Source organism: Microbacterium sp. bgisy189, from assembly GCF_057707225.1.
In genome coordinates this window covers 1-55309 of the sequence record NZ_JBYIPT010000011.1, presented here as the reverse complement: position 1 = coordinate 55309, position 55309 = coordinate 1, and the positions used below count along the sequence as shown (strand labels likewise).

Sequence of the window (55309 nt, the reverse complement as noted above, 5' to 3'; positions counted from 1 at the left end):
CGGTGCATGCCGCGCACAGCCCGAAGATGTCGACGACGTGCTCGGCGCGGGTGAAGCCGTGGTCGGCGGCGGTCTCGCGCGCCCACTGCTCGACATCGGTCGCCTGGATCTCGACCGTCGTGCCGCACGACCGGCAGATGAGGTGGTGGTGGTGGCCGCTGCTCTCGCAGGCGCGGTAGATCGCCTCGCCCTCGGGACTCTGCAACTGATCGGCCTCGCCACTGGATGCCAGATTCGCCAGCGCGCGGTAGACCGTCGCCAGGCCGATGCCGGTGTTCGCCTCCCGCAGGGCGGCGTGCAGGTCCTGCGCAGAGACGAATCCCTGGGCGTCGGTCAGCGCTTCGCGGACGCGTTCACGCTGCCAGGTGTTGCGCTGGGCCATGCCGCGAGTCTAACCGCGGCGCCTGTGCGCGGGCTCGTCACGCATGGGCGCGGGTGACGCGGCCGCGGCGGGCACCGACGATGCGGCACACGAGGTAGATCGCGAACGAAATGGTGGTGATGTAGGGACTCACCGGCAGCGTGCCCATGACCGCGAGCAAGATGCCGCCGACCGCCGACACGAGCCCGAACACCGCCGCGAGCGCGGGCACGGCGACCGGTCCCGATGCGACCCGCATCGCCGCGGCCGCGGGTGTGACGAGCAGCGCCATCACCAGCAGCGCGCCGATGATGTGCACCGCGACGGCGACGGTGAGTCCGAGCAGCAGCATGAAGGCGAGCGAGACGCCGACGGTCGGCACACCGCGCGCGGCGGCGGACTGCGGGTCGAGCGAGTCGAAGCGCAGCGGACGCCAGATGAGCACGAGCGCGATGAGCACGAACGCCGAGATGCCGATGAGCCAGCCGAGCTCGCCCGTCTGCACCGACACGATCTGCCCGGTCAGCAGGCTGAACCGGTTGGCGCTGCGCCCGTCGTAGAGCGAGAGGAACAGGATGCCGAGGCCGAGGCCGAACGGCATGAGCACGCCGATGATCGAGTTGCGGTCGCGGGCCCTCGCGCCGAGCCAGCCGATGAGTGCAGCCGCGACGAGCGAGCCGAAGATCGACCCCGTCACGACGTCGACGCCGATCAGCAGCGCCGCGGCGGCGCCGGCGAAGGAGAGTTCGCTGATGCCGTGCACCGCGAACGCCATATCGCGCTGCATCACGAACACGCCGATGAGGCCGCCGACGAGGCCGAGGATCGCGCCGGCCCACAGCGAGTTCGACACGAGCGCGAGGATCTCGCTGTAGAAGGGGATGCCGCCGAACATCGCATCCTGCACGTCGGCCCAGTTCACGCGTGACCCCCGTGGTCGTGGTCGTGATGGTGGTGCGATTCCTCGGCATCCGGCGCGCCCACGACGACGAGCCGGTCGCCGGCGCGCAGCACGAAGACGGGAGCCCCGTACAGGTCGGTGAGCACGGGCGAGGTGAGCACGTCTTTGGGCTTGCCGAGGGTGAACCGTCCGCCGGCGAGGTAGAGGATGCGGTCGACCTTGCCGAGCACCGGGTTGATGTCGTGCGTGACCAGCAGCACGGCGGCCCCGCTCTTGCGGTGCTGGTCGATCAGGCGCACGACCGCCTGCTGGTTGGCGAGGTCGAGGCTCGTGAGCGGTTCGTCGCACAGCAGCAGCCGCGGATCGTCGGCGAGCGCCTGCCCGACGCGCAGCCGCTGCTGTTCACCGCCGGAGAGCACGCCGACAGGTCGGTCTGCGAAGTCGGTCGCGCCGACGGCCTCGATGAGGTCGTCGACCCGCTGCCGTTCGCCGCGGCGCGGCACCGGCAGCCCGAAGCGGTGCCCGTTCACGCCGAGCGAGACGAGGTCGCGGCCGCGCATCGAGGTCTCCCGCGGGAGCGGACGGGCCTGCGGCAGGTAGCCGATGCGCCGGTTGCCGCGGCCGCGCACGGGTTCGCCGAGCGCCGTGATGGCGCCTTCGCTGAGCGATTCGAGCCCGAGGATCGCCCGCAGCAGCGTGGTCTTACCGGCACCGCTCGGGCCGAGCACCGCGATCAGCTCGCCTGGCTCGACGTCGAGGTCCAGCCCGCTCCACAGCTCGCGGCCGTCGCGGCGCAGCGCCGCACCCCTGATCTGCAGGGGCGGGGCGGCGGGCTGCGGGGCGCGCTCGGTCATCGGGTCAGCGTACCGGCGAGCTCGTCGACGTTGCGCTGCATCCAACTCGTGTACGTCTCGCCGTCGGGCAGCAGTTCGGTGAAGGCGAGCACGGGAATGCCGGCATCCGCTGCCGCATCGGTGACCGCCTCGGTCTCGGCGCCGCCCGTCTGCGCGTTCGTGATGACGACGTCGACGTCGCCCGACGCCAGCAGGTCGAGGGCTTCGAGCATCGTCGCGGGCGGCACGTCCTGCCCTTCCTCGACCGCCTCACTGAAGGCGGACGGGGTCACATCGACGAACTCGGCGGCAGCGGCGAGGTAGGCGGGCACCGGCTCGGTCGCGAACACCTGCGCGCCGCCGGAGGTCTCGGCAAGATCGGCGATCGTGGTCTCGAGCTGCTCGATGCCGCCGGTGAACTCGGCGAGCGCCGCAGCGTACGCATCCGCGCCGTCGGGGTCGAGCTCGGTCAGGTGCGCCGTGATGTCTTCGGCGAGATGGGCGATCGTGTGCGGGTCGTACCAGACGTGCTCGTTGAAGCCCTCGATGTGGTTGTGCCGATCGTGGCCGTCTTCATCTGCGTGGTCGTGGTCCGCGTCCGCCTCGGCGTCGTGGCCCTCATTCTCGGGGTAGTCGTGCGAGAACTCGACGGCGGTGAGCACGTCGGCATCCGTTCCGGACGCCTCGACGAGCGCGTCGATGAACGCGTCGTACCCGCCGCCGTTCTCGACGATCAGATCGGCCCGCGAGATCGTGAGCTGGTCGCGGGCGGATGCCTCGTACGAGTGGGGATCCTGCGAGGTCGACGTGATGATCGACGTGACCTCGACGCGGTCCCCACCGAGCTGCGCGACGATGTCGCCGTAGACGTTCGTGGAGGCGACGACCTGCACGCGCTCGCCCTCGCCCGCCGCCGTCTCCGTCGCCATGGCGCAACCGCCGAGCAGGAGGGTCGCCCCGAGGGCGGCGGTCGAGACGGCGAGGATGCGAGGGCGAAGCGGCATGCTCACACTCTAGTCGCTATTGATAATCGTTCTCAATCTTGCGCGTGCCGGGCTGTGTCTCGGTGCGTTCCGGCGACAGGAGATCTCACCGGAACAGGACGATCAGGGGCGCATCGTCCTGTTCTCGCGCGTTCTCCTGTCCTCGTGATGCAGAAGGCGGCAGGCTGACGGCATGCTCATCGTGATGGCGGGACTCCCCGGGTCGGGCAAGAGCACCATCGCCGAGGCGGCAGCGCGGATGCTGTCGTGCGCCGTCGTCGCCGTCGACCCGATCGAAGCGGCGATGCGCACAGCGGGCATTGCGCACGATCAGCCCACTGGACTCGCGGCGTATGTCGCCGCCGAGGCCGTCGCGCGCGCCCAGCTCAGGTTGGGGCACGTCGTGATCGTCGATGCCGTCAACGATGCCGAACCCGCGCGAGCACAATGGCGGGATCTCGCGGCATCCGAGGGCGCGCGACTCGAGTTCGTCGAGGTCGTGCTCGCGGATGCCGACGCGCACCGGTGCAGGCTCGAGACCCGCAACCGCGACCTCGGTTTCCCCGAGCCGACGTGGGCGTCGGTCGACGCCCGTCGTTCGGGGTTCGACGGCTGGATCGACGACCGGCTGCGTTTGGATGCGACCCGGCGCATCGCCGAGAACGCCGCTCTCATCGCCGCCCTCGTCTCCGACCGAGGCTGACGGACGACCCCTCAGCTGCGCAGCATTCAGTCTCCGCCGCGACGGATCCAGCGTTGTCGACGCGGAATCCCGCGGCATCGACCGGCCAGCGGCTTCGCGGGGACTGAATACTGAACACCCCACCGACCGCCTCGGGTTCAGGCGCCGAGTTGGGCCTTCACCCACGCGACGATCGCGTTGGCGTGGCCGTGGCCGAGTCCGTGGTCGGACTTCAGCCATCCGACGATCGCCATATGCGTCTCGCCCGCATCGAACCGCTCGACGGTGAGGTCGATCCAGTGCTGCATCGGCTCGCCGTACTTCGCCTCGATGTTCGGAAAGTACGACACCGGGCCCTTCGGCTTGTCGGCGGGATCGATGACGGGGGCGGTCACGCGCGAGGTGCTCACGGCGTGAGGTTAACACCTGGACGCCCTCGCCTGAAGCGATCATGGCAGGATCGCGGCATGACGCTGCCACCTCTCTCGCCGCCGCAGGAAGTCGGGGGTCCCGATGGATACTCGTACGGCGCCGTCTACGTGTCTTCGGATGACCGCCCGTCCGTCAGCGACGCACTGCGCACGATCGGATTCTCCGGATGGATCGCGCCACCCCAGGACGGCTGGATCGTCGCGGTCGGCGACCCGGGCGCGGGCATCACGGCATCAGCAGGACGGGGCATCGTCGAAGTCGGCGCGCACCTGGCGTCGTCGTTTACTCCGATCCTGGCCGTGCGGGTGCGCATCGACCGCCAACTCGGCGTGGTCGCCTGGCAGGCCGGCGACGAGATGATCCGCTACAGCAGCGACCCGTCGCAGGAGCCCGACGCCGACAAGGAGGTCATGACCGAGCCTGTCGGCGAGGAGGGTGCGGAGGCGCTGGCATCCGCACTCGAGCGACCCGATGCCGCCGAAGCCCTGGCGGAGCTGCTGGGCGAAGAGCTCGACACCGACAGCGTCTACGAGTCGGAGCGGCTGCGGTCGGTGCTGCGGCTGCTCGGGCTGCCGGAGTGGGTGATCGCAGCGGAATCACTCCCCCGCAGGGTCCCCGGCGGCCCGTCGCGAGCCGAGTTCATCCGCCTGCGCGCCGGCCGCGAGGGATTCGCCGGCTGGCTGATGAGCCGCTTCACTCGCCGCAGCCGCCCGGCGCCGCCGATCATCACCGACCCGCCGCGTCAGCACCTGTCCGGCTGGGAGCTCGGCCTCTACTGAGTCACCCCGCTGTCGCGTGCACGACGTCGCGGACGGGCGAGGGGGATGCCGGATCAGTCCAGCAGCAGGGCGGGCTCTTCCAGCACGCTGGCGACGTCGGCGATGAAGCGGCTCATGCCGTCGCCGTCGATGACGCGGTGGTCGAACGAGCCGGAGACGGTCGTGACGAACCGAGGGCGTACCTCGCCGTCGACGACCCACGGCTTCTGCCGGATCGTGCCCATCGCGACGATGCCCGATTCGCCCGGGTTGATGATCGGGGTGCCGGCATCCATCCCGAACACGCCGATGTTCGTGATCGTGATCGTGCCGCCCTGCTGATCCGCGGGCGACGTCTTACCCTCGCGGGCAGTCAGCGTCAGCTTCTCGAGCGCCTTCGCGAGGCCACGCATGTTGAGATCCTGCGCGTCCTTGATGTTCGGCACCAGGAGGCCGCGCGGGGTGGCGGCAGCGATGCCGAGGTTCACGTAGTTGCGCACCCGGATCTCGGCCGAGCCGTCCTCGTTGTCGATCCACGCGGCGCCGACCATCGGGGTGCGGCGCACCGCCCACACCACGGCGCGGGCCATGATCAGCAGCGGCGAGACGCGGATGTCGGCGAAGTCGGGCGAGGCCTTCAGGCGCTTGACGAGCTCCATCGTGCGGGTCGCGTCGACGTCGGTCCACACCGACACGTGCGGGGCGGTGTACGCCGAGCGCACCATCGCCGACGACGTCGCCTTGCGCACGCCCTTGACCGGGATGGCCTCCTCGCGGCCCTCGTCCAGCGCGGGAGCGGGCCCGGTGGGGCGGGGCGCTGTGGTGACCGCAGCATCCGGCTGCACCGGAATCGTCTGCTCGCGCTCGACCGGCACCTCCGGCGTCGCGATGTTGCGGAAGACGGAGGCCTGCGACGCGTGGCCGACCACGTCGTCGCGGGTGACCTCGCCGTCGGGACCGGACGGCGTCACCTGCGACAGGTCGACCCCGAGATCACGGGCGAGCTTGCGGATCGGGGGCTTGGCGACGACACCGACGGATGCCTTCACCGGGCGTTCTGCGGGCTTGCGGCGGCGTGACTTGACCGCACCGCCGGTGCCGTAGCCGACGAGCACGGCACCCTCCCCCTCGGCCTCGGCGTGCTGCTCGCCGTGCGCGGAGTGACCCGACGACGCGTCGGGAGCCGCGGCATCCCCGGCGATCGTGATGATCGGAGCGCCGACCTCTACGGTGGTGCCCTCTGCGACGAGCAGCTCACCGACGGTGCCGTCGAACGGCGACGGCAACTCGACGAGCGACTTCGCGGTCTCGATCTCGACGATGACGTCGTTGACCTTGACGGCATCGCCCGGCGCGACGCGCCACTGCACGATCTCGGCCTCGGTCAGTCCCTCGCCGACGTCCGGCAGGTGGAAGGTCTGGGTGCTCATCCTGACTCCTGTCAGTAGGCGAGGGCGCGGTCGACGGCCTCGAGGATGCGGTCTGCGTCAGGCAGGTAGGTGCCCTCCAGCTTCGCGGGAGGGAAGGGGGTGTCGAAGCCCGACACCCGCAGCACGGGCGACTCGAGCGCGAAGAACGCCTTCTCCATGACGGTCGCGGCGATCTCGGAGCCGAGGGAGTTGAACTGCGGCGCCTCCTGCGCATAGACCATGCGGCCGGTGCGGCGCACCGAGTCGAGGATCGGGCCGTAGTCCACCGGCGACAGCGAACGCACATCGACGACCTCGCACGAGGTGCCCTCGCTCTCGGCGAGCGCCGCGGCCTGCAGCAGGGTCGTCACCATCGCGCCGTGGCCGACGAGGGTGATGTCGGTGCCGCGGCGCACGATGCGCGACGCGTGCAGCGGCAAGGCGCGCTCGTCGACGTCGACCTCGCCCTTCATCCAGTACTTCGCCTTCGGCTCCATGAAGATCACCGGGTCGGCGGAGCGGATCGCATCCTGGATCATCCAGTACGCATCGTTCGGGGTCGACGGGGCGACCACGCGCAGGCCGGGCGTATGGGTGAAGTAGGCCTCGGGGCTCTCCTGGTGGTGCTCGACCGCGCCGATGTGTCCGCCGTAGGGGATACGGATGACGATGGGCATCTGCACGGCGCCCTCGTGGCGGTTGGTGATCTTCGCGAGCTGAGAGGTGATCTGGTCGAAGGCGGGGAAGACGAACCCGTCGAACTGGATCTCGCACACCGGCCGGAACCCGGCCATCGCGAGCCCGATCGCGGTGCCGACGATGCCGGACTCCGCCAGCGGGGTGTCGAGCACGCGGCGGTCGCCGAACTCGGCCTGCAGCCCCTCGGTGACACGGAACACGCCGCCGAGGCGCCCGATGTCCTCACCCATCAGCAGCACGTGGTCGTCGGCCGCCATCGCGGCGCGCAGACCCGCGTTGAGGGCCCGGCTGAACGGCATCGCCTGGCTCATGCCTGCTCCTCCTCGAACGCCGCCTCGTAGCCGGCGAGCCACTGCTTCTGCTCGGCGACGAGCGGATGCGGCTCGGTGTACACGTGGTCGAACGCGAGGTCGACCGACACGTCGCCGAGCGCGTTCGTGCGCACGCGCACGTCGTCGGCATACGCGGCGGCCTCGGCATCCACCCCGTCGAAGAACGACGCGGCAGCGCCCTTGCCTTCGAGGTAGGCGCGCATGCGGGCGATCGGATCACGCGTGGCCCACAGCTGCTCCTCGTCGGAGGTGCGGTACTTGGTGGGGTCGTCGCTCGTCGTGTGCGCACCCATGCGGTAGGTGAGGGCCTCGATCGCACGCGGCCCGGCACCGCCGCGCGCCTCGTCGAGCGACGCCTTCGAGACCGCGTAGCTGGCGAGCACGTCGTTGCCGTCGAGGCGGAACGACGGCATGCCGTAGCCCTCACCGCGGCGGTACAGCGGCGCACGCGACTGCGTCGCGACCGGCACCGAGATGGCCCAGTGGTTGTTCTGTAGGAAGAACACCTGCGGAGTCTGGTAGCTGTTCGCGAAGACCATGGCCTCGTGCACGTCGCCCTGACTGGATGCGCCGTCACCGTAGTAGACCATGACGGCCTGGTCGGTCTCGGCGTCGCCCGTGCCGCACTTGCCGTCGAAGACGAGTCCCATGCCGAAGCCGGCCGCGTGCAGCGTCTGCGCACCGAGGACGAGCGTATAGATGCGGGTGTTGCCGTTCTTGGGGTCGGTCGGATCCCATCCGCCGTGCGTCATGCCGCGCATGAGCCGGATGATGTCGATCGGGTCGACCCCGCGGGTCGTGCACACGACGTGCTCGCGGTACGAGGGGAAGATGTGGTCCTGCGCGCGGGCGGCACGCACCGAGCCGACCTGCGCGGCCTCCTGCCCGAACGACGGCGGCCACAGGGCCAGCTGCCCCTGACGCTGCAGATTGGTCGCCTGCCGGTCGAACGCCCGCACGATGACCATGTCGCGATAGAACGTCTCGAGGTCGGCATCGGTCAACGACTCGACGAGCGGCAGGAACCGCTCGGCTTCGGGCGTGGGGGCGAACGTGCCGTCTGCGGCGAGGACGCGGATGAGGGCAGGATCTTCGGCCGACGTCATTCCTTCACGCTAGCGCGGTCCGTATGCGACCTTCTGCATGCGCGCCACAACGGATCGCCCGATTCGACTGCGGTGGCCGACAAGCGCCGGTCGGCCGCGATGTCGGCGGCCTTGGGCAGGATGCCGGTGTGCCCGAGTCGATGCCGTCGGCGTGCCGCGTGTGCGGCGGCGTCGAGGGTGCGCGGCATCCGGTCGGCGACGGCGATCACGCGTGGCACTGCGACCGGTGCGGCTGGCGGGTGGGTGATGCCCCCGACGCCGACCTGCCGACCCCGCGCGTCTCGGTCGTCTATTACCTGCGGTACGCACAGCGGGTGAAGATCGGCACCTCGGCGACGCCGAGAGCCCGACTCGCTGCGATCCGCCACGAGGAGCTGCTCGCGTTCGAGCAGGGCGGACGCGATCTCGAGCAGCAGCGGCACCGGCAGTTCGCCGCGCTCCGCGAGGGCGGTGAGTGGTTCACCCTCGCGGCGCCGCTCGTCGACCACATCGAGTCTCTGCGCACCGGACGCGACCCGTGGGCGACCTACGACCGGTGGTTGGGCGACGCGCTTCGCGCGCGATCTTCCTGAACGCCGGTCTGCGCGGTCAGGGGGCGACGGATGCCGCGACCTGGACGATCTTCTCGATCGCGCCGAGTTCGCCGACCGAAATGCGCACGCCGTCGCCCGCGAACGGACGCACGATGAGCCCCGCGGCGTCGAACGCCTCGGCGACCTCGACCGCGCGGTCGCCGGCGGGCAGCCACACGAAGTTGCCCTGTGCGTCGGGCACGTTCCAGCCCGCGTCGCGCAGTGCGAGCACGAGGTCGTCACGGCGGTCGGCGAGTTCGGCCACACGCGCCCGCAGTTCGGCCTCGGAGTCGAGGCTCGCGAGCGCCGCCGCTTCGGCGGGCGCCGTCACCGACAGGGGGATGCCGGTGGTGCGCGCGGCGTCGAGGATGCGGGGGTGGCCGACGGCGTAGCCGATGCGCAGTCCCGCCAGGCCGTACGCCTTCGAGAAGGTGCGCAGCACGACGACGTTCTCGCGCCCCGACGCGAGCACACGCTCACCGTCGACGGCTTCGAGGTCGGTGACGAACTCGGCGTACGCCTCGTCGAGCACGACGAGCACGTCGCCCGGCACGGCCTGAACGAACGCGTCGAACGCGGCCTGCGTGACGATCGGGCCGGTCGGGTTGTTCGGGCTGCAGACGATGATCATGCGGGTGCGATCGGTGACCGCCTCGGCCATCGCGTCGAGGTCGTGCTCTCCGGATTCGGTGAGGGGCACCGTGACCGCGGTCGCGCCGGCGACGACGGCGAGGCCTGGGTACGCCTCGAACGAGCGCCACGCGAAGAGGATCTCGTCGCCCGGCCCGGAGGTCGCCTGCGCCAGCTGATACAGCAGCGAGACCGAGCCCGCGCCGACGTGCACGGCATCCGCATCGACACCGAACCGCTCCGCCAGACGCGCGCGCAGTCGACCTGCCGACGCGTCCGGATAGCGGTTGACCGCCGTGGCCGCCTGCATCGCCTCGACGACGCGCGGCAACGGCGCGAACGGGTTCTCGTTGCTCGAGAGCTTGAACGAGTCGGTGCCCGCCTGCTTGCCCTGACGGTAGGGCGGCAGCGCGGCGATCTCGGGACGGATGCGAACAGGGAAGTCGGTCACGACACGAAGTCTACGGAGCGGGCGCACATGGCAGTGGCCAGCGAGCGCATGACAGACTTCCGCCATGGGATTCCTCATTCGCGTCGTCGTCAACGCGTTCTCGATCTGGGTCGTCTCCCTCATCTCCGCACTGCAGGTGAGGGTCATCGCGTTCGCGCCGGGCGAGACCCTGCAGCTCGTCCTGACCCTGCTCGCCGTCGCGGTCGTGTTCGCGCTCGTGAACACGATCATCGGCACGGTCGTCAAGATCGTCGCGTTCCCGCTCTACATCCTCACCCTCGGGCTCATCTCGCTCGTCATCAACGGGTTCCTGCTGTGGCTGACGGCCTGGATCACCGGCTTCTGGGACTGGGGTCTGCGCGTCGACAACTTCTGGCTCGGCGTCGTGGCGGCCCTCGTGATCTCGCTCATCAACTGGATCTTCGGCATCATCCTGCGCCCGCAGACCAAGAAGCAGCGCTGACGCTCACACCCCGCCGCCGCCCGCGCTCCGACCGCCCCCTTCGGCTCGACCCGCTGGGCCGAGTACGTGATGGTCTGCACCGCGGTCGCACCCGCCAGCCCCGAGAACACGTCGCGCACCGCCCCCATCCGCGGGTCGCGCGAGGCATCCAGCTCGACGGCGGTCTCGCGGTACTCGTCGAGCATGTGCGAGCCGATCACATTGTCGTCCAGCCCGGCGTTGCGCTCGACGACGATGCTGCCGGTCGCGCCCGTGGTGTGGCCGAAGCCCCCGTCTGTCAGGGCCGGCACGATGTCGTCGGTGTGCCGCAGGGTCACCGAGAGCACGTGGCCGGGCAGTTCGACGGCGAGCCCGTTGCCCATCGACACCGCCGTCTCGACGCGATAGTCGGTCTGCGCTGCGAATCGCGCGTTGACCATCGCACCCTGCGAGTGCCCGATGAGGTGGATGCCGTCGTCCTTCGTCACGCCGGCATCTTCGAGTGCCTGCTCGAGGGCGAGGTACGACCCAGACTCTTGCCCGCCATAGGTCTCGAGGTTCGACTGCACGTCGAACGGGTCCGACCCCGGCAGTCCCCACTGCTGCGTGCCGGTGGTGTAGACGAGCACCTCTCGTTCGCCGTTCGGCATCGTGTAGATCTCCACACGGATGCGGCTGCCCTCGCCGCCGGGCATGCGATCGACGAGGGATGCGACACCGCCGGGCGCGGTTCCCCCTTTCTCCTCCAGGCGGTCGACCCGCACCTGTTCCGCGGTCGGCTCGAGCCTGTCGCCGGCGTCGACGCGCCCCAACCCCATCAGGTGGACGGCGGCGAGCGCGCCGAACGATAGCGTCCCGAACCACGGTGCCAGCACCCCGAGTTGCGCGGTCGTGTACACGAACTGCCCCGCGACACCGGCATAACGCCCCGCACCCCACTGCGCCTCGAGCATCGAGGCTCCCAGTCCCGCCGCAAACGCTTGGGATTCGAGGTTCGCAAGGCGCGTCTCGTGCTGGGCGATGAGTCCTTCGCCGCCGGCCTGGCGCGCCGAGGCGAGGGCCGCCCGCTCCTCGACGATCTCGTACAGCAGTGCGACGTGCGAGAGGTCGTCGGCGTGGCGGTCGGCGCGATCGCAGCCCTCGGTCACCACGCGGCGCAGGTACTCGACGTTGCCGTACGCCCCGGCCGCGTGCATGCTGCCCGACGCCTGCTCGAGGGCGCGCTGCACGCCGCGGGCTGAGTCGGCGAGCGTTCGCCACCGCGCGGACGCGGCACGCAGGCTCTCGGTGTCGACGGCGACCACGCCACCGCCGCGAATCTCGATCGTCACGGGGAGGTCACCTCCGCCCACATGCGGCACGCCGCCGCGCGGAGGTTGTCGATCTCGACGGCCATGACGCCGCGCATCGTGGCCCACTCCCGGCACCACGTCGCCGCCGAATCGCGATAGGCGGCAGCCGACGTCGATTCCCATTCGGTCGACGTTGTGAGCTGCCAGCCGTCCATCAGCATCGCATCGACGACGTCGAGTTGGGCGCTCACGAGGTCTTTCGCATCGGTCACAGCTCGGGCTTGTTCGATCGTGGTCATGTGCCGATCGTCGCGTGCCGTCGACGGCGGGGATCGCGCCGGCACCCCGAACGGTGGAAAGGTGCACGGCATCCCACCCTGTGCAGGAGGCGACGACTCGTCCACAATGGAACCCGTGCCACCCGCCTACGACCCGTTCCGCGTGGTCTTCGTCTGCACCGGGAACATCTGCCGCTCGCCCATGGCCGACGTCGTGTTCCGGTGGTTCGTGGAGCAGGCGGGACTCGGCGATCGGGTGGTCTCATCCAGCGCCGGCACCGGTGACTGGCACGTCGGCGAACGGGCAGACAGCCGCACCGTCGCGGCCCTCGAGCGTCGCGGGTACGACGGGTCGAAGCACCGCGCACGCCAGTTCACGATGGAGGACTTCGACCGCAACGACCTGATCGTCGCACTCGACCGTTCACACGAGCGCAGTCTGCACACCTGGGCGCGCACGCCCGCCGACGCCGACAAGGTCTCGCTGCTGCTGCCGTTCAGCGGTGGCGACGACGGGCTCGACGTGCCCGACCCGTACTACGCGGGCGAGAAAATGTTCGACGACGTGCTCGGTATGATCGAACGAGCGAGCCGGGCGCTCTTCCGGCAACTCGAACCCGCAATTCGTCCGACGTCCTGAGCGCCCGTTCATCACCGATCGGAGTCTCGTGACCTCTCTGCCGCCCCAACCCCTCAGCCCCCTCGACGGACGGTACCGCGCAGCGGTCACCGGGCTCGCCGATTACCTGTCGGAGGCGGGGCTCAACCGGGCCCGCGTCGAGGTCGAGGTCGAGTGGATCATCGCCCTCACCGACCGCTCGCTGTTCGACGCGGCGCCACTGTCGGATGCCGACAAGGAATCGCTGCGGGCGTTGTACCGCGACTTCGGTCAGGCAGAGATCGACTGGCTCGCCGAGAAGGAAGCCGTCACCCGCCACGACGTGAAGGCCATCGAGTACCTGGTGCGCGACCGCCTGTCGTCGCTGGGACTGGATGCCGTCGCCGAGCTCACCCACTTCGCCTGCACGAGCGAAGACATCAACTCCGCCTCGTACGCCCTCACCGTCAAGCGGGCCGTCGAGCAGGTGTGGCTGCCGAAGCTGCAGGCGGTCATCGACGCGCTGAAGGCCCTCGCGGTCGAACACCGGGATGCCGCGATGCTCTCACGCACGCACGGCCAGCCCGCCACGCCGTCGACGATGGGCAAGGAGCTGGGCGTCTTCGCCTGGCGCCTGCAGCGCGTCGCCGACCAGATCTCCGGCGGCGAATACCTCGCGAAGTTCTCGGGCGCGACCGGCACCTGGTCGGCGCACCTCGCCGCCGCCCCTGATGTGGACTGGCCCACCGTCGCCCGCGAGTTCATCGAGGGCCTCGGCATCGACTTCAACGTCTACACGACCCAGATCGAATCTCACGACTGGCAGGTGGAGCTGTACGACCGTGCCCGTCACGCCGGCGGCATCCTGCACAACCTCGCGACCGACGTGTGGACCTACATCTCGATGGGCTTCTTCGCGCAGATCCCCGTCGCGGGCGCCACCGGCTCGTCGACGATGCCGCACAAGATCAACCCCATCCGCTTCGAGAACGCCGAGGCGAACCTCGAGATCGCCGGCGGACTGTTCGCGACCCTGGCATCCACCCTCGTCACCTCGCGCATGCAGCGCGACCTCACCGACTCGACGACGCAGCGCAACATCGGCGTCGCGTTCGGGCACTCGCTACTCGCGCTCGACAACCTCTCGCGCGGTCTCACCGAGATCTCGCTGTCGCGCGACGTGCTGCTGGCCGACCTCGACGCGAACTGGGAGGTTCTGGCCGAGGCGATACAGACCGTCGTGCGCGCCGAGATCGTCGCCGGCCGGTCGCAGATCACCGACCCGTACGCGCTGCTGAAGGACCTCACCCGCGGCCGCCGCGTCGGCGGACCCGAGCTGGCGGAGTTCGTGCGCGGCCTCGACATCGGGGATGCCGCGAAGGAGCGTCTGCTGGCGTTGACCCCCGCGACCTACGCGGGCCTCGCAGACCGCCTCGTCGACGAGCTGTAAGCCGTCGCAGCGCGGGGCGGGCGCGGGGCGGGCGCGGTGAGTCCGCGATTCGAGCGCGAGTCCAGGCGGCACAACGCCGGACTCAACCTGAAATCACGGACTCGGTGAGATCGCGGCGCAGCAGCCGCGTGCAGTCAGCTGCGCGAGGGGTCCGCGTCGGGGGTGCTGTCGCCGGGCTGGTCTTCGGGCAGCAGCACGGGCTTGTCGACGCCGCGGTTCATCTGCGCGGGATCGACGGCCAGCATGAGCAGCGCCATGATCACGAGCGTCGCGATGAACGCGATGCCCGCCACCACGAGCGAGACGATGACGACGTGCTGACGCTGCGCGCCGTCGAGGTTCTGGAAGAAGCCCATCGCGACGAGCGCGATCAGGCCCGCGAACGCAGCAGCGCCGAAGGCGAAGCCCAACAGCTGCACGGGCTTCATCAGCTCGCGACGCGTGGGGTGCTCGTCAGTCATGCGCGCTCTCCTGCCGGGTCGGTGGCGGCCTCGGTGACGGATGCCGCAGAATCGCCGGCCTCTCGGTGCGGCGAGAACCCGGCGATGCCGAGGAACACCGCGACGATCGCCGCGTAGCCGCCGAACAGTCCGACGGCGATCGTGATGCCGGTGAGCGTGAACCACGCGCCGGCCTCGTCGATGAAATAGTCCAGGCTGTAGGCCGGATTGACGATCAGCAGGCCCACCGCGAGCGCCAGCGTGACCGCGCCGACGAGGATCGCGTCGCGAGCGTCGGCGTCACCGCGACGGCGCTGCACGATGCCGGCCACCAGTTCGGCCACACCCGTCACGATCGCCCACGCGATGACGAGCACGAAGAACATCGTCGTCGTACGCAGGGGCGGCAGTCCGCCGATCATGCCGGCGATCATCATGAGCACGCCCAGCACGACGCTCGGCGCACGCCGACCTGCCGGATAGACGAGCCACGCCGACAGCAGCAGCACGAGACCGGTCGCGATCGCGAACCCGCTGAAGACCGCGAGCCCGACGTTCGCCGAATGATCGGCCGTGAACGTGATCATCACGGCGGCGAGCGCCGCGAACAGCGCACGCGCGATCTGCACGTGGCGCACCTCGAAGGCGCGCGGGGCGGTGTGGGACACGTCGAAACTCGTCTGCAAGCGGAAGCGGAACCCCTCCAGTCTAGGTCGTCGTCCCCTCCGCCGCGGCCAGGGCGGGATGCAGGTGCACCGTTGCCAGCGCGGTCACCGCCTGCGCGGCACCGGCCCGCAGCGCGGCGGTGAGGTCGGCGTTCGCGAGGCCACCGGCATCCAGCACTGCGGCGAGCACACCGGCGAAGAACGCGTCGCCGGCACCGTTCGTGTCGACCACTTCGGCCTGGGCCGCGGGGACCGCTGTGCGGCGCCCGTCGCGGTCCAGCGCGATCGCGCCGTCAGCCCCGAGCGTGCACACCGCGAGACGCGGACCGCGCGCGATGCACGAGGCGAGGAGTCCCCACGGGTCGTCAGTGCGATCGGCGTTCATGAAGACGACCTCCGCCCGCCGCAGGAACGGTTCGTGGAATGCGGCCGCGCCGTCGTAGTCGTGCAGGTCGGTCCACAGCGGCACGGATGCCGGCAGTCGCGGCAGCAGGTCGGCACCCACCGCGCTGAGATCGAGCACCGCTACGTCTGCACCGGCGAGGTCGGCTTCGATCGCGGCGAGCACGTCGGGACCCGCGGCATCCGGCGTCGACACGTACAGCGACACCCGCCCGCCCGCACGGGTCATGAGATTGACGTGGCGTTCGGTGCCCGCCGTGTGCGCGACCAAGTCGACCCCGGCACCGCGCAGGGCCGCCGCGACGCGCCGCCCGTCCGCGTCATCACCGAGCAGCGCGTGCAACCGACTGTCGACCCCGAGCGCGTGCAGATGCAGCGCCTTGCCGGCCGAGGTGCCGCCGACGGTGTGCACGCTCGCCTCGGCGAACTGCATGTGCGGGGTCGGCTCGGGCAGGCGGTCGAGGACGATCAGATGGTTCCAGGCGGCGGGACCTGCGACGACGACGCGCGGCACGTCAGCTCACGGCCTTCTTCACGAGGGCGCGCACCCGCTTCTCGACTTCGGGGTTCATCTCGAGCACGGCGTACGACACCGGCCACATCACGCCGTCGTCGAGGTTCGCCGGGTCGTCGAAGCTGATCGTGCCGTACCGGGTGTCGAACTTCGACGCCGGCTGGTAGAACACGACGACCTTGCCGTCCTTCGCGTACGCCGGAAAGCCGTAGAACGTCTTCGCGGCGAGCTCGGGCGCCTCTTCGGCGACGATGCGGTGCAGGGTCGCGGCGATCGCGCTCTCGACGTCGCTCAGGGCTTCGATCGCGGCGACGCACGCCTCGTATTCCTTCGCCGTCTTCGCGGCGCCCTTCAGGCCCTTCGTGGAGCGGATCTCGTCGGCGCGCTGCTGCATCGCCGCCTTCTCGGTGTCGCTGAACGTGCCGTTCTTCTTCTCAGCCATGTGCCTCAGCCCTTCTGCTGCAGTCGGATGGTGTTGCCCGCCGGATCGCGGAACGCGCAGTCGCGCGTGCCCCAGTCCTGGTCCATGGGCTCTTGGGGGCGATCGCCTCGACATCCAGCGTTTGCGCGTACTCGCGGTCCACGCGGTCGCGGGCGCGCCGCAGCATCGCCAGCGTCTCGCGGTCGACCGTCACGTTCCCGATGATGCCAGCCGCGGGCGAGACGTGTCCCACTTTCGGTTGCTTCTGGGGCTTCAGAGCGTCCGAAAGTGCGACATGCTCTGCCGAAAGTGGGACAACGCCCGGCGTCAGGTGCGCACGGGGCGGCGGCGCAGCATGGGGTCCTGGCGCAGTGCGGGGGTGATGGTGATGTCGGTCGTCGGGTCTGACCACGACTCCCGGCCGCGGTTGCCGCGGACCTTGCGGGCCGTGAGCAGTGCCTCGCGCACCGGCACGCCGATCGCGTACGCGACGCTGCCGGCGAGGGTGCGGTCTTCGTAGCCGAGCACGCTCTTGCGGTCCCACGCCTCGCGCAACGCCCCACCCCGCCGGCGAGGCTGCAGGCGCTCGGGCAGTTCGCCGCGGCGGCGACGGCTGACGAGATCCTCGACCTGCGACCACCACGTCGACTCGGCAGGATCGTGAAAGTAGTTCTCGTCCATCCATGCGAGCGACGGATGCCGGAACCGGCGCGCGATGACATCGTCGGCGTCGCCGAACAGCCCGCTGCCGTGGAAGACCGTGTTGAGGTTCGCTTTGCTGACCCCGAAGGTGTCGAGCGCGATCACCGGCACCCCGCACGCGATCGCTTCGATCGCCGCGGTCGAACTCACCGTCACGAGCCCCTCGGCGCGGCCGAGGGCGGCACTCATCGGCTGGTGCGAGAAGACGAGGTTGCGGGGGCGGTCGCGCAGCAGGTCGGGGAACGAGTCGCGCTCGAAGTGCGTCTCCTGCTCGCCGGGACGCGCCCGCAGCTTCACAACGACCCGCCGCGATGGCGACGCCTCGGCGGCCGCGCGCAGGATGTCGGCGAGCTCGCGCCGCTCACCGGTCGTCGTGGGGATGAGTGCCTGTGCGGCGAACACGAGGTCGGTGCCGGTGCGGTGCGGGGTCACCGGCTGCGCGAACGGCAGCGTCGCCAACCCGACCGGCACATCGACGCCGAGACGCCCAGCGAGGTCGTCGAACGCGCGCGCCTCACGGCGCGAGTGGATGACGAACAGGTCGGATTCGCGGCGGTAGGTCAGTGCGCCGCGCTGAGCGGGGATCGAGATGCCCGGCATCCCGGTGACGACGACCGGCCGCGGATGGATGCGATCGATCTGGCGCAGCACGACCCGCACGAACGGTCCGCGCCCGGCGATCACGACGACATCGGGGCGCGCGTGGCTGAGCCAGCCGGCGAGGGCCGTGTAGTCGACGCGGGCGACGTCATCGCTCGTGAACCGGGTGCCGGCGAGCGCCGACTGCTCCTGATCGGTGCTGACCGTCAACGGCGTGCGCACGAGCACCATCTGACGGCGGATGTCGGGGACGGCATCGAGCAGCGCCCCCGCCCACTTCACATACGAGTCGGCATCGGCGATCGCCACGACCCGCAGCTGACCGCCGGTGATGCTCATGCCGGCACGCGGCGGAGCTTCGCCATGGGGGCGAGCTCGCCGGGGAAGACCTTCTTGACGCCGTCGCCCAGGGCCTCCTCGATGACGCGGATGTCGCGCACGAGGTGTTCCAGGCCCGACGGCTCGAGCGACGCGGAGTGGTCCGAACCCCACATGGTGCGGTCGAGCGTGATGTGACGCTCCACCGCGACCGCGCCGAGGGTGACCGCGGCCAGCGAGATCTGCAGGCCTCGCTCGTGTCCGGAGTACCCGACGGGCACCGAGGGGAATCGGGCCTGCAGCGTGGGGATGACGCGCAGGTTCGCCTCGTTCGGCTCCATCGGGTACGTCGAGGTCGCGTGCAGGATGACGAGGTTGTCGGTGCCGAGCAGATCGACCGCGCGGTCGATCTGCTCGAGCGTCGACATGCCGGTCGACAGGATGATCGGCTTGCCCGTCTCGCGCAGCGCGGTGAGCATCTCGGTGTCGGTCAGCGAAGCCGATGCCACCTTGTGGGCGACGACGTTGAGGTCTTCGAGGAACTGCACGCTCGGCACATCCCACGGCGACGCGAACCAGTCGAGCCCCGCCATGGTCGCGTAGTCGCCGATCTCGACGTACTCGTCGCGCCCGAACTCGACGCGGTGACGGTACTCGAGGTAGGTCATGGTGCCCCACGGCGTCTCGCGGATCGTGTCGCGCATGTGCGGCGGCGTGGCGATCTCGGGGGTGCGCTTCTGGAACTTCACGGCATCCGCACCGGCGCGGGCCGCGACATCGATCAGATGCTTGGCGATCTCGACGTCACCGTTGTGGTTGAGGCCGATCTCGGCGATCACATAGGTGGGGTGTCCTGCACCGATGGTGCGCGATCCGATGTTGACGGTCATGTCGACTCCTCTCGAAGGTCGTGTTTCATTGGTACGCCGCGTGTGTGAACGCGGCCGCACACGAAGGTGAACCCGAGGGGGCGGCCGTGAGGCCACTCGGCGTCGTGCAGGGTCAGCGGCGTGCGGCGAGGACGCGGTCGGCGAGTTCGCGCACGGCGCCGGCGCCGCCGGGGCGGTCGAGCACGACGCGGGCGGCGGCGCGCACCTCGGGGCGTGCGTCGGCGACGGCGACCGGCCAGCCGACCAGTTCCATCGCCGGCAGGTCGTTGACGTCGTTGCCGAGGTAGGCGGTCCGAGCGAGGTCGACGCCGTGTTCGGCGGCCCACGCGCGCAGCGCGGCGGCCTTGTCGTCGATGCCGTGCAGCACGGGCACCCGCAGCTTCTCGGCCCGCGCGCGGACGATGGAGTGCACCTCGGTCGAGAGGATCAGCAGGGGGATGCCGGCGCTTCGCAGCAGCGCGACTCCCATGCCGTCCGACCGACTCACCCGCACCGACTCGCCGCCGTCGGCGTCGATGATGGCTGAGTCGTCGGTGTGCACCCCGTCGAAGTCGGTGACCACGGCATCCACGCCGATCGCCTCTGCCGGTGAGACGAGCGGCGCGATCGCCGAGGCCACCGCGAGCTGATCGGCGTCGTCGATCTCGATCGCGGTGCGCTCGGGCACCACGACGATGCCAGTGCGCCCGAAGAAGCGGTGCCGTGCTCGGCGGAACCCGGCGGCGTCGAACGCGTAGAACGCGCCCGTCTCGAGGTAATGCGGATCGCGGTCCTGGCGCCGCGGCCGATGGGTCGCGTCGTGGTTGATCGCGGCGGCGTGCCCGTCGACGGTGCGCCGCCACAGGAAGCCGTAGGTCTCGAACGCGGCGAACACGCTGTCGTAGCCGTCGACACGCAGCATCCGTACGGCCTCGTCGAGGTCGGTCGGGTCGATGAACGGCGATGTGGCCTGCACGAAGACGATCGTCTCGATGTGCTCGCCGGCGGCCTCGAGTGCGTCGAGCGCGTGCAGCACGGCGCTCTCGGACCCGGCCGTGTCGCCCGACAGGTCGGCGGGCCGGTCGACGATCACGGCCCCGGCGGCGCGTGCGACCGCGGCGATCTCGGCATCGTCCGTGCTGACCGCGACGAGATCGATGAGCGCCGCGGCGCGCGCCGCATGCACCGCTCGCGCGATGAGCGGCACCCCGCCGACGCGCCGCACGTTCTTCCGCGGCACCCCCTTCGAGCCCCCGCGCGCCGGGATGATCGCAACGACGCTCATGCGCCCTTCAACACCTTCCACGCGCGGTCGATCCGGCGGCGGATGCCGGCGGCCGCCAGTTGACTCTGCTCCCAGTGCGAGTAGCTGCCGACGAGGCCCGAGCGCCCAGCGCCGCCGGGCAGGCCGAGCTGCGTAAGCCGCACGACGGTGAAGTAGCGCTCACGCTCGCTCGCGGGCGCCGCCGCCAAGAACCGCTCGGCGGCGGGGCGGAGGTGCCGCATGATCTTCGGCTGCATGCAGTACGCGACGGTGTCGACGAGTTGCTGCAGCGCATCGGGCTGCGTGTACGGCGAATCGGGTCGGGTGAGCGCGTCGACCAGGGTCACCGGTACCCGGTTGCTGTTCTCGAACGGGTTCAGCCGGTGCAGCAGCATCGCGTTGCCGACCGACGCGACGGGCGTGCCGTAGAGGGCATGCACCGTCGGCAGCGCCGACGAGAATCCCGCCACGACCGCTCGGGCGCGAAGGCGTGCCGCCACCGCCTCGGCCGGCGCCGGACCCGAGTGGACGACGAACGTTCGACCCGTCTCCGCCGCGTGACGGCGCACCGCATCCAGCGACGACGGCAGCGCCGCCGGGTGCGGTTTGAACACGATGCGCTCGGCGCCCGAGCGTGCCGCGATGTCGATCATCTCGCGTTGCTGATCGGCCTCCTCCTCGGCGGTGAGGATGCCGAGGTCTGCCAGGTACTGTCCGAGCACGAGCGCCGTGGGGGTGCCGTCGTCGAGCGTCTCGAGCTGTGGATCGTCGACATCGGCCGACACCTCGTCGAGCACACCGCGGAAGGCGTCTGCCGCCACGGGAACGCGCGTCGCCTCGACCTCGGTGAACAGCGCGGGCGTCACACCCGGCACGACGTCGGCGTAGGCGACCTCGGTCACGCGCCCCGCGATGTCGCGCGGGAGGCGTGCACGGATCGGCGAGTAGGTCATCAGCCCGTCACCGATGACCGTGATCGACGACCCGACGAAGATCGCGGCGAGCGTGCGCGCCGGTGGCACCTGCAGGTTCTGCAGGTACAGCTCGACCGGCCCGTCACCCAGGCCCCACGCCCGGCGCAGCAGCCGCTCGAGCATCGGCATGTCTTCGACCCGCGGCTGCCACTGCGTCGGCAGGATCGGCGCGACGAGGTCGTTGAGCCGCTCGACCCGGTCGAACCGGTCGTGCACGGCGCGCAACTGCGGCAGGTCGATGTAGTCGTCTGCGGTCTCGGGCACCCTCGTCGCATTTGCGGCCAGCAGCACCCGCTCCCCGTCCGGGACGATGCCTGAGTCGATCGCGGCGGCGGCGGTCATCGCCCCGTAGGCGGTCGCGACGGCGAACAGCTGCACCATGTCTATGCCGCCCGGCGTACATACGGCGCGAGCAGCCGCCGGCGGCGCTGCGACGTGCCGTCGAGGCACAGTTCGAGCGTCGCCCGCGGCACCGGGCGCAGCAGATCGCGCACGCCGCGGCGCAGGTCGCGGCGCACGTCCCAGGGCATCGACATCGAACGGTTCAGGTGGTGGGCCGACACCGCGAGAATCGTGGTGACGAGCTTGGGCAGGAAGCGATCGGCATCCCGGTCGGCGGTCACGATCTCGAGCGCCTGCGCGAATGCGGGCACGAAGTCGAGCTGCCGCCGGTCGTGCACCTGCGTGAGCGACGTGCTGACTCCGCGGCGGTACAGCAGAGCCGGCGCGTCGACGACAGCGAACGACGACGTCGACAGGTGCAGGTTCCAGATCCACGGCCGGTCCTCGGCCGTGAACAGCCCCTCAGGAAACTCGGCCACGCCATCGTCGATGAGCCTGCGGTGCATCATGCCCGCCCAGGCATACGGGTAGTCGACCATCGTCACCTCGGTCGACGGAAGGATGCCGTCGCGCGGCGGACAGGCGATGTTGCGCCACGGATACGGCGCCCGCACGAGCTGCCGCCGGGTCTCGGTCACGGTGATGTGATCGGTACGCACGAAGTCGCAGCCGAGGTGCTCCATCGCGTCGGCGAGGGTCTGGAGGCGCAGCGGCGCCATCCAGTCGTCACCGTCGAGAAAGCAGTACAGGTCGGTGTCGACGCGAGCCAGACCCTGGTTGCGGGCGCTGGCGAGTCCCACCGGCTGCGGGTTCACGATCACCTCGGCGTGCGGCAAGTGCGCGGCGTGCCGGCGCATCGCCTCGCCCGTGCCGTCACGCGAGCCATCGTCGATCGCGACGAGCTTCACATCGCGCAGGTCGTCGAACTGGCGGGCGAGGGTCGTGAGGGTCGTGTCGAGGAACGGCGCAGCATCCTTCGCGGGAAGGACGACGGTCACTCGAGGGCTCGGCACGCCCCGATGCTCCCCCGAGGGCTTGTCCGCCCGGTGACTCGCGGGTGAACACGAGGTGGCGGTCTCGGGACGGTCCGCGACCCGCCGATGTGCGGGAATGGACCCGGTGGGTCTGCGGTTGGCACCGGGCATGAAGGCACTCACCTATGCAGCGTTCGGCGGTTCGGACCGCTTCACCCTCACCGACGTCGACGACCCGCACGTCGGCCCCGACACGATCGTCGTGCGCGTCGAGGCGGCCGGCCTCAACCCCGTCGACTACAAGATCCGCGAGGGATACCTGCAGGGGCTGATCGACACGCACCTGCCCGCGACTCCCGGGTGGGACGTCGCCGGCGTCGTCGAGAAGGTCGGCCTCGACACCCCGGAATTCGCCGTCGGCGACCGCGTCTTCGCCTACGCACGCGCCGATGTCGTCCGCGGCGGATCGGTCGCCGAGAAGATGGCGGTGCCGGTGCGCACCGCCGCGCACATCCCCGACGGCGTCGACGCGACGACCGCGGCCGCCGTCCCCCTCGCCGGGCTCACCGCGCTGCAGGCCGTCGACCGGTCGGGCCTCGGCGACGGCGACGTCGTGCTGGTGCACGGTGCCGCCGGCGGTGTCGGCTCGTTCGGCGTGCAGCTCGCGAAGCTGCGCGGCGCGCGTGTGATCGGCACGGCATCCGAACGCAACCACGACTACCTGCGCTCGCTGGGTGCCGAACCCGTCACGTACGGTGACGGCCTCGCCGAACGCGTCCGCGAGCTCGCTCCCGAGGGCGTCGACGTCGTGCTCGACTTCGCCGGCGGCGCATCGCTCGACAGCACACCCACCGTGCTGCGCGACGGCGGGTCGGTGATCTCGATCGCCGACGGACGCGCGGCCACCGAGTTCGGTGGGCAGTCCATGTGGGTTCGCCCCGATGCCGCACAGCTCGCCGAGCTCGGTCGCCTCGTCGCCGCCGGCGACCTGCGCGTCGAAGTCGCCGCGACCTACCCGCTCGACGACGCCGTCGCCGCATACCGCTCGCTCGAGCAGGGCCACACGCGCGGCAAGATCGTCGTCACAGCTTGACGCTGCGGGCCGTTCCGGCCTGATGCTGCAGGCCGGTGGGGCGGTCGCAGGGGCGGTGGGGCGGTCGCAGATTCGGAGATCGTCACCAGATTCGGATGCCGCAGGCCCTGGCATCCGAATCTGCGTGCACGATCCGAATCTGTGACATGGCGCGCGGCGACGCGGCGCGCGCAGCGGGGCGGGCTCAGGCGGTGAGGAAGGCGAGGGCGGCTTCGCGGAAGACGCGCGAGCCGGGCGCGTTGAAGTGATGGCGGTCGGGAATCTCGACGAACTCGCCCTGCGGGCAGGCGGCGGCCAGCGCGCGTGAACCCTCGATGATGGCGTCCTGCGAACCTGTGGCGAACAGGATCGGCTGCTGCGGCGCCCGCACCGCGGGATCGGGATCGGCGTTGCCCGAGGCCCGCATCCCCTCGGCAATCGCGAGGAGCGCGCGCAGGTCGTTGCCGCCGACGCGTTCGGTCAGCGCGATGTAGTTCTGGGTCACGCGGTCGGTGACCGGGATGCCGTCTTCGACGTAGGCGCGCGCCTGCGCGAGGTCGAGGCGGCCGAGTGGCACGCCGTCGGGAACCCCGCCGAGCACGACCCGTTCGACACGGCCCGGCAGATCGAGCGCGACCTCCCAGCCGACGCGGGCGCCGAGCGAGTACCCGACGTAGAACGCCGTGTCGACGAGGTACGTGTCCATGACCGCTTCGACGTCACCCGCGAGCGTGCGCAGCGCGTAGTCACGGGGGTCGTGGGGCTTGTCGCTGGCGCCGTGGCCGCGCTGGTCGAGCGCGAGTACCCGGAATCCCGCCCGGGTCAGATCACGCACCCAGCCGGTGCTGACCCAGTTATCGCGGCAGCTCGACGCGAACCCGTGCACCGTGACGACGACGGGTGCGTCTTCATCACCCCACGTGTACGTCGCGAGCCGATGCCCTTCTGCAGACATGATGAACTGCGGATCGGGCATCTCGGTGAGTGCCGGAAAAGCCGTGGTCATGCCTGCTCCCCCGCATCTGGCGCGGCCTGTTCGGCGGCGCGATCTGCATGGCCGAGTCGCCGGTCGGGGGCGATGCGGTCTCGCACCCGACGCTTCAGGTCGACGATGTCGGGGAATCCGTCGTCGTCGGCGCGCGACCAGACCTGCTCGTCGTCGGCGTGGATGCGGAAGACACCGCCCGTACCCGGCACGAGGGTCACGCCGCCGCCCGCAAGTTCGGTCGGAAACGTGTTCAGCAGCTCTTGCGCGACCCAACCAGCGCGCATCAGCCAGTTGCACTGCGTGCAGTACTCGATGCGGACGTTGTGTGTCATCGCGTCCAGCGTACGCCCGTGCACGTTTCGTCTCGGCACTGTGCGCCTCGCTCAACGACCGGAACGGTGCACCGGACGTTGAGCGAGCGCAGCGAGACGAAACGCGTCCCGGTCAGCCGGCGGCGATGAGGGCGCGGTCGGCGGCCTTCTGCGCGCGACGGTGGCGGTGCAGGATGAACTCGGTGTAGCCGTTGGGCTGGGCGGCGCCGTCGAGGATGAGTTCACGGGCGGCCTGGAACGCGAGCGACTCGACCCCGCCGTCGATCAGCGGGCGGTACGCGGCATCGCTCGCGTTCTGCCCGTCGACGATCGGGGCGATGCGGTGCAGCGCGTCTTCGACCTGCTCCTCGGTGATGATCTCGTGCGCCAGCCAGTTCGCGAGCAGCTGGCTCGAGATCCGCAGCGTCGCGCGGTCTTCCATGAGGCCGACACCCGACAGATCGGGAACCTTCGAGCAGCCGACACCCTGGTCGACCCACCGCACGACGTAGCCGAGGATCGACTGCACGTTGTCGTCGAGCTCGGCGGCGCGCTCTTCGGCACTCCACGACGCGGTCGGGTCGAGCGGCACCTGCAGGATCCGGTCGATGTCGGCGCGGGGACGGGAGCGCAGTTCGTCCTGCACGGCTGCGACGTCGACCTGGTGGTAGTGCAGGGCGTGGATCGTCGCGGCCGTCGGCGACGGCACCCACGCGGTCGTCGCGCCTGCGCGCGGGTGCCCCGCCTTCGTCTCGTACATCGCCTTCATGAGGTCGGGCATGGCCCACATGCCCTTGCCGATCTGCGCCGTGCCGACGAAACCGTGGGCCAGGCCGGCATCCACATTCTGGTCTTCGTAGGCGAGCATGTTGGGCTGCCCCTTCAGCTCGCCCTTGCGGCGGATGGCGCCGGCGCGCAGCGACGTGTGGATCTCGTCACCGGTGCGGTCGAGGAACCCGGTGTTGATGAACACGACCCGGTCGGATGCCGCGGCGATCGCCGCGTCGAGGTTGAGTGAGGTGCGTCGCTCCTCGTCCATGATGCCGATCTTCATCGTGCCCGCCGGCAGCCCGAGGGCCGTCTCGACGCGGCCGAACAGTTCAACCGTGAACGCGACCTCGTCGGGCCCGTGCTGCTTGGGCTTGACGACGTAGATCGACCCGGTGCGCGAGTTGGCGCGGGTGCCGCGACCCTGCAGGCTCGGGATCGCCGCGGCTGTCGCGACCATCGCGTCGAGGAAGCCTTCGGGGATCTCGGCCCCGTCGGCGTCGAGCACGGCGTCGGTGTACATGTGGATGCCGACGTGCCGCACGAACATGAGCGACCGGCCGTGCAGGGTGAGCTCCGAACCGTCGGGTGCCGTGTAGACCCGGTCGGGGTTCATCGCACGGGTGAAGGCGCGGCCGTTCTTCTCGAACGTCTCGCTGAGGCCGCCGTCGAGCAGACCGCGCCACACGCGGTAGGCCTGGATCTTGTCTTCGGCGTCGACGGCGGCGACGGAGTCTTCGAAGTCCATGATCGTCGTCACGGCGGACTCCAGCACGAGGTCGCTGATGCCCGCGGCATCCAGCGCGGCGACCGGGCTCGTGCCGTCGAACTGGATGTCGATGTGCAACCCGTGGTGCCGCAGCAGAACGGATGCCGGGGCATCGGGCGCTCCGGTGTACCCGACGAACGTGTCGGGGTCTGCGAGGGTCGCGGTCGAGCCGTCGGCGAAGGTGACCGACAGTGCGCCGTCGGCGATCGAGTAGCCGGTCGCGTCGGCGTGGGACCCGGCGCTCAGCGGGGCGGCGAGGTCGAGCAGTTCGCGGCCGAGGGCGACGACGGCCGCGCCGCGCGCGGGGTTGTAGGCGCCGGCCTTGGCGGTCTCGCCTTCGTCGGGCACGATGTCGGAGCCGTAGACGGCGTCGTACAGCGAGCCCCATCGCGCGTTCGCGGCGTTGAGCGCGAAGCGGGCGTTGGTGACCGGGACGACGAGCTGTGGACCGGACTGCTCGGCGATCTCGGTATCGACGCCGGTCGTCGTGATCTGGAAGGCCTCGGGCACGGGCGCGAGGTACCCGATGTCGCGCAGGAACGCCTTGTGCGCCTCGAGGTCGGCGGGCTGCCCGGGCTGCTCGCGGTACCACTCGTCGAGCTGCACCTGCATGCGGTCGCGGACGGCGAGCAGCGCACGACCGCGCGGTCCCAGGTCGGCGACGAGCGCTGCGAGCGAACCCCAGAAGGTGTCGGCGTCGAGCCCGGCGGGGGCGAGGATCTCGTCGGCGACGAAGCGGTGCAGGTCGGCGTCGACGGCGAGGCCCGCCGTCTGGATGCGTTCGGTCATGTCGTGAACTCCTTCGCTCGCATATTCCGCATTACGGAAGTTTTCCGCTACATTGTGGAAGTACCGCGATCATAGCCCCGATCGCAGCCGCACACGAATCGAGGCATTCATGGCAGCCGAAGGCGCCGTCCAATCCGTCGCCCGCACATTCGCGGTGCTCGATGCGATCGCCGACGCCGGTGGCTCGGCGGGGCTCACCCAGATCGCGTCCCGCGCCGGCCTGCCCGAATCCACGACGCATCGACTCATGGCAACGCTCACGACCCTCGGCGTCGTGCGACGACTCGAGGACCGCCGCTACGGGCTCGGGTCACGCCTGGTGCGCCTCGGCAGCGCCGCAGCGCCGGTCGTCGGCGCCGTCGTCCGGCCCACGCTCGCCAAGCTCGTCGATGACCTCGGCGAAAGCGCGAACCTCGCGATGCTCGTCGGCGCGCAGGCCGAATACGTCGCGCAGGTGCCCTCACGTCACGCGATGCGGCTGTTCACCGAGGTCGGGCGCCGGGTCGACCTGCACTGCACCGGCGTCGGCAAGGCGATGCTGTCGGCATTGGATGCCGCGGCCGTCACCGCGATCATCGACGGGTCGGGGCTGCCCGCCCGCACGGCCCACACGATCGTCGATCGGGCCACGATGGGCGCCGAACTCGCCGGCATCCGTGCCCGCGGCTACGCGATGGACGAGCAGGAGCAGGAACTCGGCGTCCGCTGTGTCGCCGTTCCGATCCCACTCCCCGACGGCGGCGTCTTCGCCGTCTCGGTCTCAGGTCCGCTGCAGCGCATGACCGACGACCTCGTCGCGCGGGCCGTTCCCGCACTGCAAGCTGCGGCATCCGAGATCTCGAGAGCGGTGGCCTGAACGAGAAACCACCTCTGCCGCGAGACGTCCCTGCACGGGTGGTGTCTCGAGGAGAGGTGGTTTCTCGGCGGGTGTCGCGGGATCAGACCGGAACGGCGGCGGGCACGACCGTGCCCTGGTGGAAGCGCAGCACGGGCTCGCCGGTGCTGGTGTCCCACACGCTGCTGTGGCGGCTGTCGCCTTCGAAGGTGTGCACGACGTAGGTGACGAGGGTCACGTCTGCGCTGAGCGCGACGAACTCCCAATCACCGGTCTCGGGGGTGACGCGCTCGGGCTCGAACGCCATCACCTCTACGATCTCGTCGCGGTTCCAACGCCGCCCCGAGCGGCCGATCTCGACGAACTCGGGGTGCAGGAGTGCCCGGACGCGGTCGCCGTCCTGGCGGGTGGTGGAGTCGAGCAGTTCAAGCTCCGCATCGCGGAGGCGCGTATTGTCGTCCATCCTTCTAGGGTTGCACACCGCCCTGAGAGCGCCCGATGCGCCCCTTGAGCGGTCTCGGCGGATGCCGGTGGCCGACTCGTTCGCGCCGAAGTGCGCGCGCAACCCCGACCAGCGAGCAGTTCGGCGCGGATGAACGGGACCGCCGAGATCACTCGACCTCGGCCGGCTCCACCATCGACTCGTCGATGAAGACGCCGAGCAGTTCGCCGTCGAGTTCGAAGCTGATCGCGGTGCCGTCGGCGTACGTCTCGCGTATCTGATCCGGCGCGTTCTCGTCGATCGCGAATCTCGCCGCCGGGAAGAAGACGCCGGCGCCGCACCCATAGTGCATCGGCCCCGTATAGCCGCCCGCCCCGTCGAAACTGTCGAGCCGGAACACCATGATGCAATCGCCTTCACCCCAGGTGTTCGGCAGCGGGTGCGCGATCGTGTACCCCTCGTACGAGTAGAACGTCGATTGCCTCGGGAACCATGACTCATCGGGCAACTCGACCGTCGGGTCGGGGTCGAGCGACGCCACCTGCACGGCTCCGGTCGCGGCCGAGATCGGGCGGATCGCGGTGATCGCGGTCGTCACCATCGCCGTGATGATCGCGACGACGACGAGCGACGCGACCCACAGCCAGATGGTCCGCCGCCGCAGACGTTGCCGCGGCGCCAGGGCGGGGTCGACGTTCGCAGCATCGGATGCCGCGGCCTCCGGCACAGCGTCGGACGGCTGGTCGGCGATCGACGCGGGCACCGCCTCGATGATCGGCTCGACCGGTGCGTCCGGGGTCTCCGGCTCGACCGGCGCCGCGGCACGTCGACGCTCCGATTCAAGGGGATGCAGCCGTGCCAGGGCCTCGGCATCCGTTTCGATGTCACCGTCGGGTCCGTAGGCGCGGGCGCGGAGTGCGCGCAGCTCGTCGACGCCGTCCTCCATGGTCATCGCGCCTTCACGAGGTCGGTTCGAGCCACCACTGCGGCTCGGGCACGTGCCGTTCAAGCTCGGTGAACAGCTCGTCGGGCAGGGACTGTTCGGCCGCGCGGAGCGTCTGATCCAGTCGCTCCGGACTGCTCATGCCGACGATCGACGTCGCGATGCCGGGGTCGCGCAGCGAGAACTGCAGCGCCGCGACGGCGAGCGTCGTGTCGAACGCCGCGCAGACCTCGACCATCGCGTCGACCGCGCGGCGCACGCCCTCATTCGCGGGGCGGTACGCGTACCGGTCGATCGTCGGATCGGCGAGGATGCCACTGCCGTGCACTGCCGCGTTGATCAACGGGATGCCGAGGGCTTCGGCGTCGGCGCGCAACGGCCCGGCGCTGCGGTCGACGAGGGTCCACCGGTTGTGCACGAGCACCGCGTCGAAGACCTCGAGCGCGAGGTACCGGCGCATCTCGGGGATCGGTCCGCCGGCGAGCCCGATCGCCCCGATCTCGCCCGCCTCGCGCAACTCGACGAGCGTGTCGACGGCGCCGCCGGGGGCCGAGATCTGCTCGAACGCGAAGTTCTCGGGGTCGTGCAGGTGCACGAGCGGCAGGTGGTCGAGTCCGAGCCGTTCCTTGCTCTCGCGGACGGATTCGCGCACCCGGTCACCGGAGAAGTCCCCGTCCCGCGGATCGACCTTCGTGATGATGTTCACCCCGTCGGGCAGCCCCCCGGCCGCGGCTATCGCCGCGCCGATGCGCCGTTCGCTCTCACCGTCGGAGTAGCCGTTCGACGTGTCGATCGTTCGCACCGGGCTCTCGAACGCGCGGTGCACGAGATCGATCGCACGCTCGGTCGGCACCGTGTCGCCGAACAGTGCCGGCATGCTGCCGAGCGGCCCGCCCCCGAGGGTGAGTGCCGACACGGTGATGCCGGTCGATCCGAGGGGCCGCAGCCAGGTCGCGTCAGCGGGACGAGTCATGGCTCCAGCGTAGACTCGCGCCATGCAGCGGTTTCCGGGATTCGTGTATCGGCACGGCGATGAACCCGACCCGCGCTTCTCGCTCGCGAACGAGCGCACCTTTTTGGCGTGGCTGCGCACAGCGCTCGCCCTCATCGCGAGCGGCATTGCGCTCGAGCTGCTCGGCCTCGACCTCCACCCGGGGCTGCGGTTGGCGGCCTCGCTGCTGCTGATCGCCGCGGGCGTCCTCACCCCGGTGCTCGGGTGGGTGAACTGGGCGCAGACCGAACGTGCGATGCGCGTGGGCCGACCGCTGCCCAGCTCGCTGCTCGGGCCAGCCGTCGGTGTCGCGGTGGCAGTGGCAGGCGTGCTCGTGGTGCTCAGCATCGTCTTCGCGTGAGCCTGCCGTGAGCACCGACACCGACGCGAACACCGAACGGTTCGACTCCGGCCTGCAACCCGAACGCACCGAACTGGCGTGGCGGCGCACCGCGCTCACGATCGCCGTCGGCTCGCTCGTCGCGCTGCGGCTGCTGCCCGCCGTGCTCGAGAACGCACTCTGGGTGATCCCCGGCTGCGTCGGCATCATCGCCGCGTTCGTGATGTGGGTGCTCGCACGACGTCGATTCACCGGCATCCGTCGCACGCTCGTTGACGAGGGCAGGCTGCCGCGCGGCGGTGCGGGAGCTGTGACGGCCATGGCGATCGCCGTGCTCGCGTTCGGCCTGTTCGGCCTCGTCGTCGTCGCCGCCTGATCAGCGTCGACGCTCGGTCGCGCGCAGCGCGGCCTTGACGGCCTCGACGACGAGGAACACCGCGACGGCGAGCGCGGCGGTCGTACCCCACTGGCGCAGGCTGATCGGGGCCGAATCGAACCACTGGTTCATGAACGGCGCGTAGGTGAACACGACCTGCAGCGCGAGCATCGCCGCGCACGAGATCCACACCGTGTTGTTGCCGGTGAGCACGCGCCAGGTGAGCGACGACGAGTTGAGCCTGCGGCAGTTGAACAGGAACGCGAGCTGCCCGAGCGCGAGCATCAACACGGCGCTCGTCTGCGCCTGCGCGTACGAACCGGTGAGCCGCTGTTCGGCCTCGAAGATCCACACCGCGGCGCCGCCGATCAGCACCGAGACGACCAGCACGAGCACCAGCATCCGCCCGTTGAGCACCTGTTCCTTCGCCGATCGCGGTGGCCTCGTCATGATGCCGGGTTCGGCGGGTTCGCCGGCGAGCGCGACGGTCAGCGTGACGGCGCAGACGAGGTTGATCCACAGGATCTGCACCGGCGACAGTGGCAGCGCGATCCCGAGCAGCACCGCGACCAGGATGACGAGCGACTGCGCACCGTTGGTCGGCAGCAGGAACACGACCGACTTGCGGATGTTGTCGTAGATGCGCCGGCCCTCTTCGACGGCGCGCACGATGGTCGCGAAGTTGTCGTCGGCGAGCACGACGTCTGCGGCCTCCTTGGTGGCCTCGGTGCCCTTGATGCCCATCGCGATGCCGACGTCGGCGCGGGTGATCGACGGTGCGTCGTTCACCCCGTCGCCGGTCATACCGACGACCTGCCGGTGAGACTGCAGGGCCCGCACGATCCGCAGCTTGTGCTCGGGCGAGGTGCGCGCGTAGACGTCGACGTCGCGGACCACGTCGGCGAGCTGGTCCTGGCTCATCCGCTCGATGTCGGCACCGGTGAGTGCGGGCACGTTGCCGTCTGGCGCGACGATCCCCAGTTCGCGGGCGATCGCGGTCGCAGTGCCGCGGTGGTCACCGGTGATCATCTTCACGCGCACGCCGGCGCCGTGGGCCTCGGTGATCGCGTCGCGCACTTCTGGACGCGGCGGGTCGACGATGCCGACGAGCCCCAGGAACGTGAGCTCGGTCACATCGTCGACGTCGATCTCGTCGGTCAGGTCGCCGGCGGGCCGCTGGGCTTCGGCGAGGAGCCGGAGGCCCTTGGCCGACAGCTCGTCGATGTGCCGCTCCCACGCGGCACGGTCGAGGTCGACGCGCGCACCGCCGGTGAGCTGGCTCGTCGACCGGTCGAGCAGGCGGTCGGGCGCACCGCTCACGTGCAGCATCCGCGGCCCCGTCGTGCCGACATCGACGGTCGCCGAGAACTTCACCGACGACTCGAACGGCAGGTGCCCGAGACGACGGATGCCGGTGACGTCGACCCCTGACTTGCTCGCCAGCACGTCGAGCGCACCCTCGGTGGGCTGCCCGACGACCCGCCACCCCTCGTCGGTCTGCTCGACCTTCGCGTCGTTGCACACGGCGGCCGAGGTGACCAGGGCGGCGAGGTCGGGATGCCGGGCGGGATCGGCGGTCTCACCGTCGCCGGCGACGATGCGGCCGTGCGGGTCGTACCCTTGCCCCTCGACGGCGTACGTGCCGGTCGCGGTGACCACGGTGCGGGCGGTCATCTCATTCTGGGTGAGGGTGCCGGTCTTGTCGGAGCAGATGACGTTCATCGCGCCGAGGGTCTCGACGGCATCCATCTTGCGGGTGATGGCACGGCGCTTGGCCATCTGCTGCACGCCGAGCGCGAGCGTGATGGTCACCAGCGCCGGCAGCCCCTCGGGCACGGCGGCGACCGCGAACCCGATTGCCGCCGAGATCAGCTCGTCGCGTTCGGCGTCGTGCACGAGACGACCGATCAGCAGCATCGCGACGGCGAGGATGCCGATGAGGATCGAGATCTGCTTGCCCAGGCGTGCCAACTGGCGTGCCAGCGGCGTCTCGAGCTGTTCCTGCTCGGCGACGAGCGTCGAGATCGCGCCGATCGCGGTGTCGGCGCCGGTCGCGACGACGACCCCCTGACCCTCGCCGGTCGCGACGATCGTGCCGGAGTGCAGGATGGCCGACCGGTCGCCGATCGCGGCATCCGGCAGATTGGCGGCGGGGGTTTTGGATACCGGTTCGCTCTCACCGGTCAGCGCCGCCTCGTCGACTCGCAGGTTGGTCGCGGTCAGCAGCCGCAGGTCGGCGGGCACCTTCGACCCGCTGCGCACCCGCACGATGTCGCCCGTAACGAGGTCGGCGGCGTCGATGACACCCCACGCGCCGCCGCGCAGCACCTGGGCGTCGAGCGACTGCATCCGCGTCAGACTCGCGAGGGCAGACGTCGCCCGCCCCTCCTGGATGAAACCAAGGAGCCCCGTCGCGACGATCACGACGGCGATGACGGTGAACTCGATCCAGTCGCCGGAGATCGCCTTGAGCACGGCGGCCGCGACGAGGATGTAGGTGAGCACGTCGTCGTACTGGGCGAGCAGCCGGCGCCACCACGGGGTGGGCTTCGGCGCCGGCAACACGTTGCGGCCGTGTCGCTGCAGCCGCGATGCGGCTTCGGCGGCGGTGAGGCCACCGGCATCCGACCCGACGGCGGCCAGCGCCGCATCCGCCTCCCACGCCCAGGGCCGATCTGTCGTCGTCGCGGCGGTGCTGCTCATGCGTCCTCCCCCGGGGTCCTTCGGCCAGTATGCCCCGTGTCCGCACACCACGACTGCGCCAATTCGCGGCATCCGCGCCATCGATCGGTGGCGCAGACGTCGCAAACCGGCGCAGTCAGGTGAACAGCGGCGGCCTACTTGATCGAGCCGCGGGTGACGCCGGAGATGACCCAGCGCTGCGAGAAGATGTAGACCAGCAGCAGGGGTGCCATCGCCATCAGGTACGACGCGAACGCGACGGTGTAGTCGGTGTTGAACTGCCCCTGGAACACGTACTGCGCAAGCGGGATGGTTCGCGCACCGGGGTCGGTGAGCACGACCAGCGGCATGATGAAGTCGTTCCACGCCCACACGCAGGTGAGGATGCCGACGGTCGCGTTCATGGGCATGAGCAGCGGAAAGATGACCTGCCAGAACACGCGCCACGTGGATGCGCCGTCCACCCGCGCCGCCTCTTCGAGCTCGATCGGGATCGAACGGATGTAGGCGGTGTAGATGAAGATGTTCAGGCTCAGCCCGTAGATCGTGTACAGCAGGATCATGCCGGCCTGGTTGTCGAGCCCCAGGATCGCGGTCTGCTTCACCAGCGGCAGCATGATGATCGGGAACGGGATGAACATCGCCGCCAGCAGGTAGAAGAACACGCCCTTGAAGAACGGGCGGTGCAGGTTGCGCGCCAGCGCGTAGGCGACGAGCGAACTGGTCAGCAGCGTGAACACGACCGAGCCGACCGTGATCAGCGCCGTGTTGGCGAGGGCCTGCGGGAAGGCGGTGCGCTCCCAGGCATCCGCGAAGTTCTCCCAGCGAATGGATGTCGGCAGTTCGAACCCGGTGCCCTCAGCGAGCTGATCGGGCGTCTTCAGGGCGACGACGACGGCCAGGTACAGCGGGATGAGCACCGTGAGCGAGCACACCGCGATCAGGGCGGTCGCCCACCAGTTGGTGCGGCGGGTGTCGTCGTCGCGCGAGGCCTCCTTGCGGCGGCGCGGCCGAGCGACTGCAGCCGTGTCAACGGCTTCGAGCGAGGTGGTGGTTGCGGTGGACATCAGAAGTCGGCCTCTCTGCGCTGAAGGACCCGGAATTGGAAGAGGGAGACGACCGTGATGACGATGAAGAACACCACCGCGTTGGCCGTCTGGTAGGCGAACTCGCCGCCCGAGAACCCGCCGCGGAAGATGAGCAGCGTGACGGACTCCGTCGCCGTGCCGGGTCCGCCGTTGGTGAGGGCGACGATCGGGTCGAACACCTGCAGGTAGCCTTTCAGGCTCAGCACGACGTTGATCGTGAAGAACGCGCCGATGAGCGGGAAGGTGATCGACCGGAACTGCCGCCACGCCGACGCGCCGTCGAGCGACGCGGCCTCGTAGAGCTCTGCCGGGATGGTCTGCAGCCCCGACAGGTAGATGATGATCGCGAACGCGCAGCCCTGCCAGACCGCGAGCGCGACGATCGCCGTCCACGCCCACGTGTCGTTGGTGAGGATGTTGTCGCGGAACAGCGGGATGCCGGCGAGGATCTTCGGCAGCGAGTTCGAGAAGATGAACTGGAACACGTAGCCGATGACGAGGATCGCGAGCACGTACGGCACGAAGTAGACGCCGCGCCAGAAGTTGCGGGCCTTGATCTTGGCGTTCAGCCCCATCGCGATCGACAGCGAGATCGCATTGGTGAGGATCGTCGCCACGATCGCGAACAGGAACGAGAACCCGTACGCCTGCAGCACCCGGTCGTCTCGGAACAGGTTGATGTAGTTCGAGACACCGACGAAGTTCCACGCGCCGTACCCGGCGTAGTTCGTGAAGCTGAAGAAGATGCCCACGATCACCGGCAGGGTGTGGAACGCGGCGAACGCGATGACCGCCGGCCACACCATCCAGTAGTAGGCGGGAAGCGCCTTTGCGGTGCGTGTCTTCGTGCGCGGCGCCCGCTTCGCGGCGGTGCCGGTGGTGGAGCGCACGGCCTGGGTGAGCGTCATTGGTCGTCTCCCGTCACGGGGATGGTGCGAGCGGCGACCTTGCTCCACTCGCTGTCGAGGGACTTCAACGCGGCATCCACGTCGCCGGTGAAGAGGAACTGCTGGTCGATCGGCTGCAGCGGGATGCTGCCAGGCACCTGGTGGTCGATGAACCCGGTGATGCGGCCGGCGTCGAAATACGGGGCGACCGACTGCAGCGCCGGGTCATCGCCGAGCTCTGCACCCTCGACTGACGGCACCATGTTCTGCGAGGCGGCGAAGCGCTCCTGCACCTCGGGCTGGAACGCGAACTCGATGAACCGCATTGCGGCGTCGTGCTTCGCGCCGTTCTTGCCGAGCGTGAAGACCACGTCGACACCGGAGACGAGCATCGACTCGTCGGGGTCGTCGGTCGGGTACGGGAAGATGCCGAGATTGATGTCGGGGTTCACCTGCTTGATGGGGTTGGTGGCCCAGATGCCCTGCAGCAGCATGGCCGACTCGCCGTTCGCGAACGCGGCGTTGCCGTCGTCGTAGGTGCGGCCGCGGTAGCCGTCCTGCATGTACTCGTAGAGCTGGTACTGCCGTTCCATCACCTCGACGAAGTCCTTCTGGAACGACACCTCGGAGTCGGGGCCGACGTCCTCGCCCTGTGCGCGGAGCTTGTCGAAGAACCCGTCCTGCGCGGGGTAGGCGCCGAGCGCGTTCCATGACGGGATGGCGGTCCACGCGTCGGCGAGGGTGCCGTAGAACGGGGAGATCCCGGCATCCTGCAGCGCATCGCACACGGCGATCAGCTCGTCCCACGTCTGCGGCACCTCGAGCCCCTGCGCTTCGAAGATGTCGCGGTTGTAGATGATGCCGTTCGCGTTGTTGACGTAGCCGAGCCCGTTGACCTCATCCCCATAGGTGCCGAGGTCGGCGAGGATCTCTTGCACCGCCGGGTTGATCGTCTGCAGCACCGGCTCATTGGAGAAGTCGTAGAACACGCCCGCCTGCGCGAGTCGGCCGAAGTTGCCGCTCGCGTTGAGGGTGATGACGTCGGGGATCCGGTCCTTCACGAGCAGGGTGCGGATGAGGGTGTCGGCGTCGGCTGCCGCATTCTGCACGACGTTGATATCGGGGTTCTCGGCCTCGAACTCGGCGATGAGCTCGTCGAAGTCGGCGATCGCCTCGCCCTTGAACTGGAAGAAGTTCAGGGTCGTGACGCCGTCGGATCCGGCCGATGCGCAGCCGCCGAGGGCGATCGCCACACCGGCGATCCCGGCGACCGCCGCGGCGGTCCGTATGGTGCGTGGTTTCATGGGTGCGCCTCCTCGCGCGGGTGGTTCAGGGTCAGTCGGCGCGCGGCACGGCGCGCAGTTCGAGGACGGTGGCCTGCTGCGGGTGCTGCACGGGCGGGCGGATGCCTGCGAGGGCGAGCTGCCGGCCGGTGAGCACGGTGTCGTGGTGTGCCCAGGCGAGCGGCGACTGCGCCGGTGCCTGCACGACGCAGCCGGGCGTGGCCACCGTGACGCGGTAGCGGGTGGCGGGGTCGAGACCCGGCAGCGTGATGCGGCCAGCGGGCGAGGCGATAAGCGACGCGGTCTGCGCGATCGTGAAGAATGCGTGATCGCGGGTGTTCGCGACCACCCCGCGGACGTCGAGCCCCGGGTCGGCGACGTCGGCGTTCACGAGGCGCCCGGTGGCCACGAGCGGGCGCACCCGGCGGGCGAGCTCGACCCAGCCGCCGACGGCGTGGCGCTCGGCATCCGTCAGGGTCGTGAGGTCCCACTCGATGCCGAAGTGACCGAACAGGGCGACGGCGCCGCTCATGCCGAGCGAGACGGTGCGCCCGGTCGAGTGCACCTCGGGCGTGGTCAGGTGCATGCCCATCAGCTCGGGCGGCACGACCAGCGCGGTGTAGCGCTGGTTCTCGAGCCGCTCCACCGGGTCGAGGCAGTCGCTGGTCCAGATGCGGTCGGTGCGGTCAAGGATGCCGAGGTCGACGCGGGCGCCGCCTGACGCGCAGCTCTCGATCTCGAGCCCAGGGTGGGTGGCCTTGAGTTCGTCGAGCAGCCGGTAGACGGCCAGGGTGTGCGCGTGGATGCGGGAGCCGTCGCCCGCTCCCCCGCCGGCGTCGACGAGGTCGCGGTTGTGGTCCCACTTCAGGTAGGCGATCGGGTACTCCTCCAGCAGCGCGTGCAGCTGCCCGGCGATGTGCGCGTAGGCATCGGGGCGCGACAGGTCGAGCACCTGCTGCTGGCGGGCAGCGGGCGGCAGGTCGCGTCGACCCCGCAGGATCCAGTCGGGGTGCGCGCGGGCGAGGTCGCTGTCGGGGTTGACCATCTCGGGCTCGACCCACAGGCCGAACTCCATGCCGAGCGCGGTGACCCGGTCGACGAGCGGATGCAGACCGTTCGGCCACACGTCGGGGTCGACGATCCAGTCGCCCAGGCCCGCGGTGTCGTCGCGACGGCGAAGGAACCAGCCGTCGTCGAGCACGTAGCGCTCCGCCCCGACGTCGGCCGCCGCGTCGGCGAGCGCGAGCAGCCGGTCGAGGTCGTGGTCGAAGTAGACGGCCTCCCACGTGTTGACGGTGATCGGGCGCGGCCGGGTCGGGTGCTGCGGGCGCGCCCGCCACTCGTCGTGGAACCGGGTGGCGAGTTCGTCGAGCCCGTCGCCCCACGAGGCGAGCAGCCAGGGCGTGACGTACTCCTCGCCCGGGGCGAGGGCGACTTCGCCCGCCGCGAGCAGTTCGCCGCCGGCGAGGAAGGCCTCACCGGTCGTGACGCGCTCGGCGAGCACCCGCTGGTCGCCGCTCCAGGCGAGGTGGATGCCGTGCACCCGGCCCCGTTCGAACCCGAAACCGGGTCGGCCTGCGGCCAGCAGCACGGTGGCATCCGCCCCGGGCCGCCCGCGGCGGGACTCGCGCAGGTGCGTGCCGAAGGTGAGGTCGCGGCGCTGGGCGGAACGCTCCCGCAGGTGCCGGCCGGTGGTGTCGAGCACTTCGGTGGCATCCCACGGCAGCGGGGCGACGAGGTGTGCCGTCGTCACGGTGAAGGTGTCGGCGGCGTCGTTGCGCACCGTCATCCGCTGACGGAAGAGTCCCGATGCGCCGACGCCGAGTTCGAGGTGCACGGTGATGCCGGCCTCGGCGTCGGTGAGCACGAGCAGCGTACCCTCGGGCGATTCGAGCACCGCGGTGAGGGTCGGCAGGATGCTGACAGCGTGCCCGCCGCGCATGCCCTCCAGCGCGGGCGTGCCGAGCCAGCCGGATGCGGCAGTGCTGAGGGCGGTCAGCCGTGCGGTCTCGTCGAGTCCCCCCGAGACGCGCTGCGGGCGCGCGGCGACGGCGAGGGACCGCAGCGTGGCGTCATCGGCGTCGCCGAGCGCCGCACCCCAGTGGATGATCGCGGGCGTCGGGTGCGCGTCGAGGTCGAGCACGACGCTCGTGCCTCCCGAGGCGAGATGGAGGATGCGGGATGCGGCGGCAGGTGTCGACATGACGTCGACCTCGTTGTCGGTCTCGAGCATGGCATTAGTTTTAGCACTGAAGTAATCGAGATGGCAAGAGGGAGATCTGGCGGGATTCGACCCGATTCGGCGGGCGGGTTCGTGCCACAATGGAACGAACAACGCGAGGCGAGGTGACCCACCCGATGGTCAGCGAGAGCGAAGCCGCACTGGCGCGCGCCGTGCTCATCCACGGTCCGCTGTCGCGCAGCGCCCTCACGAAGCGACTGAGCCTGTCGCCCGCGAGCCTCACGCGGCTGGCCAAGCCGCTGCTGGATTCCGGCATCCTCATCGAGCTCGGCGACACGGCCGACGGCACCGTCGGCCGCCCCTCACGCCCGCTCGACATCGCCCCCGACGTCGGCGGGTTCGTCGGCGTCAAGCTCACCGGCGACCGCATCTACGCCGTCGCGACCGACGTGCGCGCCGAGCCGATCGCCGAGACGGAGCGAGCGCTGTCGAGCACCGACCCGGGCGAGGTGATCGAGGCGATCGTCGAGCTCGTGGCCGGGTTCGAGGTGCGCAAGCTTCGGGGCATCGGCGTGAGCCTCGGCGGGCTGAGCCGCGACGGCGTCGTCGTCGACGCGCCGTTCCTCGACTGGCACGACGTCGCCCTCGCCGAACCGCTCGCGCAGCGGCTCGGCGTGCCGGTCACCCTCGAGAACGACCTCGTCGCCCTCGCCGAGGCGGAGCGGTGGTTCGGCGTGGGTCGCGGCATCCCCGGCTTCGCCGTCATCACCGTCGGCATCGGCGTCGGGTACGCGCTCGTCGTCGACGGGCAGGTCGTGCACACCCCCGACTCGGGCGTCGGCACCGGCGGGCACATCCCCGTCGCGCCGAACGGCCCGCTGTGTTCGGAGGGGCACCGCGGCTGCACGCAGGCGATGCTCACCTCCGGCTCGGTCGCGGCGCAGGTCTCGGCCGCACTGCAACGACCGGTGACCTTCGACGAGGTGCTCGACGCGGCATCTCTCGGCGAACCGGCCGCGCGCGCCGTCGTCGACGCGTCTGCCGCGGCGCTCGGCCGGCTCATCGCGCTCGCGACGAACCTCACGCTGCAGCACACCGTGGTGCTCGCCGGCGAAGGCGTGGGCCTGTACGACCGCGCGGCCGACGTCGTCGCCGACGCGATCCGCGCCGACCGCGCGGCCGAAGCCGCGCCCGTCAACGTGCACGTCGACCGCACCGGCTTCCGCGCCTGGGCCCGGGGCGCCGCCGCCGTCGCGATCCAAGCCGCCGTCGACCGCCTCGCCGGCTGAGCCCCACTGCCGACGCTGCCCCCGGCTGCTGAGATTGCGTCGGTCGCCCCGAACCGGCGCCCGAGCGCCTGGCGGTCGGCGTGGCGGCTCATCGCGATGACGCGCTCGGCGCCGAGCTGTCTGGCGACGAGGATGCCGAGCAGTCCCACCGCACCGTCGCCCGCGACGGCGGGCGCACGCCGAGCTTCGCGCGCTTCCAGTTCCTCGACCCCGCCTCGCGAACTGTCGACGCGCAGCGACGTGTTTCGCACGCTGTGGGCGCAACATGACGTGCGGGTGCACGGCGCCGGTGACGCATCCGGTGCGGGTCGTCGGAGCCGCGGTGCTCGTGTCGACTCGGCGGCCACACGGCTCCACTGCTGCCCCACCGTTCCGACGACTGGCACGCCATCCCGGTGCCGCGTCGAAGTCAGACCAGGCGCATGACCATGACGTCGTACGCGCCAGCCTCGCCGGGGGTGTCGGGACCGATTGCGGATGCCGGCACCACGTTGCGCATGACGAGGCGAACACCGCCGTCGACCGTGACGTCGATCTGCCAGCCCCAGTCGCCCGCGTAGGTCGCCGCGAGCGCACACCCGCCATCGGCCAGCGGCGTGCCGACGAGCGTCATCGGGCTGGGCTGCTGATGCCAGGAATCCAGCCACGATGCGGTGATCACGCCGTCCTCGTCCGGTGATCCGACCAGCAGCGCGCCGGTCTGCGACCCGTCGACGGGGTGCTGCCAGGCGTAGGTCAGCACGATGCCGTGTCCGCCGGCGACGGCATCCACCCGCCCGCTGGCCGGCAGGGTCGCGAGGTCGTCGGTCGGCATGAGCCGAAACCCGTTCTCGCCGCTCAGTGGCCTGCCGTCGGGTGCGTTCCAGAATCCCATCCCGCCATTGTGCGGGGTGCGCGGCCGGGGCGCTCTACCGGCCGCCGCGCACCACGACTGCGCCAGTTCGCGGCATCCGCGCCATCGATCGGTGGCGCAGTCGCCGAATACTGGCGCAGTCGAGTGACGAAGCGTCGGCCGGACCGGGGCGCTACGGCCGGGGCGCTACAGCCCGATGCGGTCAAGGAAGGCGTTGCCGAACACGTCGTCGGGGTCGAGGCGGCGACGCAGCGCGGCGAAGTCGTGCCAGCGCGGGTACCGTTCGGCGAGCGCGTCGCCGGGCAGTTCGAAGACCTTGCCCCAGTGCGGCCGGGCGGCCTCGGGCAGCGCTGCCTCGATCGCCGGCAGCAGGGCGCGGACTGCCGGTTCGTCGGGCTTCCAGGTGAAGTGGATGCCGACCGTCGCCGCCCCATGGGCACCCGACAGCCACAGGTCGTCACCGGCCATCGTGCGCACCTCGGTGACCAGCAGCAGCGGCGCGATGCGCGGCGCGAGCGCCCGCAGGGCTTCGACTGCGGCGGGCACCTCGCCGCGCGGCAGCAGGTACTCGGACTGCAGTTCCGCGCCGGCTGACGGCGTGAACGCGAGCCGAAAGTGCGGCAGCCGCTCGAACCACGGCCCGAGCACGCCGCCCTGGTCGGTGGCGGGTGTCGGGTCGACGCCGCGGATCGGATGCCGGGGCCCGTCGGCTGCGACACCCCCGAACGCCGCGAGGTCGGGCGTCTCGCCGCCCTCGCGCGTCTTGACCCAGACCTGGTCGATGGTCTCGGCATCCTGCCAGGTCGTGAACAGGCTCACGCTGTCGCCGGCTGACGTGAGCGTGTCGAAGTCGGCGAGCGCACGGCTCCATCGGACGCGGTCGAAGACGCGCTGCGCGACCCGGTAGTCGGGTTCGACGTCGAGTTCGAGATGCGTGACGATGCCGAGCGCGCCGAGCGCGACGACGGCGCCGGCGAAATCGGCATCCGATCGGGTCAGGCGCAGCGTGCCCCCGCCCGCCGTGATCAGCTCGACGGCCCGCACCTGGGTCGCGAGCGTGCCGATGCGGTCGCCCGACCCATGCGTGCCGGTCGCGACGGCGCCGGCCACCGAGATGTGCGGCAGCGACGCGAGGTTCGCGAGGGCGACGCCGTGGCGCTGCAGCTCGGTGGCGAGTTCGCCGTGGCGGATGCCGGCGGGCACGGTCGCGACGCCGTCCTGCACCGTCACCTGGGCAGGATCGGCGAGCGCGTCGAGCGTCACGAGCAACCCGTCGGTGTCGGCGAGGTCGGTGAAGGTGTGCCGGCTGCCGAGCGCCCGCACCCGCCGCGCCGAGGCGACCACCTCGCGCAGTTCGTCGAGCGACCTCGGCCGCACGAGCCCCGCCGCGCCGTAGCCGACATTGCCCGCCCAGTTGCGCCCCGCGGCCTCGCTCACCATGCCGCCATCCTCACCCGCCACGCGCGCCCCTGTCCACGTGCCGTGTGCAGGAAGACCTGTGACGCATGAGGTCAGTGACCGGGATGCCGCCGCATCCGTCGCAGGACTTCCTGCAGAAGGAATGGCGGCGGTCGGCCTCTGATTCAGACCGCAGGCACCGTCGTCGTCATCGTGACCTCGCGGCCGCCGACCACATCGACGGTTTCGAGCGTCACGGCGATGCCGCGCAGCTGGTGCAGGTCGGTCGTGTGCGTACCGCCGCACGGGATTTCGGCGGTGCCGGCGGCGCTCTCGCACACCCACGTGCGTCGGGCCGAGATGCGGTCGTCGTCACGACGGATGTGCACCGGCCCGCCGGCCTCCGCCCACGCCGTCAGCAGCGCATTCGCGCGCGCCTCGACCGCCGCCATGTCATCGAGCGCGGTCGCCGTGAAGCCCTTGCGGCGCAGCGACTTGCCGATGCGGTAGACGTCGACCGACCCGTGCGGGTGGATGCGGGAGGTCTGGATGGCGGCGGCATCGAAGCCCGGGTTGCCGAACGCGTCGGTGCCGACCGGCTTCGTCCAGGCGTCGGCGAGGGCCGCGTCGAGCGCGAGGGATGCCAGGTGGCACGCCGTGTGGCCGATCGACAGCGCGGTGCGGTGCGCGGCATCCACTTCGACATCGACACGGTCGCCGACCGCAGGCGCGTCACCTTCGAGGATGTGCACGACGACGAACGTCCACCCCTCGGTCGCCATGCGGACGGGCAGGTCGGCGCCGACACGCAGCACGCCCTCGTGGATGCCGCCGGTGACCGCATCGACGACCTCGGCGACCGTGTCAGCGAACCGCAGCCGCCCCCGGTCGGCAGGCTGGTCGGGCCACGCCGTGTCGACCGGGTGGAACGCGGTGCGGTCGAGGATGACGCCGACGCGTCCGCCGTCGAGCGGCTCGACGTGCAGCACCGTGCCGGTCGAGGCCGTGTCGCCGTCGGGGTAGGTGACACGGGTGTCGTCGTCTGGGATCGCCATGGTTCCTCCGTTGGTTCGCGGCGGTGGGTGCGGTGGGCGCGTGGTGCGGGTGTGCGGGTGTGCGGGTGTGCGGGTGTGCGGGTGCTCGATCAGAGCTCGGCGGCGAACGCGGCCGTCAGCATGCGCAGGTCATCGATGCGGCGGTCGCGTGCCGCCTCGCGGTCGAACCCCTCGTACGCCAGCGGCGGCAGTCGGCGCACGTTCGTCGAACACTCGAAGTCTTCGCAGATCAGGGTTCCGACCGCGTCGCCTTTGCGTCCGGCCGGTCCGGATCGCTTGGCGACGTAGAGGACGACGTCGTTGGGCAGCGTCACGTCGCGGCACCACGAGCACTGCGCACGAGCGTTCGGCTTCGCGTCGGCGCGCTGCAGCAGAATGCCGGTGATGCCGCCGTCGTCGTCGAGCCCAGGCACCATCAGATAGGAGCGGCGGGCGAGCTTCGGGTCGCGCCAGCCGAGGTAGTCGAGCCGGTCCCAGTCGAGCGTCTCGAAGTCGGGCGGCAGGGTGAGACTGGCCGCCTCTTTGCGGGACGCGTTGCGGAACGAGGCGCGGATGGTCTGTTCGGTCAGGGGGCGCACGATGCCTCCCCGATCCATCCGAACATGCCTCCAGCGTACGCTCCGGCCACCCGGCGCCGGGCCGCGCCGTGTGATGGCTGCATGCTCGAGATCGAACTCGTCGACGGCGTCCTCGACGCCGAGGCGCTCCCACCATGCCCCACCGTGCCGTGCCATACCGTGAGTCCAAGGTTTACCCGTGAGTCAACCGCTCACAACGGCCGACTCGGGCTCGAATCCCGGACTCACCGAGAATGAGGCGCGCTCAAGAGGCGAGAGCGGATGCCGCGAGCTCAGCGAGGCGGTGGTCCCGGTGCTCTTCGTGCGCCGTGATGGTGACGACGGCATCCGCAGGGTCATCGACGATGACGTACTGGCCGTAGCGGCCGTCGAGCCGCCAGGCGCGGCCGGGTCCCTGCCAGACGCCGAACCCGTAGCGGGACCAGCGACCGTCGGCGCCGGTCGCGAAACTGTCGCGCGCCATCCGCTCGACCCACTCGGTGCTCACGAGCTGTTCACCTTGCCACTGGCCGCGATCGCGCAGCAGCCTGCCGATGCGGGCGAGCTCGTCTGTGCGCAACTCGAGACCGCTGCCGGCGGCGATGTGCCCGAGCGGGCACCGGTGCCACTGCGGGTTGTGGATGCCGAGTGGATCGAACAGCCGCGGCATGAGCCAATCGCGCACATCGCCGACGCGGGCGGCCAGCATGCGCATCGCGACGTAGGGGCTCGCGTCGGTGTACTGGAACGCGGCGCCGGGGGCGGCGGGATGCCGCAGCATCTCGTGCGCGAGATCGTTCCACGGCACGCGTTGGTCAGCGAACCACTGGAAGTCGATGCCGCTGCGCATCGTCAGCAGATGCTCGAGCGTCACGCCCTCCGTGCCGGCGCCCGGCTGCGGTACGTCGAGCACCTCGAGCGCGGCGGTGTCGAGCGCGAGTACGCCTTCGTCGATCGCCATCCCGGCGGCGAGCGCGCAGACGCCCTTCGACACCGAGTACAGGTTGACCCGGTCATCGCTGCGCCATCGGTGTGCGGCCTCGTCGTCGCCGACGAGCACGTGCACCCCGTACGCGCCGAGGCCCTCGGCATCCACTCCCGCGACGATGCGATCCCGCACCCGCACCGCCGCCGTCATGCTCGCACCGCCCCTCTGGGCGTGCACAACTGCGGGGATGCTGCGCGACCCGCCGCATCCGCCCACCCCGAACCGGCGCGTCGGCCACGATCCCCGCAGTTGTGCACGGCAGGCACGGCGGGGAGGGCGGGCGCGATCAGCACGGGGTCAGTCCCAGTCGAGGTAGTCCTCGATGATGGCGGAGGTTTCGCCGGGGTGGGTGGCGGCGAAGAAGTGGCCGCCGCCGTCGACGGAGGTGACGCTCACGAGCGCGGGTGCCGAGGCGCGCACCTCTTCGCCGCCGGCGGGCGGGGTGACGCGGTCGTCGGAACCCTGGATGACGAGCACTGGCACGCCCTCGGCGATCGTCGCCCACTCGGCGGTGGGGGTCGCGGCGAGCGCTGCGCGCTGCATGGGGGCGACCTCGGCGTCGCGCGAGGCCTTGATGATCGTCCAGGCGTGGGCGGCGTCTGCCGTCGTGCCGATGAGCTGCTCGATGACGGCGAGGGCTTCGGCATCGGTCGGGTCGCCGAAGACGACGTCGAGCGCGGCCTGCGCCTCGGCCGACGCGGGCACGGATGCCGTGGCCCCAAGCATCAGCACACCGTTGACGCGGTCGTGGTGGTCGTGCGCGAATGTGCGGGCGACGGCGCCGCCGAACGCGTGACCACCGATCCAGGCGTGGTCGACGCCGAGTTCATCGAGCACATCGAGCACGTCCTTCGCGAGGTCGTGCATCGTGACGCCCTCGGCCGCGCGGCGCGAGCCGATGCGCACGACCTGGAAGTCCTCCTCCGTCAGCACGTGCGCGAGCGTCGCGAGGTAGACGGTGTTGAGGCCCTCGCCGGGCAGCAGCACGATCGCGGGGCCTTCGCCCTCGGTGGCGTAGGGGATGGCCCGGCCATCGGGTTCGAACGTGTGCCTGCGCAGATCGGTCATGCGCCTATTTTCTCAGAGGTCGACGCGTGCTCGTGCGGGTCACTGCGCCCAGTCGACACCGAGTTCACGGAAGGTGCGTTCCGAGCGCACCGCGGCCCGCAGCGCCGACTCGACGCCGCTGACGACGCGGTGCGTCTCGGCGCCGTCCGCGAGGCGGGTGATCCACGCATCCCCGATCACGCGCGGCTCGTCGGCATCGACGACCGCGACGAGCATGCGGGTGAACGCGCCGGTGTGCTCGAGCGGCGCGAGCAGTTCGCCGCCGTCCCGACGCACCCGCAGCAGGTCGGTGAGCAGATGGGTGCGCTCGTGGTGCGTCGTGAACGGGGCGTCGTCGCCGTGCCACTGCTGCACGACGTCGAGCGTGTAGTAGAACCGGATGCCGCCGAGGCGCCGTAGCGCTGCACGTCGCCGATCGCACCGCGCGCGATCCGTTCACGGATCTCGCCGATCGCCGTCGAGCCGAGGCTCTGAAAGCCGATCTGTACGAGGCGGCCCGCCGCTGAGGCGGCGGATCGCAGCGTCTCGAACTCCGCCAGTGTCGCGGTCGGGGGCTTTGGTCATGTCGAACGGTACTCCCCCGACCGATGTCAGCGCAGCCGCCGCGCAGCTCGCGGTCGCCGCGGCCTTCGTCGTGGTCGCGCTGCTCACCTAGGGCATGTCTGACAATTGCCGGGTCCAGGCACGGCCGAGTCGCCGTCCTTCTCACGCTAGTGAAGCGCTCGCTTTGCGGGGTGGCTGTGCTCAGATGTGCACCTCGCCGCCCGCCCTCACCCCACCCCACCGCTGTCCACCACCCCACCGGTGGGTGGGTGAGGGCCGGAGGGAAGGCCGGGGACGGGGGCGCGACCGCGGATTGGTATCGTTCAGGGGGACGCCGGGAGGGTCAGTGGTGGAGCAGCCGGAGGACGCGCGCGTGTGGCGCGCGCCGTCGATCATCGACGTCGCACGTGAGGCCCGGGTCTCGGCGCAGACCGTCTCTCGCGTCGCCAACGGCATGGACATCGTGCGTCCGGTCACCCGCGACAAGGTGCTCGCGGCCATGGACCGGCTCGGCTACCGGCCGAACTCCGCCGCGCGCGCTCTGAAGACCGGCAGGTTCCGCACCCTCGGCGTGATCATGTCCGAGCTCTCCAGCTACGGCAACACCCGAACGCTGGAGGCGTTCGCCAGCGAGGCGTCCCAGGCCGGCTACTCGCTCGCGCTCACCCCGCTGTGGACCATCGCGCAGGCGGGCCTGACCGGCGCGCTCACCCGGATCGCCGACCAGGCGGTCGACGGGCTCATCGTGGTGCTCGAAGAGCATGAGCTGCTCAAGTCCGACCTGAAGCGCATCGCCAAGATCCCCACGGTCGTCGTCACCGCCGGCCGCTCGCATCCCTACGTCGCGATCGACACCGATCAGGCGCAGGGCGCCCGGCTGGCCACCGAGCACCTCCTTTCACTCGGGCACGAGACGGTCTGGCACGTCCGCGGACCCGAGCGCTCGCACGGCGCCAGGGACCGCGCGCAGGCTTGGGCCGACACGCTCCGCGAGCACGGCCGCGTGGTGCCCCCGGTCATGCCGGGTGACTGGAGCCCGGCATCCGGTTACGCGGCGGGGAAGCGACTGGCAGCCGACCCCGCGGTGACGGCGATCTTCGCGTCCAACGACGCGATGGCGCTGGGAGCCATGCGCGCACTGCACGAGGCCGGACGCGACGTGCCCGGCTCGGTCAGCGTCGTCGGCTTCGACGACATGGAGCTCTCCGCCGACTTCCGGCCGCCGCTGACCACGGTGCACCAGTACTTCGACCGTGTCGCCACCGCGGCGGTCGGCATGCTCATCGACCGGATCGAGCACCAGAAGCGCACCACCGCCGACCCGGTGCCCACCGAGCTGATCGTGCGGGCGAGCACCGCGCCGCCCCCGGGATCGGGGACGGCGCGGGTCGGCTGAGCCGGGCTCAGCGGTTCTGGATGCCGCGGAACGCGAACCGGAACTCGAGGTCTCCCGTCGGCAGGAGGTAGCGCTCCAGCGGACGCGAACCCCAGGAGTCGTCGCCGGCGACACCGCGGCGCATCAGCGCCGGCCGCACGATCGTGCGGTGGATGGGAGGCAGCTCGTTGGGATGCAGCGCGCTCTCGATCTCGGCGGGCGTCCAGCTCAGCGCCGAGAACTCCATCGTCGGATCGCCTTCGAAGCGGAGGCCCGCGCCACGGGCATCCGTCACCTCCGCCCAGCGCACCCCGGTGCGATTACCCGCCTCCTGCGGACGGATGTACGGCGTGAGCATCTCGGGGATGCTCCGGTCGTAGACCCCCAGCCGCGCGCCCGCGCGGCGGTCGACGTAGCACTCCTCCGGCCCCTCGCCGTACCAGCGCACCTGGTCGTAATCCGCGGGCATCGCCAGCATCGTGGCGAACTCGGGCATCTGCGGCAGACCCTCGGGCACGTGCATCCGCTGGGTGACCTCCACCCGGCCCGCGCCGTCGACGAGATAACTGAGATCGCAGTGCGTCACGGGCGTCGTCGGCAGCTCGTAGCGGTAGCCGATGCGCACCCCGCCGTCGACCTGCTCGACCGAGATGTCCGCCGGCTCGTGAAACCCGCTGGCGCGGCCGTAACGGCTGGCGAGCAGCCACTGGCCCTCTTCGAACGGGCCGCCCCAGCCCCGCTCGTTCGCGGTCGGCGCATGCCAGAAGTTCGGGGTGACCGCGCCCGAGAGCAGCTCGCGGCCGCCCGTGCGCGTCTCGCCGAAGCGGTACGAGGTCAGCCCGTTGAAGATCCGCGAGAACGTCACGTGGAAGCCGGGCCCGTGCACGCCGATGCTCAGCGTGCCCTCGACCAGGCGCGGCGCGGGCGCCGCGACCTGCGCGGCCGGTGCCGTCGCGCCTGCGGCCGGCTCGCCGACCCTGAGCACGTGCTCGCCGAAGGCGACCTCGTGCCCGGCGGGTGCCCACGCCGTCTCGGTCCGCAGGTGCAGCGAGACGACGATCGCGTACTCGCCCACCGCCGCGGGAATCGCGACCGGCAGCGGGTACACCGCCGACCCGCCCGGCGCGACGTCCGTGTCGACGACGCCGGTGGCCACGACCCGCCCTTCCCGGGAGATCGAGACGCGCGTCTCGTATTCGGCCGACGAGGTCGACATCAGCCGGTTCGTCAGCGCGAACGACGACTCCGACACGTCGACGACGAAGCCCTGGTACAGCCGCTTCATCTCCTGCGCCATCGGCGAGGGGGTGTGGTCGGCGAAGAAGATGCCGTTGCCGCTGAAGTCCTGATCGTGCGGCGCCTCGCCGTTGTCGCCGCCGTAGCCGAAGTACTCGCGGCCGTAGCGATCGCGCATGAGGATCGCCTGATCGGCGAAGTCCCAGATGAAGCCGCCCTGGAACAGCTCGTCACGATACGCGAGCTCGATGTACTCGCCGACCCCGCCGAAGGAGTTGCCCATCGCGTGCGCGTACTCGCACACGATGAACGGCTTGTCGCGGTTGGTGCGCAGATAGTCCTCTACCGCCGCGGCGGGGGTGTACATCTGGCTCGCGATGTCGGTCGTCTCGGGGTACCTCGGGTCCCAGTGCACGCCCTCGTAGTGCACCGGGCGATCGTCGACCGACCGGAACCAGTCGGCCACATCGCGCAGCACCGTGCCGCCGAAGGACTCGTTGCCGCAGGACCAGATCACCACGCTGGCGTGGTTCTTGTCGCGCTCGAGCATGCTGCGGGCACGATCCAGCGCCGCCGGGCGCCATTCGTCGTGGTCGCCGGGCAGGGCGGTGTCGAGCGATTCGCCGTGCAGGCGGATGCGGCTCCACCGGGCGTGCGTCTCGAGGTTCATCTCGTCGATGACCATCAGGCCGTACTCGTCGGCGAGGGCGTAGAACGCCGAGTCGTTCGGGTAGTGGCTGGTGCGCACGGCGTTGACGTTGTGCGCCTTCAGCATCCGGATGTCGGACTCGGTGAGCTCTCGCGACGGCACCCGCCCGTTCAGGCCGAACTCGTGACGGTTGATGCCGTTGAAGACGACCCGGTCGCCGTTGAGCGACAGCACGCCGTTCTCGATGCCGAACCGGCGGATGCCGACTCGCTGCGGGACGACCTCGGTCAGCGCTCCGGCGGCGTCGCGCACCTCGATCACGAGGTCGTACAGGTGCGGATGCTCGGGGCTCCACAGCCGGGGCTCCTCCACCTGCACGACGAAGGCTCCGTCGGCATCCCGCGCGAGCTCGCCGACGCCCTCGATGCGGGCCGAGACGGCGCCGCCCGCCCCGTCGAGCTCCACGCGGACCCGCACCTGGGCGGATGCCAGGTCATCGGCGACCGCGGTGGTCACGCGGATGTCCTCGGCGTGCACCCCGGGGCGCCGGTACAGGGTGACGTCGCGGAAGATGCCCGAGAACCGGAAGAAGTCCTGGTCCTCGAGCCACGAGCCGGCGCTGTAGCTGAACACCTGCGCGGCGATGCGGTTCTCGCCCTCGACCAGCGCGTCGGTGAGATCGAACTCGGCGGGGGTGAAGCTGTCGGTGCTGTAGCCGATGTAGCGGCCGTTCACCCACAGCGCGATCGCGCTCTCCGCGCCGTGGAAGGTGACGCTGAGCCGCTCGCCCTCGGCGAGCGGACAATCGAGCGCGAAGGTGCGCACATAGCATCCGATCGGGTTGTCGCGCTCGGGGACCTGCCCCGGCTCGATGTCCTCCTGGCCGTCCCATGCGTAGCCGACGTTGACGTACTGCGGTCGGTCGTAGCCCTCCAGCTGCAGGTGCGAAGGCACGCGGATGTCGTCCCACCCCGACACATCCCGCGACGGATCGGCGAAGTCGGGCAGCACCTGCCCCTGGTTGCGGGCGCAGAAGAACTTCCACAAGCCGTTCAGCGACTGCTCGAACGCGCTGACCCCCGATCGCGCCTCGTCGAGGTCGGCGAACCAGCGGTGGTCCGAGTGCGCCGGGCGGCGGTTCTCCGAGACGAAGGTCGGGTCGGCGATGCGCTCGATGGCGAAGACGGGATCGAATGTCACTTGATGGCTCCGGTGATGCCCTGTGCGAAGGCGCGCTGCAGGATGAGGAAGATGAGGATGGTCGGGAGGGATGTCAGCAGCACGGCGAGCATGAGCACGCCGTAGTCGGTGACGTATCCGGCCGTGAGGTTGGCGATGAGCATGGGCATCGTCTGCACCGCGTTGTCGAGCAGGATCACACGCGGCCAGAGGAAGTTGTTCCACGAGGCCATGAAGGTGATGACGGCCGCGGCGGCGAAAGTGGACTTCATCGTCGGCACGTAGATGCGCGCGAAGATGGAGAGCTCCTTCAGCCCGTCGATCCGGGCGGCCTCGATGACCTCATACGGGAACGAGCGCGACGCCTGCCGGAACAGCAGGATCAGCAGTGGCGTGGCGATCGAGGGGATGATCACCGCGAACAGCGAGTTGACCATGTCGAACTGCGCGAAGATGCGGAACAGCGGGATCATGATGGCCGCGAACGGGATCATCATCGCCAGCATGAGGATCGCCATCACGACGTCCTTGCCGCGGGAGTGGTAGATCTCGAAGCCGTAGCCCGCGATCGCGCAGACGATCAGCGACAGCACCGTCGTGCCGATGGCGATGAGGGACGAGCTGATCATGGCGGCGCCGAGATCCTGCTGCGTGGTCAGCGCCACCAGATTGTCGATGAAGTGGCCGCCCGGGGTCAGCCGGGATCCGAGGACCTCTCGGGTCGAGTTGGTCGATGAGACCAGCATGAAATACAGCGGGAAGACCGAGAACAGGGCGAACACGGTCAGGAACGCGTAGCCGGGCACGCGTCGCCAGGGAAAGCGTCGACTAGTCACGCTTGTCACCCACCTTCATCTGGATGAGAGCCAGCACCGCGACCATGATCAGGATCACGTACGAGATCGCGGAGGCGTAGCCGACGTTGGGGTTCTTCAGGAATGCGAGCTCGTAGAGGTAGTGCGACATCGACATCGAGTTGTATGACGGCCCGCCCTTGGTGAGCGCCCAGGACTCGTCGAACAGCTGCAGCGTGCCGTTGATCGACATGATCGCGGTGAGCACGATCATCGGCCGCAGCTGCGGCACGGTCACGAACCAGAACGTCTTGAACGCACCGGCGCCGTCGATTCGCGCGGCCTCGAGGGTGGAGTGGTCGACGTTCTGCAGCGCCGCCAGGAAGAAGATCATGTTGTAGCCGGTCCACCGCCACAGCAGGCCGATGATGATCACGAACCGCGCGGTCCCCGGCTCGCCGAGCCAGTTGAGCGGGTCGTGCATGAGGCCGACCGCCATGAGGACGTCGTTGACCAGTCCGTCCGTGGCGAACATGGTGCGGAAAACCAGCGAGTACGAGACCAGCGAGACGGCGCACGGCAGGAAGATCATCGTGCGCCAGAGGGCCTTGCCCCTCAGCTTCGGGTCGTTCAGCAGGTTGGCCAGCACCATCGCCAGGATCAGCATGATCGGCACCTGGACCACCAGGTAGAACACCGTGTTGAACATGGTGAGCTTGAAGATCTCGTCGTCGAGCAGCCGGGCGAAGTTCGACCACAGCGGCTCCGCCCAGTTCAGCCGTGATCCCCGGCCGGTCTGCAACGAGAGGACGAATGCCTGGATCATCGGCACGAAGCTCAGCAGCGTGATCAGGAGGGCTGCCGGCAGAAGGAACCCCCACCCGGTGAGGTTGCGTCGCCGTGCGGTGTTCAGCCACGGTCCGCGCGGGGTGAAGTCCGGTGGAGGGGTGCTCCGCCCCCGCCGGCGGGAGCCGTCGGAGGTCACGATCGCCTGGGTCGCCACGATGCGTACTCGCTTTCCATTGCTTCGGAACAGGACGCTCGGGCGGGGCGTCGTGCCCCGCCCGAGCGGAGAGGGTCAGTTCATCGCGAACTCGACGTTGGCCTGGGCCTCGTCGAGCGCATCCTCGATGCTGGTGCCGCCGATGACCTTGGTCATCGCCGCGCTGACCGCATCACGACCTTCGAAGAAGTAGACGCCGGTGTTGCTGCTGGGCACCTCGGCGCCGAACTCGACGACCTTCTGGAAGATCGGCTGCCCGCTGAAGAACGCGCTCGGCTCGGCGTACACGCTGCTCTCGCCGGCGGGGATCCAGTTCGCGACCGCACCGGCCTTCGGCAGGATCGTGTCGTAGAAGTCGGTCGATCCCGCGAAGGTGGATGCCAGGAAGTCGGCGGCGAGCGTCGCGTCGCCGGTGGAGCTGATCGCCCAGGACGAACCGCCGTTGGCCGAGTAGTTCGTGGCGTCGGGCACGCCGTCGAGCTTCGGCAGGTCGGTGACGGCCCACTTCCCCGCCTGGTCCTCAGCGGTCTGGATCGACCCGGCGATCCAGATGCCGTTGATGGTGCCGGCGACAGAGCCGTTGACGAAGCTGCTGATGTACTCGTCCCACGAGTTGACCTCGACGAACACGCCGGACTCGACCAGCTCGGTGTACACCTCGATGGCGTCGATCAGCACATCGTTGCCGGCGATCGTGGGCTGACCGTCCTTGTCGAACAGGCTCCCCCCGGCGGACTGCAGGATGATCGACAGCAGGTCGGACGAGCCGGCGATGCCGGAGAGCAGCGGCTTGCCGGTCTTGGCCAGCACGTCCTTGCCCTTCGTGATGAAGTCGTCCCAGGTGGTGCTGGTGAAGTCGTCGATGGTGTATCCGGCCTGCTCCAGCACGTCGGTGCGCAGGGCCGAGACCGCGGTGCCCGAGTCGAAGGGCACACCGTAGTTGACGTCGTCGATCGTGGAGTAGGCGGTGACGCTCTGGGGGAACTCCGAGAAGTCGATGTCGGCGTCGGCGTAGTCGCCGAACACGTCGGGATAGTTGATGACGTTCTTCTGGAACGCGCTGTTCTGCATGAGGAAGATGTCGGGCAGCTCGTCGAACTGCTGCGACTGGGCGATGGTGGTGAGCTTGGCCTGCAGGTCGTCCCAGGGCGTCTCCACGATCTTCAGCTCGAAGTCGGGGTGGTCCTTCTGGTAGACCTTCTCGGCCTCCTTCATCGCATAGATGTTGAAGGAGGGGTCCCAGGCCCAGACGGTCAGGGTGTTGCCGTCGCCGGAGCCCTCGGCGTCGCCACCGCTGCCGCATGCGGTCAGCGCGAACAGGGGAAGGATCGCCGCGGCGGCCATCGCCGCAGCCTTTGTCATGCGCTTCATCGAAGCATGTCCTCTCGGGGGGGATTCAGGTGGCCACGGAACGACTCCTCGGCCCTGCCACGACGTCCACGTCACTGGCAATTGCCAAAATGATCACGTAAACATTCTGCGTCAGGCAAGTCCTGTTACGCAATCGTGACCTTACCGGCGCGGGTCAGCGGGTCGATCAGAACCGCTCCCGCCGCCGGCTGCGCCGCGGCTCCGCGATGGGAGGCCGGCGGTCGTGGTTGTATTCGGTCTTCCAGTCGCCGATCACGACCTGGGCGTGGAGCAGCGAGTAGAAGCTGTTGATGTTCAGGCACTCGTCGCGGAGCCTGCTCTCGGCATCCTCGCCTTCACTTCGGCGAGGTCACCCGTGGCCAGGCCTCTCGCCCTCGCTGCGCCACCGGCGACATCCTCCGCTTCGCGAGGTCACCATGGACGAGCCCCTCGCTGGGCGACGCGTGCGTCCCGTCATGGCCTGAGACCTCACATCACCGACGGGGCCCTGCCGAGAGACGATCCTCACGGT

General features: G+C 70.1%; 53 protein-coding genes and 3 pseudogenes (1 of these 56 cut by a window edge). 12 read left to right on the top strand and 44 right to left on the bottom strand.

What is annotated here, in order from left to right; all coding sequences use genetic code 11:
• The 4 genes in view from AC3ENX_RS12880 to AC3ENX_RS12865 are tightly spaced (at most 37 nt apart) and all read right to left on the bottom strand, a layout consistent with a single transcriptional unit that may run on beyond the window.
• Window positions 1-382: the 5' portion of a Fur family transcriptional regulator gene (locus AC3ENX_RS12880; protein WP_434812275.1), read on the bottom strand. It extends 26 nt beyond the left edge of the window; the window shows 382 of its 408 coding nt (coding positions 1-382); it begins with the start codon at window positions 380-382; its stop codon lies off the left edge, out of view.
• A gap of 37 nt (window positions 383-419) precedes the next feature.
• Window positions 420-1283 carry a metal ABC transporter permease gene (locus AC3ENX_RS12875; protein WP_434812274.1) on the bottom strand — a complete coding sequence of 288 codons (864 nt, stop codon included), beginning with the start codon at window positions 1281-1283 and terminating at the stop codon, window positions 420-422.
• Complete coding sequence (locus tag AC3ENX_RS12870; RefSeq protein ID WP_434812273.1) at window positions 1280-2116, bottom strand: metal ABC transporter ATP-binding protein; 837 nt, start codon at window positions 2114-2116, stop codon at window positions 1280-1282. Before AC3ENX_RS12870 ends, AC3ENX_RS12875 begins: the two co-directional genes overlap by 4 nt.
• Complete coding sequence (locus AC3ENX_RS12865) at window positions 2113-3099, bottom strand: metal ABC transporter solute-binding protein, Zn/Mn family (protein WP_434812272.1); 987 nt, start codon at window positions 3097-3099, stop codon at window positions 2113-2115. Before AC3ENX_RS12865 ends, AC3ENX_RS12870 begins: the two co-directional genes overlap by 4 nt.
• 172 nt (window positions 3100-3271) lie before the next feature.
• On the opposite strand from AC3ENX_RS12865, the gene AC3ENX_RS12860 reads away from it, so the two are divergent.
• Window positions 3272-3781, top strand: coding sequence for a P-loop nucleotide/nucleoside kinase family protein (locus AC3ENX_RS12860; protein ID WP_434812271.1), 510 nt, complete (start codon window positions 3272-3274; stop codon window positions 3779-3781).
• 137 nt (window positions 3782-3918) lie between these two features.
• Here the strand turns inward: AC3ENX_RS12860 and AC3ENX_RS12855 are convergent, their stop codons facing one another.
• A complete protein-coding gene (locus AC3ENX_RS12855) occupies window positions 3919-4170 on the bottom strand; it encodes a DUF4287 domain-containing protein (RefSeq protein WP_434812270.1) in 252 nt (83 codons plus the stop codon).
• A gap of 57 nt (window positions 4171-4227) precedes the next feature.
• On the opposite strand from AC3ENX_RS12855, the gene AC3ENX_RS12850 reads away from it, so the two are divergent.
• Window positions 4228-4971: a hypothetical protein gene (locus AC3ENX_RS12850; protein ID WP_434812269.1), complete on the top strand. Its 744-nt coding sequence runs from the start codon at window positions 4228-4230 to the stop codon at window positions 4969-4971.
• 53 nt (window positions 4972-5024) lie between these two features.
• Here the strand turns inward: AC3ENX_RS12850 and AC3ENX_RS12845 are convergent, their stop codons facing one another.
• The 3 genes from AC3ENX_RS12845 to AC3ENX_RS12835 are packed head-to-tail and all read right to left on the bottom strand — an operon-like array spanning window position 5025 to window position 8496.
• Entirely contained in the window at window positions 5025-6380 is a 1356-nt protein-coding gene (locus AC3ENX_RS12845) for a dihydrolipoamide acetyltransferase family protein (RefSeq protein WP_434812268.1), read from the bottom strand.
• An 11-nt stretch (window positions 6381-6391) separates the two neighbouring features.
• A complete protein-coding gene (locus AC3ENX_RS12840; protein ID WP_434812267.1) occupies window positions 6392-7369 on the bottom strand; it encodes an alpha-ketoacid dehydrogenase subunit beta in 978 nt (325 codons plus the stop codon).
• Window positions 7366-8496 (bottom strand): thiamine pyrophosphate-dependent enzyme, encoded by a 1131-nt coding sequence (locus AC3ENX_RS12835; RefSeq protein ID WP_434812266.1) that lies wholly within the window; start codon window positions 8494-8496, stop codon window positions 7366-7368. The genes AC3ENX_RS12840 and AC3ENX_RS12835 overlap by 4 nt, the downstream gene beginning before the upstream one ends.
• Before the next feature lie 128 nt (window positions 8497-8624).
• On the opposite strand from AC3ENX_RS12835, the gene AC3ENX_RS12830 reads away from it, so the two are divergent.
• On the top strand, window positions 8625-9068 hold the full coding sequence (locus AC3ENX_RS12830) for a GIY-YIG nuclease family protein (protein ID WP_434812265.1): 444 nt from the start codon (window positions 8625-8627) through the stop codon (window positions 9066-9068).
• A 16-nt stretch (window positions 9069-9084) separates the two neighbouring features.
• On the opposite strand, the gene AC3ENX_RS12825 is transcribed toward AC3ENX_RS12830, so the two are convergent.
• Window positions 9085-10149, bottom strand: coding sequence for a histidinol-phosphate transaminase (locus AC3ENX_RS12825; protein WP_434812264.1), 1065 nt, complete (start codon window positions 10147-10149; stop codon window positions 9085-9087).
• A gap of 64 nt (window positions 10150-10213) precedes the next feature.
• Here AC3ENX_RS12825 and AC3ENX_RS12820 point away from each other — a divergent pair, with 64 nt between their 5' ends.
• On the top strand, window positions 10214-10612 hold the full coding sequence (locus tag AC3ENX_RS12820; protein WP_434812263.1) for a phage holin family protein: 399 nt from the start codon (window positions 10214-10216) through the stop codon (window positions 10610-10612).
• Window positions 10613-11918: 1306 nt separating this feature from the next.
• Here AC3ENX_RS12820 and AC3ENX_RS12815 read toward each other — a convergent pair.
• Entirely contained in the window at window positions 11919-12182 is a 264-nt protein-coding gene (locus tag AC3ENX_RS12815; RefSeq protein WP_434812262.1) for a hypothetical protein, read from the bottom strand.
• Between the two features lie 106 nt (window positions 12183-12288).
• Here AC3ENX_RS12815 and AC3ENX_RS12810 point away from each other — a divergent pair, with 106 nt between their 5' ends.
• Both AC3ENX_RS12810 and purB read left to right on the top strand, forming a co-directional pair.
• Window positions 12289-12801 carry a low molecular weight protein-tyrosine-phosphatase gene (locus AC3ENX_RS12810; protein WP_434812261.1) on the top strand — a complete coding sequence of 171 codons (513 nt, stop codon included), beginning with the start codon at window positions 12289-12291 and terminating at the stop codon, window positions 12799-12801.
• Between the two features lie 28 nt (window positions 12802-12829).
• Window positions 12830-14209 (top strand): adenylosuccinate lyase, encoded by a 1380-nt coding sequence (gene purB / locus AC3ENX_RS12805; RefSeq protein ID WP_434812260.1) that lies wholly within the window; start codon window positions 12830-12832, stop codon window positions 14207-14209.
• Window positions 14210-14343: 134 nt separating this feature from the next.
• On the opposite strand, the gene AC3ENX_RS12800 is transcribed toward purB, so the two are convergent.
• The 10 genes and pseudogenes from AC3ENX_RS12800 to AC3ENX_RS12755 form a co-directional block, all read right to left on the bottom strand.
• On the bottom strand, window positions 14344-14670 hold the full coding sequence (locus AC3ENX_RS12800) for an amino acid transporter (protein WP_434812259.1): 327 nt from the start codon (window positions 14668-14670) through the stop codon (window positions 14344-14346).
• Window positions 14667-15317 (bottom strand): acyl-CoA synthetase, encoded by a 651-nt coding sequence (locus AC3ENX_RS12795; RefSeq protein ID WP_434812258.1) that lies wholly within the window; start codon window positions 15315-15317, stop codon window positions 14667-14669. The genes AC3ENX_RS12800 and AC3ENX_RS12795 overlap by 4 nt, the downstream gene beginning before the upstream one ends.
• 40 nt (window positions 15318-15357) lie before the next feature.
• Window positions 15358-16230, bottom strand: coding sequence for a carbohydrate kinase family protein (locus AC3ENX_RS12790; RefSeq protein ID WP_434812257.1), 873 nt, complete (start codon window positions 16228-16230; stop codon window positions 15358-15360).
• A gap of 1 nt (window position 16231) precedes the next feature.
• Window positions 16232-16672: a hypothetical protein gene (locus AC3ENX_RS12785; protein ID WP_434812256.1), complete on the bottom strand. Its 441-nt coding sequence runs from the start codon at window positions 16670-16672 to the stop codon at window positions 16232-16234.
• A gap of 5 nt (window positions 16673-16677) precedes the next feature.
• Window positions 16678-16767, bottom strand: a pseudogene (locus tag AC3ENX_RS12780) (VOC family protein); the annotation flags it as partial.
• A 211-nt stretch (window positions 16768-16978) separates the two neighbouring features.
• Window positions 16979-18292 carry a DUF6716 putative glycosyltransferase gene (locus AC3ENX_RS12775; protein WP_434812255.1) on the bottom strand — a complete coding sequence of 438 codons (1314 nt, stop codon included), beginning with the start codon at window positions 18290-18292 and terminating at the stop codon, window positions 16979-16981.
• Window positions 18289-19161: an N-acetylneuraminate synthase family protein gene (locus AC3ENX_RS12770; RefSeq protein ID WP_434812254.1), complete on the bottom strand. Its 873-nt coding sequence runs from the start codon at window positions 19159-19161 to the stop codon at window positions 18289-18291. Before AC3ENX_RS12770 ends, AC3ENX_RS12775 begins: the two co-directional genes overlap by 4 nt.
• A gap of 112 nt (window positions 19162-19273) precedes the next feature.
• Window positions 19274-20425 (bottom strand): cytidylyltransferase domain-containing protein, encoded by a 1152-nt coding sequence (locus AC3ENX_RS12765; RefSeq protein ID WP_434812253.1) that lies wholly within the window; start codon window positions 20423-20425, stop codon window positions 19274-19276.
• The gene (locus AC3ENX_RS12760; RefSeq protein WP_434812252.1) at window positions 20422-21759 is read right to left on the bottom strand and encodes a polysialyltransferase family glycosyltransferase; all 1338 of its coding nucleotides are present in this window, start codon (window positions 21757-21759) and stop codon (window positions 20422-20424) included. The genes AC3ENX_RS12765 and AC3ENX_RS12760 overlap by 4 nt, the downstream gene beginning before the upstream one ends.
• Window positions 21760-21761: 2 nt before the next feature.
• Complete coding sequence (locus AC3ENX_RS12755) at window positions 21762-22733, bottom strand: glycosyltransferase family 2 protein (protein ID WP_434812251.1); 972 nt, start codon at window positions 22731-22733, stop codon at window positions 21762-21764.
• A gap of 130 nt (window positions 22734-22863) precedes the next feature.
• Between AC3ENX_RS12755 and AC3ENX_RS12750 the strand changes: the two genes are divergently transcribed.
• Window positions 22864-23787, top strand: coding sequence for an NADP-dependent oxidoreductase (locus AC3ENX_RS12750; RefSeq protein WP_434812250.1), 924 nt, complete (start codon window positions 22864-22866; stop codon window positions 23785-23787).
• A 184-nt stretch (window positions 23788-23971) separates the two neighbouring features.
• Here the strand turns inward: AC3ENX_RS12750 and AC3ENX_RS12745 are convergent, their stop codons facing one another.
• The 3 genes from AC3ENX_RS12745 to AC3ENX_RS12735 all read right to left on the bottom strand — a co-directional run bounded on the left by AC3ENX_RS12745 (window position 23972) and on the right by AC3ENX_RS12735 (window position 27391).
• On the bottom strand, window positions 23972-24772 hold the full coding sequence (locus tag AC3ENX_RS12745) for an alpha/beta fold hydrolase (RefSeq protein ID WP_434812249.1): 801 nt from the start codon (window positions 24770-24772) through the stop codon (window positions 23972-23974).
• The gene (locus AC3ENX_RS12740) at window positions 24769-25086 is read right to left on the bottom strand and encodes an Rdx family protein (protein ID WP_434812248.1); all 318 of its coding nucleotides are present in this window, start codon (window positions 25084-25086) and stop codon (window positions 24769-24771) included. The genes AC3ENX_RS12745 and AC3ENX_RS12740 overlap by 4 nt, the downstream gene beginning before the upstream one ends.
• 112 nt (window positions 25087-25198) lie before the next feature.
• Window positions 25199-27391, bottom strand: a complete 2193-nt coding sequence (locus tag AC3ENX_RS12735) for a malate synthase G (protein WP_434812247.1) — start codon at window positions 27389-27391, stop codon at window positions 25199-25201.
• Window positions 27392-27500: 109 nt separating this feature from the next.
• Between AC3ENX_RS12735 and AC3ENX_RS12730 the strand changes: the two genes are divergently transcribed.
• Window positions 27501-28247: an IclR family transcriptional regulator gene (locus AC3ENX_RS12730; protein WP_434812246.1), complete on the top strand. Its 747-nt coding sequence runs from the start codon at window positions 27501-27503 to the stop codon at window positions 28245-28247.
• A gap of 82 nt (window positions 28248-28329) precedes the next feature.
• Here the strand turns inward: AC3ENX_RS12730 and AC3ENX_RS12725 are convergent, their stop codons facing one another.
• The 3 genes from AC3ENX_RS12725 to AC3ENX_RS12715 all read right to left on the bottom strand — a co-directional run bounded on the left by AC3ENX_RS12725 (window position 28330) and on the right by AC3ENX_RS12715 (window position 30584).
• Window positions 28330-28689, bottom strand: coding sequence for a nuclear transport factor 2 family protein (locus AC3ENX_RS12725; RefSeq protein ID WP_434812245.1), 360 nt, complete (start codon window positions 28687-28689; stop codon window positions 28330-28332).
• A 148-nt stretch (window positions 28690-28837) separates the two neighbouring features.
• A complete protein-coding gene (locus AC3ENX_RS12720; RefSeq protein ID WP_434812244.1) occupies window positions 28838-29620 on the bottom strand; it encodes a hypothetical protein in 783 nt (260 codons plus the stop codon).
• Between the two features lie 7 nt (window positions 29621-29627).
• Complete coding sequence (locus AC3ENX_RS12715; protein WP_434812243.1) at window positions 29628-30584, bottom strand: aldo/keto reductase; 957 nt, start codon at window positions 30582-30584, stop codon at window positions 29628-29630.
• Window positions 30585-30606: 22 nt separating this feature from the next.
• On the opposite strand from AC3ENX_RS12715, the gene AC3ENX_RS12710 reads away from it, so the two are divergent.
• Complete coding sequence (locus AC3ENX_RS12710; RefSeq protein ID WP_434812242.1) at window positions 30607-30963, top strand: YidH family protein; 357 nt, start codon at window positions 30607-30609, stop codon at window positions 30961-30963.
• A gap of 7 nt (window positions 30964-30970) precedes the next feature.
• Window positions 30971-31318, top strand: coding sequence for a DUF202 domain-containing protein (locus AC3ENX_RS12705; protein WP_434812241.1), 348 nt, complete (start codon window positions 30971-30973; stop codon window positions 31316-31318).
• Here AC3ENX_RS12705 and AC3ENX_RS12700 read toward each other — a convergent pair whose 3' ends face one another.
• From AC3ENX_RS12700 to AC3ENX_RS12680, 5 genes are all read right to left on the bottom strand, one after another.
• On the bottom strand, window positions 31319-34021 hold the full coding sequence (locus tag AC3ENX_RS12700) for a cation-translocating P-type ATPase (protein ID WP_434812240.1): 2703 nt from the start codon (window positions 34019-34021) through the stop codon (window positions 31319-31321).
• A 134-nt stretch (window positions 34022-34155) separates the two neighbouring features.
• The gene (locus AC3ENX_RS12695) at window positions 34156-35067 is read right to left on the bottom strand and encodes a carbohydrate ABC transporter permease (RefSeq protein ID WP_434812239.1); all 912 of its coding nucleotides are present in this window, start codon (window positions 35065-35067) and stop codon (window positions 34156-34158) included.
• On the bottom strand, window positions 35067-35996 hold the full coding sequence (locus AC3ENX_RS12690) for a carbohydrate ABC transporter permease (RefSeq protein WP_434812238.1): 930 nt from the start codon (window positions 35994-35996) through the stop codon (window positions 35067-35069). Before AC3ENX_RS12690 ends, AC3ENX_RS12695 begins: the two co-directional genes overlap by 1 nt.
• Window positions 35993-37279 carry an ABC transporter substrate-binding protein gene (locus tag AC3ENX_RS12685; RefSeq protein WP_434812237.1) on the bottom strand — a complete coding sequence of 429 codons (1287 nt, stop codon included), beginning with the start codon at window positions 37277-37279 and terminating at the stop codon, window positions 35993-35995. Before AC3ENX_RS12685 ends, AC3ENX_RS12690 begins: the two co-directional genes overlap by 4 nt.
• A 31-nt stretch (window positions 37280-37310) precedes the next feature.
• Entirely contained in the window at window positions 37311-39491 is a 2181-nt protein-coding gene (locus AC3ENX_RS12680) for an alpha-galactosidase (RefSeq protein ID WP_434812236.1), read from the bottom strand.
• Window positions 39492-39604: 113 nt separating this feature from the next.
• Here AC3ENX_RS12680 and AC3ENX_RS12675 point away from each other — a divergent pair, with 113 nt between their 5' ends.
• Window positions 39605-40729 carry an ROK family protein gene (locus tag AC3ENX_RS12675; RefSeq protein ID WP_434812235.1) on the top strand — a complete coding sequence of 375 codons (1125 nt, stop codon included), beginning with the start codon at window positions 39605-39607 and terminating at the stop codon, window positions 40727-40729.
• Between the two features lie 20 nt (window positions 40730-40749).
• Here the strand turns inward: AC3ENX_RS12675 and AC3ENX_RS12670 are convergent.
• The 8 genes and pseudogenes from AC3ENX_RS12670 to AC3ENX_RS12635 form a co-directional block, all read right to left on the bottom strand.
• Window positions 40750-40899, bottom strand: a pseudogene (locus AC3ENX_RS12670) (IMP dehydrogenase); the annotation flags it as partial.
• Between the two features lie 239 nt (window positions 40900-41138).
• Complete coding sequence (locus tag AC3ENX_RS12665; protein WP_434812234.1) at window positions 41139-41603, bottom strand: hypothetical protein; 465 nt, start codon at window positions 41601-41603, stop codon at window positions 41139-41141.
• Window positions 41604-41768: 165 nt separating this feature from the next.
• Window positions 41769-43022, bottom strand: a complete 1254-nt coding sequence (locus tag AC3ENX_RS12660) for an FAD-binding protein (protein ID WP_434812233.1) — start codon at window positions 43020-43022, stop codon at window positions 41769-41771.
• Between the two features lie 143 nt (window positions 43023-43165).
• On the bottom strand, window positions 43166-44035 hold the full coding sequence (locus AC3ENX_RS12655; protein WP_434812232.1) for an alanyl-tRNA editing protein: 870 nt from the start codon (window positions 44033-44035) through the stop codon (window positions 43166-43168).
• Between the two features lie 89 nt (window positions 44036-44124).
• Window positions 44125-44769, bottom strand: a complete 645-nt coding sequence (locus tag AC3ENX_RS12650; RefSeq protein WP_434812231.1) for an FBP domain-containing protein — start codon at window positions 44767-44769, stop codon at window positions 44125-44127.
• 88 nt (window positions 44770-44857) lie between these two features.
• Window positions 44858-45730: a serine hydrolase domain-containing protein gene (locus tag AC3ENX_RS12645; RefSeq protein ID WP_434812230.1), complete on the bottom strand. Its 873-nt coding sequence runs from the start codon at window positions 45728-45730 to the stop codon at window positions 44858-44860.
• A 147-nt stretch (window positions 45731-45877) separates the two neighbouring features.
• Window positions 45878-46648, bottom strand: coding sequence for an alpha/beta fold hydrolase (locus AC3ENX_RS12640; RefSeq protein WP_434812229.1), 771 nt, complete (start codon window positions 46646-46648; stop codon window positions 45878-45880).
• Between the two features lie 39 nt (window positions 46649-46687).
• The gene (locus AC3ENX_RS12635) at window positions 46688-47002 is read right to left on the bottom strand and encodes a hypothetical protein (RefSeq protein WP_434812228.1); all 315 of its coding nucleotides are present in this window, start codon (window positions 47000-47002) and stop codon (window positions 46688-46690) included.
• A gap of 538 nt (window positions 47003-47540) precedes the next feature.
• Here AC3ENX_RS12635 and AC3ENX_RS12630 point away from each other — a divergent pair.
• Window positions 47541-48587: a LacI family DNA-binding transcriptional regulator gene (locus tag AC3ENX_RS12630; RefSeq protein WP_434812227.1), complete on the top strand. Its 1047-nt coding sequence runs from the start codon at window positions 47541-47543 to the stop codon at window positions 48585-48587.
• 7 nt (window positions 48588-48594) lie between these two features.
• On the opposite strand, the gene lacZ is transcribed toward AC3ENX_RS12630, so the two are convergent.
• The 5 genes and pseudogenes from lacZ to AC3ENX_RS12605 all read right to left on the bottom strand — a co-directional run.
• On the bottom strand, window positions 48595-51651 hold the full coding sequence (lacZ, locus tag AC3ENX_RS12625; protein ID WP_434812226.1) for a beta-galactosidase, LacZ type: 3057 nt from the start codon (window positions 51649-51651) through the stop codon (window positions 48595-48597).
• Entirely contained in the window at window positions 51648-52466 is an 819-nt protein-coding gene (locus AC3ENX_RS12620; protein ID WP_288969874.1) for a carbohydrate ABC transporter permease, read from the bottom strand. The genes lacZ and AC3ENX_RS12620 overlap by 4 nt, the downstream gene beginning before the upstream one ends.
• On the bottom strand, window positions 52459-53427 hold the full coding sequence (locus AC3ENX_RS12615) for a carbohydrate ABC transporter permease (protein WP_434812225.1): 969 nt from the start codon (window positions 53425-53427) through the stop codon (window positions 52459-52461). The genes AC3ENX_RS12620 and AC3ENX_RS12615 overlap by 8 nt, the downstream gene beginning before the upstream one ends.
• A gap of 75 nt (window positions 53428-53502) precedes the next feature.
• Complete coding sequence (locus AC3ENX_RS12610) at window positions 53503-54798, bottom strand: ABC transporter substrate-binding protein (RefSeq protein WP_301409183.1); 1296 nt, start codon at window positions 54796-54798, stop codon at window positions 53503-53505.
• 166 nt (window positions 54799-54964) lie between these two features.
• Window positions 54965-55129: pseudogene (locus tag AC3ENX_RS12605) on the bottom strand (integrase core domain-containing protein); the annotation flags it as partial.
• Between the last annotated feature and the right edge of the window lie 180 nt (window positions 55130-55309).

What these genes read in the sequence shown, in the direction of transcription:
- AC3ENX_RS12870 (WP_434812273.1), bottom strand. Translation starts at nt 2,116, where the DNA reads ATGACCGAGCGCGCCCCGCAGCCCGCCGCCCCGCCCCTGCAGATCAGG.
- AC3ENX_RS12865 (WP_434812272.1), bottom strand. Translation starts at nt 3,099, where the DNA reads ATGCCGCTTCGCCCTCGCATCCTCGCCGTCTCGACCGCCGCCCTCGGG.
- AC3ENX_RS12860 (WP_434812271.1), top strand. Translation starts at nt 3,272, where the DNA reads ATGCTCATCGTGATGGCGGGACTCCCCGGGTCGGGCAAGAGCACCATC.
- AC3ENX_RS12850 (WP_434812269.1), top strand. Translation starts at nt 4,228, where the DNA reads ATGACGCTGCCACCTCTCTCGCCGCCGCAGGAAGTCGGGGGTCCCGAT.
- AC3ENX_RS12845 (WP_434812268.1), bottom strand. Translation starts at nt 6,380, where the DNA reads ATGAGCACCCAGACCTTCCACCTGCCGGACGTCGGCGAGGGACTGACC.
- AC3ENX_RS12840 (WP_434812267.1), bottom strand. Translation starts at nt 7,369, where the DNA reads ATGAGCCAGGCGATGCCGTTCAGCCGGGCCCTCAACGCGGGTCTGCGC.
- AC3ENX_RS12835 (WP_434812266.1), bottom strand. Translation starts at nt 8,496, where the DNA reads ATGACGTCGGCCGAAGATCCTGCCCTCATCCGCGTCCTCGCCGCAGAC.
- AC3ENX_RS12820 (WP_434812263.1), top strand. Translation starts at nt 10,214, where the DNA reads ATGGGATTCCTCATTCGCGTCGTCGTCAACGCGTTCTCGATCTGGGTC.
- AC3ENX_RS12815 (WP_434812262.1), bottom strand. Translation starts at nt 12,182, where the DNA reads ATGACCACGATCGAACAAGCCCGAGCTGTGACCGATGCGAAAGACCTC.
- AC3ENX_RS12810 (WP_434812261.1), top strand. Translation starts at nt 12,289, where the DNA reads ATGGAACCCGTGCCACCCGCCTACGACCCGTTCCGCGTGGTCTTCGTC.
- AC3ENX_RS12800 (WP_434812259.1), bottom strand. Translation starts at nt 14,670, where the DNA reads ATGACTGACGAGCACCCCACGCGTCGCGAGCTGATGAAGCCCGTGCAG.
- AC3ENX_RS12785 (WP_434812256.1), bottom strand. Translation starts at nt 16,672, where the DNA reads ATGGCTGAGAAGAAGAACGGCACGTTCAGCGACACCGAGAAGGCGGCG.
- AC3ENX_RS12775 (WP_434812255.1), bottom strand. Translation starts at nt 18,292, where the DNA reads ATGAGCATCACCGGCGGTCAGCTGCGGGTCGTGGCGATCGCCGATGCC.
- AC3ENX_RS12770 (WP_434812254.1), bottom strand. Translation starts at nt 19,161, where the DNA reads ATGACCGTCAACATCGGATCGCGCACCATCGGTGCAGGACACCCCACC.
- AC3ENX_RS12765 (WP_434812253.1), bottom strand. Translation starts at nt 20,425, where the DNA reads ATGAGCGTCGTTGCGATCATCCCGGCGCGCGGGGGCTCGAAGGGGGTG.
- AC3ENX_RS12760 (WP_434812252.1), bottom strand. Translation starts at nt 21,759, where the DNA reads ATGGTGCAGCTGTTCGCCGTCGCGACCGCCTACGGGGCGATGACCGCC.
- AC3ENX_RS12750 (WP_434812250.1), top strand. Translation starts at nt 22,864, where the DNA reads ATGAAGGCACTCACCTATGCAGCGTTCGGCGGTTCGGACCGCTTCACC.
- AC3ENX_RS12745 (WP_434812249.1), bottom strand. Translation starts at nt 24,772, where the DNA reads ATGACCACGGCTTTTCCGGCACTCACCGAGATGCCCGATCCGCAGTTC.
- AC3ENX_RS12740 (WP_434812248.1), bottom strand. Translation starts at nt 25,086, where the DNA reads ATGACACACAACGTCCGCATCGAGTACTGCACGCAGTGCAACTGGCTG.
- AC3ENX_RS12735 (WP_434812247.1), bottom strand. Translation starts at nt 27,391, where the DNA reads ATGACCGAACGCATCCAGACGGCGGGCCTCGCCGTCGACGCCGACCTG.
- AC3ENX_RS12730 (WP_434812246.1), top strand. Translation starts at nt 27,501, where the DNA reads ATGGCAGCCGAAGGCGCCGTCCAATCCGTCGCCCGCACATTCGCGGTG.
- AC3ENX_RS12725 (WP_434812245.1), bottom strand. Translation starts at nt 28,689, where the DNA reads ATGGACGACAATACGCGCCTCCGCGATGCGGAGCTTGAACTGCTCGAC.
- AC3ENX_RS12720 (WP_434812244.1), bottom strand. Translation starts at nt 29,620, where the DNA reads ATGACCATGGAGGACGGCGTCGACGAGCTGCGCGCACTCCGCGCCCGC.
- AC3ENX_RS12715 (WP_434812243.1), bottom strand. Translation starts at nt 30,584, where the DNA reads ATGACTCGTCCCGCTGACGCGACCTGGCTGCGGCCCCTCGGATCGACC.
- AC3ENX_RS12710 (WP_434812242.1), top strand. Translation starts at nt 30,607, where the DNA reads ATGCAGCGGTTTCCGGGATTCGTGTATCGGCACGGCGATGAACCCGAC.
- AC3ENX_RS12700 (WP_434812240.1), bottom strand. Translation starts at nt 34,021, where the DNA reads ATGAGCAGCACCGCCGCGACGACGACAGATCGGCCCTGGGCGTGGGAG.
- AC3ENX_RS12695 (WP_434812239.1), bottom strand. Translation starts at nt 35,067, where the DNA reads ATGTCCACCGCAACCACCACCTCGCTCGAAGCCGTTGACACGGCTGCA.
- AC3ENX_RS12690 (WP_434812238.1), bottom strand. Translation starts at nt 35,996, where the DNA reads ATGACGCTCACCCAGGCCGTGCGCTCCACCACCGGCACCGCCGCGAAG.
- AC3ENX_RS12685 (WP_434812237.1), bottom strand. Translation starts at nt 37,279, where the DNA reads ATGAAACCACGCACCATACGGACCGCCGCGGCGGTCGCCGGGATCGCC.
- AC3ENX_RS12680 (WP_434812236.1), bottom strand. Translation starts at nt 39,491, where the DNA reads ATGCTCGAGACCGACAACGAGGTCGACGTCATGTCGACACCTGCCGCC.
- AC3ENX_RS12665 (WP_434812234.1), bottom strand. Translation starts at nt 41,603, where the DNA reads ATGGGATTCTGGAACGCACCCGACGGCAGGCCACTGAGCGGCGAGAAC.
- AC3ENX_RS12660 (WP_434812233.1), bottom strand. Translation starts at nt 43,022, where the DNA reads ATGGTGAGCGAGGCCGCGGGGCGCAACTGGGCGGGCAATGTCGGCTAC.
- AC3ENX_RS12655 (WP_434812232.1), bottom strand. Translation starts at nt 44,035, where the DNA reads ATGGCGATCCCAGACGACGACACCCGTGTCACCTACCCCGACGGCGAC.
- AC3ENX_RS12650 (WP_434812231.1), bottom strand. Translation starts at nt 44,769, where the DNA reads ATGGCACGGCACGGTGGGGCATGGTGGGAGCGCCTCGGCGTCGAGGAC.
- AC3ENX_RS12645 (WP_434812230.1), bottom strand. Translation starts at nt 45,730, where the DNA reads ATGACGGCGGCGGTGCGGGTGCGGGATCGCATCGTCGCGGGAGTGGAT.
- AC3ENX_RS12640 (WP_434812229.1), bottom strand. Translation starts at nt 46,648, where the DNA reads ATGACCGATCTGCGCAGGCACACGTTCGAACCCGATGGCCGGGCCATC.
- AC3ENX_RS12610 (WP_301409183.1), bottom strand. Translation starts at nt 54,798, where the DNA reads ATGAAGCGCATGACAAAGGCTGCGGCGATGGCCGCCGCGGCGATCCTT.